Source organism: Thermopetrobacter sp. TC1, from assembly GCF_000746275.1.
Taxonomy (GTDB): Bacteria; Pseudomonadota; Alphaproteobacteria; order Rhizobiales; family Aestuariivirgaceae; genus Thermopetrobacter.
In genome coordinates this window covers 731,318-788,731 of record NZ_KN050828.1, presented here as the reverse complement: position 1 = coordinate 788,731, position 57,414 = coordinate 731,318, and the positions used below count along the sequence as shown (strand labels likewise).

At 62.2% G+C, this 57,414-nt stretch carries 50 protein-coding genes and 2 tRNA genes (2 of these 52 only partly in view); 21 read left to right on the top strand and 31 right to left on the bottom strand.

Going from position 1 to position 57,414, the window contains the following annotated elements:
- The 3 genes from EK16_RS07245 to EK16_RS07235 form a co-directional block, all read right to left on the bottom strand.
- Positions 1-340 carry the 5' portion of a hypothetical protein gene (locus EK16_RS07245; RefSeq protein WP_038035566.1) on the bottom strand. 59 nt of this gene lie to the left of the window's left edge, so 340 of the gene's 399 nt are visible here — the first part of the coding sequence; its start codon is at positions 338-340; its stop codon lies off the left edge, out of view.
- A gap of 172 nt (positions 341-512) precedes the next feature.
- Positions 513-588: transfer RNA gene (locus EK16_RS07240), tRNA-Phe, on the bottom strand.
- Positions 589-748: 160 nt separating this feature from the next.
- Positions 749-2,659 (bottom strand): propionyl-CoA synthetase, encoded by a 1,911-nt coding sequence (locus tag EK16_RS07235; RefSeq protein WP_038035565.1) that lies wholly within the window; start codon positions 2,657-2,659, stop codon positions 749-751.
- A gap of 310 nt (positions 2,660-2,969) precedes the next feature.
- Between EK16_RS07235 and EK16_RS07230 the strand changes: the two genes are divergently transcribed.
- Together EK16_RS07230 and EK16_RS11525 are read left to right on the top strand one after the other, a co-directional pair.
- Entirely contained in the window at positions 2,970-4,319 is a 1,350-nt protein-coding gene (locus EK16_RS07230) for a lipopolysaccharide biosynthesis protein (protein WP_197059642.1), read from the top strand.
- On the top strand, positions 4,316-5,491 hold the full coding sequence (locus EK16_RS11525) for a GNAT family N-acetyltransferase (RefSeq protein ID WP_051929048.1): 1,176 nt from the start codon (positions 4,316-4,318) through the stop codon (positions 5,489-5,491). Before EK16_RS07230 ends, EK16_RS11525 begins: the two co-directional genes overlap by 4 nt.
- Positions 5,492-5,543: 52 nt before the next feature.
- Here the strand turns inward: EK16_RS11525 and dnaQ are convergent, their stop codons facing one another.
- The 4 genes from dnaQ to EK16_RS07205 form a co-directional block, all read right to left on the bottom strand.
- A complete protein-coding gene (gene dnaQ, locus EK16_RS07220; protein WP_038035564.1) occupies positions 5,544-6,272 on the bottom strand; it encodes a DNA polymerase III subunit epsilon in 729 nt (242 codons plus the stop codon).
- Between the two features lie 29 nt (positions 6,273-6,301).
- Positions 6,302-7,423 carry a 2'-deoxycytidine 5'-triphosphate deaminase gene (locus EK16_RS07215; RefSeq protein ID WP_038035562.1) on the bottom strand — a complete coding sequence of 374 codons (1,122 nt, stop codon included), beginning with the start codon at positions 7,421-7,423 and terminating at the stop codon, positions 6,302-6,304.
- A gap of 141 nt (positions 7,424-7,564) precedes the next feature.
- A complete protein-coding gene (gene argF / locus EK16_RS07210) occupies positions 7,565-8,500 on the bottom strand; it encodes an ornithine carbamoyltransferase (RefSeq protein WP_038035560.1) in 936 nt (311 codons plus the stop codon).
- Between the two features lie 29 nt (positions 8,501-8,529).
- Positions 8,530-9,708 carry an aspartate aminotransferase family protein gene (locus EK16_RS07205; protein WP_038035557.1) on the bottom strand — a complete coding sequence of 393 codons (1,179 nt, stop codon included), beginning with the start codon at positions 9,706-9,708 and terminating at the stop codon, positions 8,530-8,532.
- A 574-nt stretch (positions 9,709-10,282) separates the two neighbouring features.
- On the opposite strand from EK16_RS07205, the gene EK16_RS07200 reads away from it, so the two are divergent.
- The 4 genes from EK16_RS07200 to dapD all read left to right on the top strand — a co-directional run bounded on the left by EK16_RS07200 (position 10,283) and on the right by dapD (position 13,619).
- Positions 10,283-10,819, top strand: a complete 537-nt coding sequence (locus tag EK16_RS07200) for a GcrA family cell cycle regulator (RefSeq protein WP_038035554.1) — start codon at positions 10,283-10,285, stop codon at positions 10,817-10,819.
- A 255-nt stretch (positions 10,820-11,074) separates the two neighbouring features.
- A complete protein-coding gene (gene argB, locus EK16_RS07195; protein ID WP_038035552.1) occupies positions 11,075-11,989 on the top strand; it encodes an acetylglutamate kinase in 915 nt (304 codons plus the stop codon).
- The gene (locus EK16_RS07190; RefSeq protein ID WP_081910343.1) at positions 11,986-12,774 is read left to right on the top strand and encodes a pyrimidine 5'-nucleotidase; all 789 of its coding nucleotides are present in this window, start codon (positions 11,986-11,988) and stop codon (positions 12,772-12,774) included. Before argB ends, EK16_RS07190 begins: the two co-directional genes overlap by 4 nt.
- Positions 12,771-13,619, top strand: coding sequence for a 2,3,4,5-tetrahydropyridine-2,6-dicarboxylate N-succinyltransferase (dapD, locus tag EK16_RS07185; RefSeq protein WP_038035550.1), 849 nt, complete (start codon positions 12,771-12,773; stop codon positions 13,617-13,619). Before EK16_RS07190 ends, dapD begins: the two co-directional genes overlap by 4 nt.
- Before the next feature lie 200 nt (positions 13,620-13,819).
- Here dapD and rpsT read toward each other — a convergent pair whose 3' ends face one another.
- Both rpsT and EK16_RS07175 read right to left on the bottom strand, forming a co-directional pair.
- Positions 13,820-14,107 (bottom strand): 30S ribosomal protein S20, encoded by a 288-nt coding sequence (gene rpsT / locus EK16_RS07180; protein ID WP_038035548.1) that lies wholly within the window; start codon positions 14,105-14,107, stop codon positions 13,820-13,822.
- A gap of 212 nt (positions 14,108-14,319) precedes the next feature.
- Positions 14,320-15,126, bottom strand: coding sequence for an enoyl-CoA hydratase-related protein (locus EK16_RS07175; protein WP_038035546.1), 807 nt, complete (start codon positions 15,124-15,126; stop codon positions 14,320-14,322).
- Between the two features lie 235 nt (positions 15,127-15,361).
- Between EK16_RS07175 and hrcA the strand changes: the two genes are divergently transcribed.
- Together hrcA and grpE are read left to right on the top strand one after the other, a co-directional pair.
- Complete coding sequence (gene hrcA, locus EK16_RS07170; protein ID WP_038035545.1) at positions 15,362-16,429, top strand: heat-inducible transcriptional repressor HrcA; 1,068 nt, start codon at positions 15,362-15,364, stop codon at positions 16,427-16,429.
- A 162-nt stretch (positions 16,430-16,591) separates the two neighbouring features.
- Complete coding sequence (gene grpE / locus EK16_RS07165) at positions 16,592-17,257, top strand: nucleotide exchange factor GrpE (protein WP_081910342.1); 666 nt, start codon at positions 16,592-16,594, stop codon at positions 17,255-17,257.
- A 70-nt stretch (positions 17,258-17,327) separates the two neighbouring features.
- On the opposite strand, the gene EK16_RS07160 is transcribed toward grpE, so the two are convergent.
- The 6 genes from EK16_RS07160 to EK16_RS07135 form a co-directional block, all read right to left on the bottom strand.
- A complete protein-coding gene (locus EK16_RS07160) occupies positions 17,328-17,588 on the bottom strand; it encodes a Flp family type IVb pilin (RefSeq protein ID WP_038035543.1) in 261 nt (86 codons plus the stop codon).
- A 148-nt stretch (positions 17,589-17,736) separates the two neighbouring features.
- Positions 17,737-18,996: a bifunctional phosphopantothenoylcysteine decarboxylase/phosphopantothenate--cysteine ligase CoaBC gene (gene coaBC / locus EK16_RS07155; RefSeq protein ID WP_038035542.1), complete on the bottom strand. Its 1,260-nt coding sequence runs from the start codon at positions 18,994-18,996 to the stop codon at positions 17,737-17,739.
- A 38-nt stretch (positions 18,997-19,034) separates the two neighbouring features.
- A complete protein-coding gene (locus EK16_RS07150) occupies positions 19,035-19,688 on the bottom strand; it encodes a thiamine diphosphokinase (RefSeq protein ID WP_038035541.1) in 654 nt (217 codons plus the stop codon).
- Positions 19,689-19,820: 132 nt separating this feature from the next.
- Positions 19,821-21,296, bottom strand: coding sequence for a peptidoglycan L,D-endopeptidase MepK (locus EK16_RS11520; RefSeq protein ID WP_051929047.1), 1,476 nt, complete (start codon positions 21,294-21,296; stop codon positions 19,821-19,823).
- Positions 21,297-21,798: 502 nt separating this feature from the next.
- A complete protein-coding gene (locus EK16_RS07140) occupies positions 21,799-22,563 on the bottom strand; it encodes a cytochrome c biogenesis CcdA family protein (RefSeq protein WP_051929046.1) in 765 nt (254 codons plus the stop codon).
- A gap of 136 nt (positions 22,564-22,699) precedes the next feature.
- Positions 22,700-23,323, bottom strand: a complete 624-nt coding sequence (locus EK16_RS07135) for a TlpA family protein disulfide reductase (protein WP_197059641.1) — start codon at positions 23,321-23,323, stop codon at positions 22,700-22,702.
- A 42-nt stretch (positions 23,324-23,365) separates the two neighbouring features.
- On the opposite strand from EK16_RS07135, the gene argH reads away from it, so the two are divergent.
- The 7 genes from argH (at position 23,366) to EK16_RS07095 (ending at position 30,294) form a co-directional block, all read left to right on the top strand.
- On the top strand, positions 23,366-24,781 hold the full coding sequence (argH, locus tag EK16_RS07130; RefSeq protein ID WP_038035540.1) for an argininosuccinate lyase: 1,416 nt from the start codon (positions 23,366-23,368) through the stop codon (positions 24,779-24,781).
- Between the two features lie 138 nt (positions 24,782-24,919).
- Positions 24,920-25,687 (top strand): DUF1013 domain-containing protein, encoded by a 768-nt coding sequence (locus tag EK16_RS07125; RefSeq protein ID WP_038035539.1) that lies wholly within the window; start codon positions 24,920-24,922, stop codon positions 25,685-25,687.
- A 277-nt stretch (positions 25,688-25,964) separates the two neighbouring features.
- Complete coding sequence (locus tag EK16_RS07120) at positions 25,965-26,369, top strand: YkvA family protein (RefSeq protein WP_038035538.1); 405 nt, start codon at positions 25,965-25,967, stop codon at positions 26,367-26,369.
- Positions 26,370-26,676: 307 nt separating this feature from the next.
- Complete coding sequence (locus EK16_RS07110) at positions 26,677-27,189, top strand: invasion associated locus B family protein (RefSeq protein WP_038036229.1); 513 nt, start codon at positions 26,677-26,679, stop codon at positions 27,187-27,189.
- 89 nt (positions 27,190-27,278) lie between these two features.
- The gene (rlmN, locus tag EK16_RS07105) at positions 27,279-28,469 is read left to right on the top strand and encodes a dual-specificity RNA methyltransferase RlmN (RefSeq protein WP_051929043.1); all 1,191 of its coding nucleotides are present in this window, start codon (positions 27,279-27,281) and stop codon (positions 28,467-28,469) included.
- 163 nt (positions 28,470-28,632) lie between these two features.
- Complete coding sequence (ppa, locus tag EK16_RS07100) at positions 28,633-29,166, top strand: inorganic diphosphatase (protein ID WP_038035536.1); 534 nt, start codon at positions 28,633-28,635, stop codon at positions 29,164-29,166.
- Between the two features lie 99 nt (positions 29,167-29,265).
- Positions 29,266-30,294: an NAD(P)H-quinone oxidoreductase gene (locus EK16_RS07095; RefSeq protein WP_038035533.1), complete on the top strand. Its 1,029-nt coding sequence runs from the start codon at positions 29,266-29,268 to the stop codon at positions 30,292-30,294.
- Between the two features lie 16 nt (positions 30,295-30,310).
- On the opposite strand, the gene EK16_RS12255 is transcribed toward EK16_RS07095, so the two are convergent.
- The 6 genes from EK16_RS12255 to EK16_RS07070 all read right to left on the bottom strand — a co-directional run bounded on the left by EK16_RS12255 (position 30,311) and on the right by EK16_RS07070 (position 38,110).
- A complete protein-coding gene (locus EK16_RS12255; RefSeq protein ID WP_156098513.1) occupies positions 30,311-31,057 on the bottom strand; it encodes a hypothetical protein in 747 nt (248 codons plus the stop codon).
- Positions 31,058-31,112: 55 nt separating this feature from the next.
- Entirely contained in the window at positions 31,113-32,000 is an 888-nt protein-coding gene (locus EK16_RS07090; RefSeq protein WP_197059640.1) for an inverse autotransporter beta domain-containing protein, read from the bottom strand.
- Between the two features lie 393 nt (positions 32,001-32,393).
- A tRNA-Thr gene (locus EK16_RS07085) sits at positions 32,394-32,469 on the bottom strand.
- A 223-nt stretch (positions 32,470-32,692) separates the two neighbouring features.
- Positions 32,693-33,826, bottom strand: a complete 1,134-nt coding sequence (gene hpnH / locus EK16_RS07080) for an adenosyl-hopene transferase HpnH (protein WP_051929042.1) — start codon at positions 33,824-33,826, stop codon at positions 32,693-32,695.
- A gap of 131 nt (positions 33,827-33,957) precedes the next feature.
- Positions 33,958-36,654, bottom strand: coding sequence for an MMPL family transporter (locus EK16_RS07075; RefSeq protein WP_197059639.1), 2,697 nt, complete (start codon positions 36,652-36,654; stop codon positions 33,958-33,960).
- A gap of 61 nt (positions 36,655-36,715) precedes the next feature.
- Positions 36,716-38,110 (bottom strand): aspartate aminotransferase family protein, encoded by a 1,395-nt coding sequence (locus EK16_RS07070; RefSeq protein WP_038035523.1) that lies wholly within the window; start codon positions 38,108-38,110, stop codon positions 36,716-36,718.
- Between the two features lie 359 nt (positions 38,111-38,469).
- Here EK16_RS07070 and EK16_RS07065 point away from each other — a divergent pair, with 359 nt between their 5' ends.
- The 3 genes from EK16_RS07065 to EK16_RS07055 are packed head-to-tail and all read left to right on the top strand — an operon-like array spanning position 38,470 to position 43,354.
- Positions 38,470-39,102, top strand: coding sequence for a PadR family transcriptional regulator (locus EK16_RS07065; protein WP_051929041.1), 633 nt, complete (start codon positions 38,470-38,472; stop codon positions 39,100-39,102).
- Between the two features lie 2 nt (positions 39,103-39,104).
- Positions 39,105-40,247, top strand: coding sequence for an efflux RND transporter periplasmic adaptor subunit (locus tag EK16_RS07060; RefSeq protein WP_081910338.1), 1,143 nt, complete (start codon positions 39,105-39,107; stop codon positions 40,245-40,247).
- A complete protein-coding gene (locus tag EK16_RS07055; RefSeq protein WP_038035517.1) occupies positions 40,244-43,354 on the top strand; it encodes an efflux RND transporter permease subunit in 3,111 nt (1,036 codons plus the stop codon). Before EK16_RS07060 ends, EK16_RS07055 begins: the two co-directional genes overlap by 4 nt.
- Positions 43,355-43,360: 6 nt before the next feature.
- On the opposite strand, the gene ccmB is transcribed toward EK16_RS07055, so the two are convergent.
- From ccmB to EK16_RS07005, 9 genes are all read right to left on the bottom strand, one after another.
- A complete protein-coding gene (gene ccmB / locus EK16_RS07050; RefSeq protein ID WP_038035515.1) occupies positions 43,361-44,032 on the bottom strand; it encodes a heme exporter protein CcmB in 672 nt (223 codons plus the stop codon).
- Positions 44,032-44,664, bottom strand: coding sequence for a heme ABC exporter ATP-binding protein CcmA (gene ccmA / locus EK16_RS07045; protein ID WP_051929132.1), 633 nt, complete (start codon positions 44,662-44,664; stop codon positions 44,032-44,034). Before ccmA ends, ccmB begins: the two co-directional genes overlap by 1 nt.
- A gap of 152 nt (positions 44,665-44,816) precedes the next feature.
- Positions 44,817-45,962 (bottom strand): iron-containing alcohol dehydrogenase family protein, encoded by a 1,146-nt coding sequence (locus EK16_RS07040; RefSeq protein WP_197059638.1) that lies wholly within the window; start codon positions 45,960-45,962, stop codon positions 44,817-44,819.
- 215 nt (positions 45,963-46,177) lie between these two features.
- On the bottom strand, positions 46,178-46,588 hold the full coding sequence (locus EK16_RS07035; protein WP_038035513.1) for a F0F1 ATP synthase subunit epsilon: 411 nt from the start codon (positions 46,586-46,588) through the stop codon (positions 46,178-46,180).
- Positions 46,589-46,669: 81 nt separating this feature from the next.
- Positions 46,670-48,148: a F0F1 ATP synthase subunit beta gene (gene atpD, locus EK16_RS07030; RefSeq protein ID WP_038035512.1), complete on the bottom strand. Its 1,479-nt coding sequence runs from the start codon at positions 48,146-48,148 to the stop codon at positions 46,670-46,672.
- Between the two features lie 52 nt (positions 48,149-48,200).
- Positions 48,201-49,118 (bottom strand): F0F1 ATP synthase subunit gamma, encoded by a 918-nt coding sequence (locus EK16_RS07025; RefSeq protein WP_038035510.1) that lies wholly within the window; start codon positions 49,116-49,118, stop codon positions 48,201-48,203.
- A gap of 67 nt (positions 49,119-49,185) precedes the next feature.
- Entirely contained in the window at positions 49,186-50,721 is a 1,536-nt protein-coding gene (gene atpA / locus EK16_RS07020; RefSeq protein WP_038035507.1) for a F0F1 ATP synthase subunit alpha, read from the bottom strand.
- Positions 50,722-50,724: 3 nt separating this feature from the next.
- A complete protein-coding gene (locus tag EK16_RS07015; protein WP_038035504.1) occupies positions 50,725-51,282 on the bottom strand; it encodes a F0F1 ATP synthase subunit delta in 558 nt (185 codons plus the stop codon).
- Between the two features lie 335 nt (positions 51,283-51,617).
- A complete protein-coding gene (locus EK16_RS07005) occupies positions 51,618-53,393 on the bottom strand; it encodes an SLC13 family permease (protein WP_038035499.1) in 1,776 nt (591 codons plus the stop codon).
- 832 nt (positions 53,394-54,225) lie between these two features.
- Between EK16_RS07005 and EK16_RS07000 the strand changes: the two genes are divergently transcribed.
- From EK16_RS07000 to EK16_RS06990, 3 genes are all read left to right on the top strand, one after another.
- Entirely contained in the window at positions 54,226-55,134 is a 909-nt protein-coding gene (locus EK16_RS07000) for a c-type cytochrome (RefSeq protein WP_051929040.1), read from the top strand.
- A gap of 129 nt (positions 55,135-55,263) precedes the next feature.
- Positions 55,264-56,319, top strand: a complete 1,056-nt coding sequence (gene ruvB, locus EK16_RS06995) for a Holliday junction branch migration DNA helicase RuvB (RefSeq protein ID WP_038035497.1) — start codon at positions 55,264-55,266, stop codon at positions 56,317-56,319.
- A 72-nt stretch (positions 56,320-56,391) separates the two neighbouring features.
- Positions 56,392-56,907 carry a YbgC/FadM family acyl-CoA thioesterase gene (locus EK16_RS06990; protein WP_231573631.1) on the top strand — a complete coding sequence of 172 codons (516 nt, stop codon included), beginning with the start codon at positions 56,392-56,394 and terminating at the stop codon, positions 56,905-56,907.
- Between the two features lie 170 nt (positions 56,908-57,077).
- Here the strand turns inward: EK16_RS06990 and EK16_RS06985 are convergent, their stop codons facing one another.
- Positions 57,078-57,414: the 3' portion of a nucleotide sugar dehydrogenase gene (locus EK16_RS06985; protein ID WP_038035495.1), read on the bottom strand. It continues 977 nt past the right edge of the window; only the last 337 of its 1,314 coding nucleotides appear in the window; its start codon lies beyond the right edge, outside the window — the gene reads right to left on this strand; the stop codon is at positions 57,078-57,080.

Sequence of the window (57,414 nt, the reverse complement as noted above, 5' to 3'; positions counted from 1 at the left end):
CATCCATGAAGCAGATGATGACCAGCATGAGAAACCAGGCATTGCCCGCCTGCGGCACCAGCAGGAATTCCACAAGTGCCAGCACGAACACGCCCGTGGAGAGAATGTGATCGAGAATGGAAAGATTGCTCGTGCCTGTGCTCTTGAGCGTTTCGAAAAAGAGGATGAGAAGCGCTGCGATGAGCAAAATATCGCCCATGGTGATCTCCAGCAGCGCGCCGGAGGGCATCACGAATTTCAGAAGGATGCTCTCAAGGGAAACCCCCGGCATCCAGAACACCACATTGAAAGCGGCCAGCACGAAAGTGAGCAGCGGAAAAGCCGATATCGCCCGCAGCATGGATCCCCTCCCGCACAAGATGTCATGGGCGCTCCCCCCTCAAGGCCGCATGCTGACAGAATCGTCCGTTCCTTACAAGCCGCCTGCCAGCGGCCACATGCCCGGACGTGCTTGCGGATGAACCTTAAGAGAACCGCTGGAAGGAATGTGGGAAAAACGGATGGAACGGAAATGGTGCCTGGGGGCGGAATCGAACCACCGACACGCGGATTTTCAGTCCGCTGCTCTACCAACTGAGCTACCCAGGCCCATATGGTGCGAGAACATCGCTCTCATCCCCTGGTACTGAAGGGGACCTCAAGGCACCCGCCGGAAAGGTGCGCGGTGTGCAAGCGGCGTTATAGAGAAAGCTGCCGCCCCTTGCAAGCACCTTGCGCACGCTTGCCCGACATCGCTTTCATCGGGGCTTCATTCCCTGTCCAGCACGCCCCTTTCCGAAAGCACCTGCGTGATCTCGTCAAGAATGGCCGGATCGTCGATCGTCGCCGGCATCTTCCATTCCTCGCCATCGGCGATCTTGCGAATGGTGCCACGCAGGATCTTGCCGGAGCGCGTCTTGGGCAGCCGCGCCACCGTCATCACCAGCTTCAGCGAGGCCACCGCGCCGATCTTCTCCCGGATCAGCTGCACGCATTCGCGCTCCACCTCCTCCGGCGCCCGCGAAACACCGGCCTTCAGCACGATGAAGCCGATCGGTATCTGCCCTTTCAGCGTATCGCGGATGCCGACAACCGCGCATTCCGCCACATCCGGATGCGAGGCCAGTACCTCCTCCATGCCACCGGTGGAAAGCCGGTGCCCGGCCACGTTGATGATGTCATCGGTGCGGGCCATGATGTAGAGATAGCCATCCTCATCCACATAGCCCGCATCGGCGGTCTCGTAATAGCCCGGGAAGCGCGAGAGATAGCTTTCACGGAATCGTTCGTCGTTCTGCCACAATGTGGGCAGGCACCCCGGCGGTAGAGGCAGTTTTACGCAGATCGCCCCCAGTTCGCCCGCGCCCAGCTTCTCGCCATTCTCATCGAGAATATCGACGTCATACCCCGGCATCGGCACACCGGGCGAACCGTATTTCTGCGGCAGGAGGCCAAGCCCCAGCGGATTGGCGGCAATGGCCCAGCCCGTCTCCGTCTGCCACCAGTGATCGATCACCGGCACGCCGAGATGCTTTTCCGCCCATTGCACGGTGTCCGGATCAGCCCGTTCACCGGCCAGGAACAGCGCCCGGAATCCGGAAAGATCATACTGGCGAATGAGCGCGCCATCCGGATCTTCCCTCTTGATCGCGCGGAAGGCCGTCGGCGCCGTGAACAGCACCCGCACACCATGCTCGGAAATCACCCGCCAGAAGACACCGGCATCAGGAGTGCCCACCGGCTTGCCCTCGAAGACGATGGTGGTGCAGCCATGCAGCAGCGGGCCATAGACGATATAGCTGTGGCCGACGACCCAGCCCACGTCGGAAGCGGCCCAGTAGACCTCCCCGGGTTCGACGCCGTAGATGTTGGACATCGTCCACTTCAGCGCGACCATGTGCCCGCCGTTGTCGCGCACCACACCCTTGGGCTGGCCCGTGGTGCCGGAGGTGTAGAGGATATAGAGCGGATCGGTGGCCGCCACCGGCACGCATGCGGCGCGATGATCGCGCGCGCGCGCCTTGTTCATCAGCTCCTGCCAGTCATAGTCCCGCAGCGGGATCATGCCCGCCTTGCGCTGTTCGCGCTGCAGGATGATGCAGGTATCCGGCTTGTGCGAGGCGATCTCGATGGCCTCATCCAGCAACGGCTTGTAGGGCACGATGCGGCTGGGCTCGATACCGCAGGAGGCAGAGACGATGAGCTTGGGATGGGCATCATCGATGCGCGTGGCCAGCTCCTTGGCGGCAAAACCGCCAAACACCACCGAATGCACCGCCCCGATGCGGGCGCAGGCCAGCATGGCGATCACCGCCTCGGGCACCATCGGCATGTAGATGATCACCCTGTCCCCCTTCTCCACGGAGAAATCGCGCAGGATCGCCGCAAACAGCTCCACCTCGTCCAGCAGCTCGGCGTAGGTGATGATCCGCTTGCTTCCGGTGATGGGAGAATCCCAGATGATCGCCGGTTGATCGCCCCGCCCGGCCTTCACGTGCCGATCCACACAATTGTAGCACGTGTTGCATTCCGCCCCCACGAACCAGCGTCCGTAAACGCCCTTCTCCGGATCGAACACCTTTTCCCAGGGCTTGTACCAGTCGATCTCCTCCGCCGCCTTGGCCCAGAACCCTTCCGGATCCTTTTTCCAGCTTTCATAGACCTCATGATAGCGGCTCATCGTCTTTCTCCCTCCCTCTGTCTCGCCAAATCAGGCCTGCGGCCGGCTGGATGAAACGCTTTCGGCAACACCTGCCTCATTGAGGCGAGTGTTGCGCAGATCCCCGCAAAGCGACAAGTGGCAAATGGTGTAACGGCTTGCTTTAACCGCCTGAAAACCAAGCGGAGAAATTGTTCTGAACTTTCAGCATTTGCTCACGTTTTGCCGGCAACAGTGTCCCATGGTCAGGGGGAATGCCGGCAGTTTCTTTTTGGGAATGCGTATTGTGATGAAACGCTTGCGGGGTCGCATATTGAGGCTGCTTGTCAAGGTGCCGGAACCGCTGCGCAGCCTGCTCACCGGCAGCGGTGAGAACGGCCGCGACGGCGCCGGTGCCCTTTTCTCATTCGGCATCCGCGTCGGCTCCGCCGTTATTGCCTTTGTCGCCCAGGTGCTGCTCGCCCGCTGGCTCGGCGCCTTCGATTTCGGCATTTACACATTCGTCTGGGTCTGGGTGAACGTTTTGGGCTCGATCACCACCCTCGGCCTCTCCATCGCCGCGGTGCGCTTTCTCGCCGAATATGCCACCCGCGGCGATGATGCCCACACCCGCGGCTTTCTCAATTTCGGCCGCTTTCTCACCTTCACGGCCGGCGCCATCGTCGCCGCGCTGGGCATTGCCGTGCTTTATGCCTTCGGGCCGCGCATGATCGATGACCATTACATCCGCCCCCTGATCATCGGCCTGCTCTCCCTGCCGGCGATTGCCGTCACTGATTTTCAGGACGGCGTCGGGCGCGCCCGTTCCTGGATCGCCATCGCCTTCATTCCGCCCTACATCATGCGCCCGCTGCTCATCCTGGGCGGCATCGGCCTCATTCTCCTTTTCGGTGGGCCGCGCACCGCCACGGTGGCCGCCATTGCGCTCACCGCCGCCAGCTGGCTGACCATGACCGTGCAATACATCATCCAGCAGCGGCGTTTCGGCCGCGAGCTGAAGGACCGCACCGTGCGCTATCGCCCGCGCCAGTGGCTGTCGGTGGCCTTGCCCATGCTGCTCATGGACAGCTTCGCGCTGCTCATGCTCAATCTCGACGTGATGCTGCTGGAGCGCTTCGTGCCGCCGGACAAGATCGCCGTTTATTTCGCCGCCGCCCGCACCATCACGCTGATCGCCTTCATCCACTTTGCGGTCACCGCCGTGGCCATGCCGCGGTTTGCCGCCTCCTATGCCGAGCGTGACAGCGAGCGCGCCATGCGCCAGCTCGCCCGCTTTCGCAGCTGGATGCTCTGGCCTTCCCTGGCCGCCGCCACCTTCATTCTCGTTCTCGGCAAGTGGATTCTGGCGCTGTTCGGGCCGGAATTCCCGGTGGCCTGGCCGCTGATGTTCATTCTCGCCCTCGGCTACATCGCCCGCGCCGCGGCAGGGCCGGCGGAATCCATGCTCGTGGTCTCAGGGCACCAGAACTACACCGCCCTCATTACCGGTGTCGCCGCTTTTGTGAACGCCACCCTCAATCTCGCCCTCATCCCGCATTTCGGGCTCACCGGCGCAGCCCTGGCCACTTCCATTGCCTACACCCTGCAGGCCGCCTTCTATGCCATTGCCGCCAACCGCGTGCTTGCGGAAGGCTTCGGCCATGCACCGCCACCGCCTGACGGAGCCAAGGAGAGGGCATGAACGTCATCGCCAGAATACGCGGTGTGCCGCAGCTTCCGGAAACGCTGCTGGGCTGGTGGGATGCGCTGGAGCACAAGGCGGCAGAACCGGCCTTCACGGCCACACGCCCCTGGCTGCATGCAGCACTCACCCATCTGCCGGCTCATCGTCGCCCCCGCCTTCTCTCCGTTGCCGCGCAGGACGGGCTGGGCCTTGCCGCCATCACCGGCGTTCGCGAAGGCTGGCGCTATGGCGGGCTGGGGCGCATCGCATCCACCTGCTGGGTCTCCTTTTTCTGTCACGGCGTTCCGCTCATTGATGGCAGGCGGCCAGAATGGGCCGTTGCGGCTCTCCTGGAAAATCTTTCCGAAACCGGTGCCGCTCTTGCCGAATTTCCCTCCCTGCCTCTGCATGGCCCCTTCCTGAACACCCTGCGCACTGTAACGGCAAGGGAAGGGCTTTCTCTCGTCCTGATGAAAACGTGGGAGCGTGCCTTCCTCGATGCCACACAGACGCCGGACGAATGGGAAACCGCCATCCCCCGCAAGCGCCGCAAGGAATGGCGCCGCCTGCGCCGCCGCCTGCAGGAGCGGGGCGAGACCGTCTTCGAGGTCATCACGGCGCAAGACGATGCCGCCGCCTGGCTGGATGAGTTCCTGCTTCTTGAACGTTCCGGCTGGAAGGGCCGGGCCGGCACCGCCATTGCCTGCGATCCCGCACTCACCGCCATGGTCCGCGATGCCCTGTCGCAATATCATGCCGAAGGGCGCCTGCGCTTCTGGCGCCTGCGCCATGCGGGCCGCACCATCGCCAGCCTGTTCGGCCGGGTGCACAAGCGCACGCTTTTACTGGACAAGATCGCCTATGATGAGGATTTCGCCGCCTTTTCCCCGGGCGTTCTGCTCACCCTGCACGCCACCCGCAGCCTGATCGATGATCCCGATGTCGATGCCGCCGATTCCTGCGCCATCCCGGATCATCCCATGATCAATCACATCTGGAAGCAACGGCTGGCCATGGCCGACGTTCTTGTGCAGCTGCCCGGCACCGGCCACACCCGCACACAGATGCTCATCGCGCTGGAAAAATGGCGCCGCGCCGCCCGCGAGCGCGCCAAGGCTCTCTGGCATGCCAGCCGTGCGCCCTGGCCACGCAGATGCAGATCATGGCGCCGCAACTATCACCACAGGTGAGGATGGCCATGCCACCGGCGGCTCTCAATACCGCTCAGCCCTCCTTGCGCAATCATCCTTCCTTGCGCAAATCGCCTTCAAGATAGCGCCGCCAAAGCGCGTTTTCGCCAAGGCTTTCCACGAATTCGGCATGGCGCCTGCGATCATCCGCACTCAGGCGCGAAGGCAAAGGCCGCGGGCGCGCACCATAGCGGGCGGCAGCACCGGGGGTTACGTGCGTTTCCACCACGCCGCCTGGCATTTCCCTTTCGCCGAAAGACAGGCCAATCTGCCGCCCGCCGATCAGTTCCACATACACTGCCGCCAGAAGCTGCGCATCGAGAAGCGCCCCGTGCAGGTCGCGCGCGGAATTGTCCACGCCAAAGCGCCGACAGAGCGCATCCAGCGTGTTCTGCGCGCCCGGAAACTTGCGCCGGGCAATTTCCAGCGTGTCGATGCACCGCTCCGGCGGAATGGGCTCGCGCCCGACGATGGACAGCTCCCAGTTGAGAAAGCCCCTGTCGAATTCCGCGTTGTGAATGACCAGGGGCGCATCCCCGATGAACTCCAGAAACGAGTCCACCACATCGGCGAAACGCGGCTTGTCGGCCAGGAATTCCGCCGTCAGCCCGTGCACCTTTACCGCATCTTCCGGAACATCCCGCTCCGGATTGAGATAGACATGAAAGGTGCGGCCGGTGGGAATGTGATTGTTCAGCTCCACCGCGCCGATCTCGATGACACGGTGGCCCTCCTGAGGTTTCAGGCCCGTGGTTTCGGTATCCAGACAGATCTCGCGCATATTTGTCTGTTTCTGCCGCCTGCGGAATTTCAGGACAAGGGCCGGAAATGCTTGGACAATTTCAGGCCCTGTTTCTGATAGTGCGAGCCGATCTCCTGTCCATAGACGAACTCCGGCGCCTCGCTGAGCGGCTCATAGACCAGCCGCCCCACGATCTGCCCGTCTTCGAGAATGAAAGGAACCTCCCGCGAGCGCACCTCCAGCACCGCCCGCGATCCTTCGCCGCCACCTGCCGCGTGACCAAAGCCGGGATCGAAAAAACCGGCGTAATGCACGCGGAATTCGCCGACCATGGGATCGAACGGCACCATTTCCGCCGCATGATCCGGCGGCACCCGCACCGCCTCCTTCGAGGCAAGAATGTAGAACTCTCCCGGCTCCAGTACCAGCGGCCCGCGCCGGATGATGGGCTCGAAATAATCGAGCGGATCAAGCGCGCCTTTGCGATCAACATCGATCAGCCCGGCATGGCGCCGCGCCCGAAAACCCACCGGCTGCGTTATATCACCTCCGGCCAGATCCACCGTCAGCGCCACGCCATCGCCGATGATACGAAATGGCCCTTCCGTCACCAGCGGTTCGCGCTCATGCAGCGCACGCAGGAACGTCTCGCCGCGCTGAGGCATGCCGCTGCGGAACCGGATCTGCGACAGCCGCGAGCCTGCCCGCACCAGAATGGGAAACGTGCGCGGGCTGACCTCAAGATAAAGTCGCCCCGCATACCCCGCCGGCAGCTGATCGAACGTGGCGGCGCGCTCGCCGATAACCCGGGTGAAAACGTCGATTCGCCCGGTCGAACTCTTCGGGTTGGCCACGGCCGAGACCGTATCAGGCAGCGCAAGAGCTTCCTGAAGCTCCACGATGTAGACACAGCCGGTTTCCAGCACCGCCCCTTCGGTCAGGGAGAAGGCATGCAGGGCCAGATCCTCAAGCCGCTCCGCCACCGTGCGCTTCGGCCCCGGCAGAAAGGAGGCGCGCACCCGCCAGGCCCGTTCGCCAAGGCGCAGATCGAGACTGGCCGGTTGAATCTGGTCATGATCCAGGGGCGTGGCCGCCGTGATCTGCCCTTCTTCCACCATGCGGCGGATGACATGCGCCGGAAGGATGCCCTCCTTCCCCGGATTCGCCGCCTGCCCTGCTGCCTGCGCCATGTCTGGATCCGCTTCCGTGGCCTGTCTTACGTAAACCAGAGAAACAGGCGCCCGGCCGCTGTCCTGTCAACGGAAATCGCAACGCCCCCGTGCGCTTGTCAACAGCTTCTTCTCCACAGCCTGTGGATGATCCGACCCGCCTCACAGGCGCCCCAGGCAGAAGAGCAACACGGCCTTCTGGGCGTGAATGCGGTTTTCCGCCTCATCGAAGACGACGGACTGCGGCCCGTCGATCACCGCATCGGTCACCTCCTCGCCGCGATGCGCCGGCAGACAGTGCATGAAGATGGCATCATCCTTCGCCGCCGCCATCAGCGCCTCGTTCACCTGATAGGGGGTAAGATCGGCGATGCGCTTTTCCTTCTCCGCCTCGCTGTGATGCATGGAGATCCAGGTATCGGTCATCACCACATCCGCATCGCGCACCGCCTCCTCGGCGCTGTCAAACAGCAGGATCTCCCCGCCATGGGCCTTCGCCCAGTCCAGAATTTCCGCATCCGGACGATACCCCTCCGGCGCGCCGATCTTCATGCGCGCGCCGAGCAGGGTTGCAGCCTCGATCCAGGAGCGGGTGACGTTGGCACAATCGCCAACCCAGGCAATGGTCAGCCCCTCGATCCGCCCCTTGTGCTCGAGGATGGTCTGGGCATCGGCCATGATCTGGCAGGGGTGGGACAGATCGGTCAGGCCGTTGATCACCGGCACGCCGGTGTAACGCGCCAGCTCTTCCGCCCGCTCATGCCCGAAAGTGCGCAGCATGATCACGTCCACCATGCGGTCAAGCACCCGGCCGGTATCGGCAATGGTCTCACCACGGCCAAGCTGCATGTCACCGGCGTTGAGCACCATGGTCTCCCCGCCGAGCTGGCGCATGGCCACATCGAAGGACACCCGCGTGCGCGTGGAGGGTTTTTCGAAAATCATCGCCAGCAAATGACCGGACAGCGGCGCATCGGCATCCGGCTTCGCCTTCGGCCAGCCCAGGCGCGCCTTCTTGCGCCGCATGGCCTCGTCCAGCATCCCCTCCAGCTCTTCCCGCGAAAAATCGCGGATGTCGATGAAGTCACCACCACTCATGACCCATACTCCTGAAAAAGCCCCGGGGCTCACTGAGCCGCAAGCCGCATCGCTGCCCGCTCAAGCCGCACCAGGCCCTCGTCCATCTCCTCAGCCGTGATGACCAGCGGCGGCATCACCCGCACGACATTGTCCGCCGCGCCGATCACCAGCACACCTTCATCAAGCGCAGCCTTCGTCACCTCCGTGTTCGGCACCGCGCAGGCAAGCCCCAGCATCATGCCGATGCCGCGCACGCCCTTGAACACCGCGCCGTGCGCCGCCGCCAGCCGCCCCAGGCCCGCCTGCAGCCGCTCCGCCTTGCGCCGCACCTCAGGCAGGAATGTGTCATTTTCCAGTATGTCCATCACCGCGTTGCCCACCGCCATCGCCAGCGGATTGCCGCCGAAGGTGGAGCCATGCCGTCCTGCCGTCATGCCCTTGGCCGCTTCTGCCGTTGCCAAGCAGGCACCAATGGGAAAACCGCCGCCCAGGGCCTTGGCCAGCGCCATGATGTCCGGCTTCACCCCCGCCCACTCATGGGCGAACATCCGCCCCGTGCGCCCCATGCCGCACTGCACCTCATCGTAAATGAGCAGTGTGCCGGTCTCATCACAGATGCTGCGCACATGTTCGAGAAAGGCCGCCTCAACCACGCGCACACCGCCCTCGCCCTGCACCGGTTCGATGAGGATGGCGGCGGTTTTCTCGTTTACGGCGCGTGCCACCGCCTCGTAATCATGCAAGGCCAGCTGCATGAACCCGGGGCAGGCCTCACCGAACGCCTCCGTATGCGCCTTGCGCCGCCCCGCGGCAATGGTGGCCAGGGTCCGGCCATGGAAACAGCCCTGGAAGGTGATGATCGTCTGCCGCTCCGGCTGTCCATTCTCGAAGTGATAACTGCGCGCGGTCTTGATCGCGGCCTCCAGGGCCTCGGCCCCGGAATTGGCAAAGAACACCGTCTCGGCAAAACCCGATGCGGCAATCAGGCGCCGGGCCAGACGCTCTCCTTCCGGAATGCGATAGAGATTGGAAACATGCCAGAGCTTGCGCGCCTGCGTGCACAGGGCCTCGACCAGATGCGGATGCGCATGACCGAAGCTGGTCACCGCCACGCCCGCACCGAAATCGATGAACTCACGCCCGTCCTCGGACCACAGGCGTGCGCCCTCGCCCCGCACGAAGGCGACATCATGACGGGCATATGTGGGCATGACGGGGGAAGTCATCTCCAGCACGCTCCTGTCGATCCGTTGCGTTTCACAGAACTAAAGCCGCGATCCGGCCGCGTTATCCCGGCACTGGCAGTCGCATGGCGATGCGCAAATCCATGAAAGGCGCCATGCAGGCCGCCGCCACAATCAAAAATGCCGCCGGGACGGGCACGGCGGCGAACGAAAGCTCCTTATAAGCCTCCCCCTTCCTTGGGTCAATCTCTGCTGCTTGCGCATCTGCCGCAACAGGGCGCGATGCGAACATACGAGATACAAAAGAAAAACAATTTTTTCGGAGCGCGCGCATTCCCGGGGCAAAAGCCCCGCTAGTCAGTCATTCTTCACAGGTGAGTCAGAACGCCGCATGGACGGTGATTCGTTCCGTCGTTTAACGTTTTGTTTACCAAGACTGCCGGGGCAGGAAAACTGGGGATAAAAACCCGACGTTTCTTGTTCTGCCAGGGCGGTGTGAGTAGTTTTTGGGGCGAGAGCGCCTGAACTGAGAAAATAGTAATCCAGTAAACATCGATAAATCTGCAATTGTGTCCGCAAACGACTTGTTTGCGGCAAAGGGGTGAGGATTCTCGTCATGGGCAGGAAAAACAATACCTGGACAGAAGACCGTGTCGTTCTTCTGAAAAAACTCTGGATGGAAGGCTTGAGCGCCTCCGAGATCGCCAAGGAGCTTGGCAACAACATTTCGCGCAACGCCGTCATTGGCAAGGTGCACCGCCTCGGGCTGCCGGCCCGCGCGCCCGCCCGTCGCGGCAACAGCACCGCACGCACCGCCGGACAGATGCCCAAGGCCGGCACGCAGCGCCAGAAGGCCGCGGCCCGCGCCGCCACTGCGCCCGCCGCACGCAGCAATGTGGTGCCCAAGGAGGAAATCGAGGAAATGCTGCAGGCGGCGACCAACACCCTCACCGCGAATGCGCAGGAAACCACCGTCACCGAGATCACCCGCGGCCGCATCAGCGACATCATGGAGCTCAACCGCCATACCTGCCGCTGGCCCTTTGGCGATCCTGGCGAGGAGGATTTCACCTATTGTGGCGCCCGGGTGAGCGAAGGCCTGCCCTATTGCGAGCACCATGCAAGCATTGCCTATCAGGACCGCCGCCGCTGATGTGAGGGCAATTCGCCGCGCCTTTTCCATCAGGGCGCGATGATCAGACCAGCATGGGGCCGGGAAAGCCTTCCGGCCCCTTTTTCCATGCCTTTTGGGCCTTTGCCGTTAATCCGAAATCTGCCTTTTTCTTATCAAAGCCTCACCTGCGGCAAGGCGCTTTTTGCCATTCCCGGGAAGCTCCGCTAAAAGGGCCTCGCAAGACGGATGTGCCGCACAAGCCCCATCATCATGGGCCCAAGCGACGGATCGCACATGAGCGAGAACACCGAGCCCTTGTCCCGCGCGCAGATTGCCGCCGTTCTGGCCGATGCCCTGCCGTTCATGCAGCGCTATGCCGGCCAGACCGTGGTCATCAAATATGGCGGCCATGCCATGGGCAATGCCGAGCTGGCCCGCCAGTTCTGCGCCGACATCGTGCAGCTGAAGCTCTCCGGCATTCATCCCGTTATCGTTCATGGCGGCGGCCCGCAGATCGGGCGCATGCTTGAGCGCCTCGGCATCGCCACCCGTTTCGAGGACGGCCTGCGCGTCACCTGCGCCCAGACGGTGGAGGTGGCGGAGATGGTGCTTTCCGGCTCCATCAACAAGTCCGTCGTTGCCTGTATTCAGGAAATGGGCGGCAAGGCCGTGGGCATTTCCGGCAAGGATGGCAAGCTTTGCCTGGCCCGCAAGCTGCAGCGCAAGAAGACCGATCCTGTCTCCGGCATCGAACGGGTCATCGACCTCGGCTTCGTGGGCGAGCCCGTGCATATCGACACCGACATTCTCGATACCCTCATCGCCTCGCATGCCATTCCCGTTATCGCGCCCATTGGCATCTCCCCGGAAGGCGAAACCCTCAACATCAACGCCGATACCTTCGCCGCCGCCATCGCAAAGGAGTTAAAGGCCAAGCGCCTTCTGCTGCTTACGGATGTCGAGGGGGTCCTCGATCCGGAAGGCAACCTCATTCCCGAACTGTCCATCCAGGATGTGGACCGCCTCATTGACGAAGGCGTGATCACCGGCGGCATGATCCCCAAGACCCGCTCGGCGGTTGAGGTTGTGCTGGGTGGTGTGGAGGGTGTGGTCATTCTCGATGGCCGTGTGCCTCATGCCGTTCTGCTCGAGTTGTTCACGCCCCATGGCGTCGGCACCCGCATCAGCGAAAAGGGAGGGGATGCATGAGCGGCGGCGTGCAGCGCAGGAGCAGAGCCACACGGCCCGCGGCCGATCTTTCCGCGCACTTTTCGCACGTGCGTGAATGGGTGTTCGATCTCGACAACACGCTCTATCCCGCCCACTATCGCCTGTTCGACCAGATCGACGCACGCATGGGCGAATATATCGCCCGTCTCTTCGACATTGATCGCGAAACCGCCCGCCGTATTCAGAAGGATTATTTCTATCGCTATGGCACCACCCTGCGCGGCCTGATGAAGGAGCACGGGGCCGATCCGCACGCCTTTCTCGAATACGTGCACGACATCGATTATTCTCACATCCGCCCTGACCCGGCGCTTGATGCCGCCCTCGCCGCCCTGCCCGGCCGCAAGTGGGTGTTCACCAACGGCACCCGCGCCCATGCCGAGGCCGTGATGCAGCAACTGGGCATCACCCATCATGTCGATGAAGTGTTCGACATCGTTGATGCCGACTTCCTGCCCAAGCCTTTCCCCGAGACCTATGCGACCTTCCTCGAACGCACCCGCATCCATCCCCGCAGGGCCGCCATGTTCGAGGACATCGCCCGCAATCTCAAGGAGCCGCACGAGATGGGCATGCGCACCGTGCTCGTTGATCACCCCGACAACGTGGACGGCTGCTGCATCAACGACCGCCATGGCGACCGCGATGCCCCTTATGTGCATTTCATTACCGATGATCTCGGATCATTCCTGCGCCGCATATCCGGTGCCAGTCTGATCACGGAACCACAAACGAGCGACAGCCCCGTTGAGGAGAGAACATGAGCTACGAAGACCTGCAGAACACCATCGAGACGGCTTTCGAAAACCGCGACGAGATCACGCCGAACACCACCGGCGAGATCCGCGAGGCCGTGGAGGAGGCCCTTGACCTGCTCGATTCCGGCAAGGTGCGCGTTGCCGAGAAAATTGACGGGGAGTGGGTGGTCAATCAGTGGCTGAAAAAGGCGGTGCTTCTCTCCTTCCGCCTCAATGACATGACTCTCATCCCCGGCGGCCCGGGCGGAGCGGCCTGGTGGGACAAGGTGCCCTCCAAGTTCGAGGGCTGGACGGAGGAAGACTTCCGTCGCGCCGGCTTCCGCGCCGTGCCCACTTGTGTCGTGCGCCGCTCGGCTTATATCGCTCCCGGCGTGGTGCTCATGCCGTCCTTCGTCAATCTTGGCGCCTATGTCGATTCCGGCACCATGGTCGATACCTGGGCCACCGTCGGCTCCTGCGCCCAGATCGGCAAGAACGTGCACATCTCCGGCGGCGCCGGCATCGGCGGTGTGCTCGAGCCCCTGCAGGCCGGCCCTGTCATCATCGAGGACAACTGCTTCATCGGCGCCCGGGCCGAGGTGGCCGAAGGCGTCATCGTCGGCGAGGGCTCGGTGCTGTCCATGGGCGTTTACATCGGTCAGTCCACCCGTATTGTCGATCGCGAAACCGGCGAGATTTACTATGGCCGTGTGCCGCCCTATTCCGTGGTCGTGCCCGGCACCATGCCCGGCTCCAAAACCGAGCTGCCCAATGGCAAGCCGGCGCCGCATCTCTATTGCGCCGTCATCGTCAAGCGGGTGGATGAAAAGACGCGCGCCAAGACCTCCATCAACGAGCTTCTCCGCGACTGAGGCTAAGCACGCAGCCAGATCCCGAAAGCGCCGGATCTTTCAGCCACGCACACAAAACGGGCCCCCAAGAGGGCCCGTTTTTCATGATCCGTATCGGATTTCGCAGCGCCTGTACAAAACAGGCGCTTCACCAGTGCTCAGGACACTTACGAAAAAGCGCCACCTCGTGCGCGCAATGACAGCGGAGGAAAACCGCGTGTTCAAGCCTCGGCCTGCTGCGCCTGCATCTCCAGCGCCTTGATCTTGCGATGCAGGCGGGAGATTTTCCGCGCGGCGGTGTTCTTGTGCATGATGCCCTTCTGCGCCCCGCGCATGATTTCCGGCTGCGCGGCGCGGAAGGCCTCTTTCGCCGCGGCCAGATCGCCGGCCTCGATGGCCCGCTCCACCTTGCGCACGAAAGTGCGCACCCGCGATTTGCGCGCCTTGTTGATCAGGGTGCGGCGCCGCGCCTGCCGCATGGCCTTCTTGGCGGTTTTCGTATTCGGCATGGTCTCTTTCGCCTTCCTTTGTGCGAACGCTCCTGCATCTCTTCAAGGAGGGCCCGCGCCCCGCAATCGCCTCCGCCTCGTTCAGGATCGAGCCTTAGGCGTGAAATCGCGGCGACAAGCCCGAAACGGCCCGTCCCGACATGGATCGGAACGGGCCTTGCCTGTGCGCCGGCTTATACCGGCCAGGCCGTCATCCGTCAACTCGCAAGCCCTCACTTTTCGCCTTCGCCGCTGCCAACCCGCCAGCGGGGCTTTCTTTTCTCCAGAAAGGCCGCCATGCCCTCCTTCTGATCATGCGTGGCAAACAGCGCATGAAACAGCCGCCGCTCATAGCGCACCCCTTCCGCCAGCGGCGTTTCAAAGGCGCGCAACACCGCCTCCTTGGCAGCAAGAACCGCCGTGCGCGAGTGACCCGCGATGGTCTTGGCCACGGAAAGTGCCTCATCCATCACCGCCTCGTCATCCACCACCCGCGAGACCAGTCCCGCCGCCAGCGCCTCCTCGGCGGTCATGAAACGACCGGTGAGGATGAGGTCCATGGCCTGCGCCTTGCCAATGGCGCGCACCAGCCGCTGCGTGCCTCCCGCCCCGGGAATGATCCCCAGCTTGATCTCCGGCTGCCCGAATTTGGCATTGCGCGCTGCGATGATGACATCGCACATCATGGCCAGTTCACAGCCACCACCCAGCGCATAACCCGCGACCGCCGCCACGATCGGCTTGCGGCATTGCGCCACGCGATCCCAGTCACCCAGAAAATCTTCCACCCACACGTTCGGCCAGGACAGCCCGCGCATTTCGGCAATATCCGCCCCGGCGGCGAAGGCCCGCGCCGATCCGGCAAGCACGATGCAGCCCGTATCATCATCGGCCTCGGCTTCTGCCAGCGCCTGCACCAGAGCGCTCATGACCTCGCGGCTGAGCGCATTGAGCGTCTGCGGACGGTTCAGACGCAAGATGCTCACGCCATCGCGCTTTTCAACAAGAACCGGTGCCGTCTCCTCCGCTGATGCGGCCATGGCTGCTTCTCCCCGTTCTTTCCCTGTCCCTTCAGGGCACAGGCTGACAGATGCCGCCCCATCGGGCAAGACGTCCACCCTTCGTCATTGGGCGCAAACGGCAGCAGGGCTTGCGAGCGTCATGTCGCTTCCTACATACTGTGTGCCGGTCTCCCATGCCCGTCCCATAAGTCAACAGACGGGTGAAACGCCATTAAGCGGCCATGAAGAGGCGCGACAAACCAGCGCAAGGCTCATGAAGCACATGGACAGGGACATCGGCAGCTTTTCCGAACTGGACAAACGCGCACGCGAAATCTTCCGGCAGCTGGTGGAGACCTATATCGCCACCGGCGCACCGGTGGGTTCGCGCACAATCTCGCGCGCGCCGACGATCAACCTCTCCCCAGCCTCCGTGCGCAATGTCATGGCAGACCTTGAGGAAGCCGGCCTCATCTACGCGCCACACACATCCGCCGGGCGCCTGCCCACGCAGAAGGGCCTGCGCTTTTTTGTCGATGCCGTCATGGAAGAGGCCATCCTGCCGGAGGAGGACCGCCAGCGCATTGATGCCATGCTCGCCGGCATCGATCCCTCAGCCGGCGTGGAAAAGGCCCTTGAGGAAACCTCCGGCATTCTTTCCGGCCTTTCGCAATGCGCCGGTCTCGTTGTCATTCCCCGGCGGGATCCGCCCGTGCGCCACATCGAGTTCGTGCGCCTCTCGCCGGAGCGCGCGCTGGTCATTCTCGTCGGCGAGGATGGCACGGTGGAAAATCGCGCCATCACCATTCCGCCGGAGATGCCCACATCCACCCTCCAGCAGGCGGCCAACTTCCTCAACGAGCGTTTCGGCGGCATGACCATCTCCCAGATCGCCGAGCGTCTGGATGAGGAGGTCAAGGAAATCCGGCGCGAGCTCGATGATCTCGCTGCCCAGCTTGTGGCGCGCGGGCTTGCCGTCTGGTCCGGCGAAGGCGATGACAGACAGCTCATCGTCCGCGGCCAGGCCAACCTCATTGCCGATGAGGAACTGGCCTCCGATCTTGACCGCTTGCGCCAGCTTTTCGCCGATCTCGAGGAAAAGCGCGGCTTCACCGAGCTGCTCTCGCTCGCGGAGGAAGGTGAGGGTGTGCGCATCTTCATCGGGCGCGAAAACCGGCTCTTTTCGCTTTCCGGCTCTTCGGTGATCGTGGCGCCCTTCCGCGATGCCGGGCATGATGTGGTGGGCGTGCTCGGCGTCATCGGCCCCACCCGCATGCATTATGCCCGCATCATCCCGGTAGTGGACTATACCGCACGCGCCATAACCCGCCTGCTCTCATAAAAACCGCATGCAATCGGGCCCGCAGTCCATCCTTCATGCGGGCATTTTTTCGTCATGCCTTGATTTTCTGGCCACAGATACAGATATCAGGGCACGAGCGAAGCGTGGTGTCTTCAGGCAGACGCATTCCGAATTCATCAGGGTCAAGGGACTGAAACCGACATGCAGGACAACGACCGCAAACCCGAATCCACAAGCGCACAGACCGGCCATGAGCAGGCATCCGGCTGGACGCAGGGGCCACAGGAAGCGCAGCAGCGCGATGCACAGCCTGAATCTCAGGCCGAACAGGCACAGTATGCACAAGAGCTGACCAGCGGCGATCAGCCGCAGGATGAGCTGGCGCGCCTGCAGGCGGAGAACGCCGAACTGAAGGACAAGGTGCTGCGCCTGATGGCCGACATGGATAATCTGCGCAAGCGGCTGGAGCGCGAGAAGGAAGAAGCCGTGAAATATGCCGCCGCCACGTTTGCGCGCGACATGCTCACCGTTGCCGATAACCTCACCCGTGCGCTGGAGGCGGTGCCGGAAGAAAAGCGCAAGGAAGGCGGCGAGTTTCTACAGAAGCTCGTCGAGGGTGTGGAGATGACGCTCAAGGACCTGCTCAACACATTCGAGCGTCATCACATCCGCAAGATCAATTCACACGGCGAGAAATTTGACCCGAACTACCATCAGGCCATGTTCGAGGTCACCGATACCGATGCCGATACCGGCACCATCGTTCAGGTGGTTCAGGAAGGCTACACCCATCACGACAGGGTCCTGCGCCCTGCTCTCGTCGGCGTGGCCCGCCGGGAAGAGAAAAAGGCGGAACAATCGGATTGAGAAAACACTTCTGTCAAACGTCGATCATGACCGCGGAGAATTGCCCCGCGGTCATGAGAGACCCATTTGATCAGGGCATCATATTGTTGATTGTATTTGCGAAATCCTTGAACATGTCGCTGTAGAAACTTTTCAAATTGGGCAAAAAAGGAAAAAGGGCCATTGCCACACCAGCCACGATCAGACCGTACTCGATCGCGGCCGCACCACTTTCATCCTCAAGATATTGTCTCACAAACTTGCGGACAGTCTGCATAGTGATCATCGAACCTGCCTTCGCCTTTGTCACCGGGGGCCAGAACTTGACGTCATGCGAAGACCGTTCGGTCATGCGATATGGAGCGGTTGAACGTCCCTTGCATCGACCGCACGGATCACGCCCGAAAATGACAAAAATCCTTTAAAATCCGGTTGCCCGCAGCGGAAACTTGTAAGAAAGAGATGAAAGAAGGCGTTCATCATCATTGATGACGCCGCATTCACTTATCGGAATCCTGCAGGATCCCGGCAATCTTTTCCATCAGACGCCGCGCCACCGCATTTTTCATCATCCGCGGCCACCGTTCTTCTTCCTTGCCAGAGACCAGGATCACTTCGTTGAAATTGCCTCCCATGACTCCCTTTTGCGGTGAAACATCGTTGGCCACGATAAGATCGGCCCGTTTCCGCCGCAGTTTTTCCCGTGCCGCGGCCACCGGATCGCCCGTTTCCGCCGCAAATCCGACGACCAGTTTCGGCCTGTCTTTTTCAAGATGCCCGACATGGGAAAGAATGTCCGGATTCTTTTCAAGCTCCAAAGTGAACGAATTCTTCTCCGCGTCCTTCTTCAGCTTGGCATCGGCCGTATGCTTCGCCTTCCAGTCCGCCACCGCCGCAGCAAAAATGGCCACATCCGCCGGCAGGGCATCCTTCACCGCCCGCAGCATCTCTTCCGCCGTTTCCACCGCCACACAATGCACACCGGCCGGACATGGCAGATTGACCGGCCCGTGCACGAGCGTGACCCGCGCGCCTAGATCCCGCGCCGCTTCCGCCAGGGCGAACCCCTGCCGCCCCGAAGAGCGGTTGGCGATATAGCGCACCGGATCGATGGGCTCATGCGTCGGCCCTGCCGTGATCAACACGTGCCGGCCTGTAAGCGGCCTTTCTTCCGATGAGGAAAAGCGGAATTCCGCCTCGTTAAGCCGCTCAAGGACGGCATGCAGCAGATCCGCTGGCTCCGTCATCCGCCCGGGCCCTTCCTCACCACAGGCCATCTCTCCCTTTTCGGGCCCGATGAAAGTCACGCCATCCGCCATCAATTGCCGCACATTGCGCTGTGTGGCCGGATGCTGCCACATGCGCACATTCATCGCCGGCGCCATCAGCACCGGTGCCGTCGTCGCCAGCAGCAGGGTGGTGGCGAGATCATTGGCCAGCCCGGCCGCCGCACGCGCGATCAGATCCGCCGTTGCCGGCGCCACCAGCACCAGATCGGCCGCCCGCGCAAGCGCGATATGCCCCATCTCCACCTCGTCGGTGAGAGAGAAGAGATCCTCATGCACCTTCGCCCCGGCCAGGGCCGCCACAGACAGCGGCGTGACGAATTCCGCCCCTGCACGGGTGAGAACAGGCAGAACGTTCACATCCTCCTTGCGCAGAAGGCGAATGAGCTCCAACACCTTGTAGGCGGCAATGCCGCCGCCAATGATCAGCAGCACACGCCGCTGCTGCCGCCCGGGTTCCAAGGCCGCCGTCATGTCCGCCGCCCTTTTCTTTGTTGCTCCGGAAAAAGCAGTCAATCAGTTTCCAAAAGGCTGCGCAAGTCGGCGATGAGAACGCCCCTGCCTTCGCCGATGGTCAGCTCGATCGGTCCTTCCGCCACGTTGGAAAGCGGCCGCGTTGTGGCAAAGGGAAGATCTTCGCCCCGCAAAGACCAGCGCGCGCCGGTCATGTGCACGCCACGCAGGGGCGAAAAGCCGATAAGCGAGAATGTGGCACCTGCCGGCAGGGAGATGACGTGACGTCCCGGTGCGATCCCGACCGCTTCTTCCCGGCCGCTGCTCGCCATGGCCCTATGCCCGGCTTCCGCCAGATCGGCCAGCATGAGCAGATGGGACAGCGCATGATCCGTGCGCCCCTCCATGGCGCCGAGCAGCAGAAAATCACGCCCGCCGCGCCTGAGGGCTTCCGCAACAGCAATGGCCCCGTCGGTCATGTCCTTCTCAACGGGATGGGTCTGTTGCGGAACATGAGCAAGCCGCCGTTTCAGGTCCTCAGCGGCAGAATCGAAATCACCCACCCACAGCTCCGGCTCCAGGCCCAGCGCCTGCGCATGCTGAGCGCCGGCATCGGCGGCAATCACCCGCCGCCCCTGAACATGGCGCTTCACCCGCGGTGTCACATGCAGCGGCCCGCCCAGAAGAATGACGAAACGTTCCGGATTGGACATCCGTTCATCTCCCGCGGAAAGGTCGCCTGTTCCGCCTTTATCCGGAATTCACGACAGGGGCCGGACAGCCGCAAAGGCCGTCGTCACACAGGCTTGCGAAGGCCAATATAGGAGGCGGCACCCCACCCCGTATCAGCGGAAGGAAAGTGGCTGCTGCGCTTTCAGCAGATCATCACGATCGGCTGCGAGCATGCCCAGCGTCAGGCGGCGCTTGCCATAGATCTTGCGCAGCCGCTCCACCATGAGGTCTCCCTTGCCGACGCGGTTGACCCTCTGCTCGGAGAATGCCTTGTTCATGTCGGGAGCGGTTGCGGCCAGATCCCCTTTCTGCGCGCGGTTGGCCTGCTGGGCCGGACGCGCCATGGGAATGGGCGCGCCGTAATAGCGCTTGATGCGTTCCATGTCGCCGCTCATGAGCGCGGCATTGATCACCTGCGGATCGGACAGCGTGCGCAGGCCGATCACCGGCACATTGCGGGCCCGGCCTTCCAGGATATCCAAAGCCAGATCGCCTTTGCCCGCCCGGTTCACGCGCGGATAGAAGGTGCCGTCAGGCCGCCGCCGCGCCTCCAGATCCTCTTCCGGCGTCGGCTCCATGGCCATGGGCCGGTTGCCACCCTCCAGAACCTCGGGCGCCACCCGGGCGATCATCATGCCCAGCTGATCCCGGGCCGGATTGCGCGGCGCAAAATTGGTCTCGCTGGCCGGTGCGGAGGCGGGCAAAATCTCCATCGTCGTCGCCGCCTGCACGAGCACTTCATAGGGGCGCGGCCGCGGCATCGGCACCGCCATCGCCATCTGCACCCCACCCTTTACGAGATTGCGCGCCTTCGGCAGCGGCACCAGAGAGATCGGCCCCTTGGCCGCGGAGGCCTTTATCACGGGCTTTTCAGCCCGTGCCAGTTTCAGGATGCGCTTCTGCCCGTTTTTGCGGGACGCCACCTGAATGGCCTTGCCCTTCCGGCGCGCCGCCGCAATCATGAAGCCGCCCGGCCGCCGGTAGCGATAACCGATGTAGGAACGCCAGCGCTTCTTGATCATCGCCAGCTTGCGCGCGGGCAGCCGCGGCCAGTGACGCACCCGGCCGGTATCGGCGTGAATGAAGCTGTTGCGTCCCTCGCCATAATAGCCGACGCCACCGATACCATAGGCCAGGGCGAGATTGCGCACCTTCCAGTTGGGCACGTCAGGGAAACGGAAATCAATGGCCTGCCCCGTGATATGGCGCGAGCGCTTCGCCACCTTGCGCCCGATGCGCCGCAGCATGGCATTGGTGGCCGCGCTTCTGTGACCGCAGATGATCCAGACTGGCTTCTTGGAGCCAAGATCCTCGTGCAGCTTCCAGATGAGATCGATGGTCCGCGGATCCATGCGGACGGCCTTGTTCTTGCGCCAGTCACGCAGGAACCAGTTGAGCTTCTTCAGGGCGGACGGAATGAAGCGGCCATCCTTCCAGTAGGTGACCGTGATCCGCTCTTTCGTGTGGATATGATACATGGATATGGTGCGCTCCTCCGCCCGCGCACCAGCGGCCACGCTCGCCCACACGGCCATGACGACCGAAGTGGTGGTGGCTACACGAAAGGCCTGTTTCACGAAAACGCCCACACGACCCCCTTCGGACCCTCGACACATTTCACGCATCATTACGCACACTGACGGGGCGATCCCCATCCCCTGCTGAACGACTTGGACCAGATCGCTGCACAAGACGCTCCATGAAAGGCCGCCGATCTGGCAGCTCCCCTCCGCAGGGAACGGCGCGCGGAGATGCTCCCGCCTCTGCCGCGCACATCCGGCCTCTCCAGCCTTTGCGGTCCGGATCGCCCACCGGATGCCTTATGCTTCGGTGAAGAGAAGGAACAGCCTTATCCTGTCCGCTTCTCCCCTCGCCGGATGACATCCACGATCCGCACCCATGGACGGCCGAGGATCTCCTGCCAGCCAAATGCGGCTATCATGGGGCAGCGTCAGCAGGCATTCTCCCCGCTCATGCTTAATGTAAGCTTAAAGCGCTCGCGAAAGCAATATCTTGCTAACCAGAGTCGTGCCTTTCGCCACTCATGGTTAACGCGTGATGACACAGGAGCTATCCGCGCTTTGTCATTGGTCAGCCCACGTTCTGCAGGGCGGGGAACATCTCCAGCATCCAGTTGGAAATGAGCTGCATGTTGTTGGTGAGGAACAGAAGGCCGGTGATGATCAGAAACGCCCCCATCACCTTTTCCACAATGCCCATATACTTGCGCATGCGTTTCATGAAATCGAGAAAACCGTCAATGGCAAAGGCAGCAATAAGGAAGGGTACCCCCAGCCCGGCCGAATAGACCGCGAGCAGCAAGGCGCCCTTGGTCACGCTCTCTTCGGAAGCGGCAATGGGCAGAATGGCCGCCAGCACCGGCCCGATGCAGGGCGTCCACCCCAGGGCGAACGCCAGCCCCATGACATAGGCCCCAATGGCCGTTGCCGGCTTGGCATTCACGTTCAGACGCTTTTCCATCAGCAGGAAGGAAATGCGAAAGACACCCAGGAAATGAAGTCCCATGATGATGATGATGACACCCGCCACCTGTGAGAGGATATGGATGTAGCTGCGCAGCAGCTGCCCGAGCGCCGTTGCCGAGGCCCCCATCGCCACAAAAACGCTGGAGAAGCCGAGCACGAACAGCACGGCCGCGATGATCACACGCCTCTGCGCCGCCCTGGCCCGTTCCGCCGCATCGGCATCACCGCTTGCGGTCAGATCCTCCAGCTTCACGCCCGCGATGTAGGAAAGATAGGGAGGTACCAGCGGCAGCACGCAGGGAGAAAGAAACGACAAAACGCCGCCTGTGAAAGCGGTCCACAACCCCACCTGACCAACCTCGAAAGCCATGAAAGCGCCTCCCTATCAGGAATGGAACGGCTCTTCTTTCCCCGTTACCGGAGCGGATGCGCCGCCTCGCCGGTGCCGTTCAGGCCTATCGCAGCCGCCATGCTCCTGTCCATGACCAATCGGGATCACACAGCAATCACTTTTCGGCGATCAGGACCTTGATCACGGCCTTGGCCTCTTCGCTGTTCCATTCCGCCGGACCGATGAGGCGCGCCGCCTCGCGCCCCTGCCTGTCCACGAGAATGGTCACCGGCAGCCCCCGCTCGCCCAGCTTGAGAAGAGACGAGGCCCCTTCATCCATGAGCAGCAACAAATTGGAGGCCTTCAGATCCTCCAGCGCCTCCTTCGCCCATGTGTAGCCCTTGCGGTCCTCCGAGGCGGCAATAACGAGGAAATCTTCACGCGGAAATGCCTCCTGCAGGGCCGCGATCATGGGCATTTCCTTGCGGCAGGGAAAACACCAGCTCGCCCAGAAGTTCACAAGCAGCACCCGCCCCTTCCATTCCTTCAGGGTATGCGGCTTGCCCTCGCCATCATAGAATACGAGGTCGCTCACATCCTTGCGCGTGCTCTTGATCATGAGCCGCTTCATGGCGCCCGTGGCCGCCGCCCGCAGGGCGTTTGCATCTTCCGCCAGTGCGGGGATGTTGCCCCCGCCCCCCAAAAGGCCGTATATGCCGATCACGACGGCCAGCAACGCCGCCTTGAGGGGCAAAAGACGCAAGTGTGCAGATTTGGTCCTGCCCTGAAAGGTCGTCATCGTATCATTCCCTGTTTTCTGGATAAGTGCGGAGAGCATGCCATGGCCAACAAGATGTGGGGCGGCCGCTTTCAGACGGGCCCCTCCGAGCTGATGGAAGAGATTAACGCCTCCATCGATTTCGACAAGCGCCTCTTTCGTCAGGACATTGCCGCCTCCAAGGCCCATGCCGACATGCTGGCCGCGCGCGGCATCATATCCGAAGAGGACAACGCCGCCATCCAGAAGGGTCTGGACCAGATTCTTGACGAAATCCAGTCAGGAAAGTTCACATTCCGGCGAAGCCTCGAAGACATTCACATGAACATCGAGGATCGCCTGCGCGAACTCATTGGCCCGCCCGCCGGCCGGCTGCACACCGCCCGCTCCCGCAACGATCAGGTCGCCACCGATTTCCGCCTCTATGTGCGCGACACCATCGATCACATCGTCCTGCAGATCGAGAACCTGATGCGGGCATTCGCCGAGCAGGCCCGGCAGCACCATGATCTCGTCATGCCCGGGTTCACGCACCTGCAGGTGGCCCAGCCCGTTACCTTCGGCCATCACATGCTGGCCTATGTCGAGATGTTCTCTCGCGACCGGGGCCGTTTCCTTGATGCGCGCAAACGCCTCAACGAAAGCCCCCTGGGCGCGGCGGCCCTCGCCGGCACCAGCTTTCCCATCGACCGCGCCATGACGGCGAAGGCCCTGGGCTTCGACCGGCCCATGCGCAATTCCATCGATGCCGTTTCCGCCCGCGATTTCGTGCTGGAAACCCTCGCCGCCGCCGCCATCTGCGCCACGCATCTCTCCCGCTTCGCCGAGGAGCTGGTCATCTGGTCTTCCGCGCAGTTCGGATTCATCCGCCTCTCTGACAGCTTCGCCACCGGCTCCTCCATCATGCCGCAGAAGCGCAACCCGGACGCCGCCGAGCTCGTCCGCGCCAAGGCCGGACGTGTTATTGGCGCCCTTGTTACCCTGCTCGTGGTGATGAAAGGCCTGCCGCTTGCCTATTCCAAGGACATGCAGGAGGACAAGGAACCGGCCTTCGAGGCGCTGGACACCCTCTCTCTTGTCCTTGAGGTCACCCGCGGCATGGTAGAGGACATGCAGCCTGTGCCCGAACGCCTGCGCGAGGCGGCCGCTCATGGCTTTTCCACCGCCACCGACCTTGCCGACTGGCTCGTGCGCAAGCTGAACATGCCCTTCCGCGAGGCCCATCATGTCACCGGCCGGCTGGTGGCGCTGGCCGAGGAAAAGGGAGGCGATCTCTCCGATCTCACGCTTGAGGAGATGCGCGCGGTGGAGCCCCGCATCAGCGAGGATGTCTATTCCGTCCTTGGCGTGGACAACTCCGTTGCCTCCCGCACCAGCTACGGCGGCACCGCGCCGGACAACGTTCTGAAGATGGCGACTGAATGGCTGGAGACGATCGCATCCTGGCAAAAGGAAGAGACAGGCGAACAGAAGGGCTGAAACAGGGCCCATTGCAAAGCCGGTAACAGAGGGCTATATCTCGGACAATCCCGTCAATTCATTGCAGTATGGGACGGAATCGCCGCCTTAGGGCTTCTGGCCCGGATGAGGATCGGGATTCCGCCAAGGAGAGAACGTATGTCTGAAAAACCGCTCATGCCCAAGGCGACCGCCGTGTGGCTTGTGGAGAACACGGCGCTGACCTTCAAACAGATTGGCGATTTCTGCGGCCTGCATGAACTGGAGGTGAAGGGCATCGCCGATGGCGAGGTGGCGCAGGGAATCAAGGGCCTGGATCCCATTGCCACTGGTCAGCTCACTCGCGAGGAGATCGAGCGGGGCGAAAAGGATCCCAACTACCGCCTCAAGCTGGCGCGCCCCAAGGTGGACGTGCCCATCTCCCGCGTGCGCAAGGGGCCGAAGTATACGCCGCTTTCGCGCCGGCAGGACAAGCCGGACGCCATCATGTGGCTGCTGCGCAATCATCCGGAGCTGTCTGATTCCCAGATCATGAAGCTGGTGGGCACCACCAAGCCCACCATCGAGGCCATTCGCAACCGCACGCACTGGAACATCGCCAACATCAAGCCGCGGGATCCGGTCACGCTCGGCATCTGCACCCAGATCGAGCTGGACGAAGCCGTGCGCAAGGCAGCAGAGCGGCTGGCCCGTCAGCGCAAGAAACAGGGCCTGCCCGAAAAGCCGGAAGATTCCGAGACCCTCAAGTCTCCGGAAGAGAGCCTGGGGCTTACGCGCACCACGCCCGCTTCCGGCGAGGCCACGGAGACGGCCGAGGCCGTCTTCGGCAAGAGCGAGGAAAAGCCCGCAGCGGCTTCAGAGGAGGACGTGCCGGATGCCGAAGCCGTCTTCGCCGGTCTCAAGGGCCGCAAGAGCGAGGAGGACTGATACCAGGCTGCGCAAGGTCTGACCGATGAAATCGCCCCATGCCTCCGCCCAGCCCCTTGTTTTTATGATTGGCGGGGTGGTGGGCGGTTCATGATGCAGGTTGGTATGACGCGGCGGCTAAGCCGCCTTGGCCAGCGTCCGCCTCGGCAGCATCGCCCCCGCAATCGGCGGCGAAACTTGTCAGGCTTCCCCGGCTTCGCCATATTCTGCTGTCAGTCATCCATGACGGACAAAGCCTCCGTCAGGGTGACGGCGCCGGCATTCAACGGGGGAGGCCATGAGCAGGCACGAGCGCGAAATCGACATCGACCGTCACAATCAGGCCTGGCGCGCCTTCGTCGGCCATGACGACGCCAAGGTCGTGCGCGAGGGCTTCTGGCCCAAGATGCTGCGTTTCGCCGCGCAGCTGCCTTTTGCCGAACAGGCGCTCGCCGCCTGGTATTGCGCCTTCGATCCCGCCACGCCGGCGCGGGTGAAAACCATGCTGCTGGCAGCGCTGGCCTATTTCGTCCTGCCGGTGGACCTGATTCCGGACCTGCTGCCTGGCATCGGTTTCACCGATGACCTCACCGTGATCGTCACAACCATCAGCCTCTTGCGCAACCACATCACGGCGGAACACAGAAACCGGGCGAAAGCGGCGCTGGCCAGGCTGCGCCGCGGCGAAATTCCAGGGGATTGACACTGCACCCTGTCCGCAGTCCGCAAACGGGCGCGGGCACGCGGTGCATCAAGAGCCAATCATGTTCAATTCGGGGGCTAAACGGATGAACATCAGAATGCGAAAGGCAGACCACACTTCACGACCCAGGACTGCTGTTTCCCTTATCCCCCCGGCGAGAGCCAGGGTCTCCTGCCACAAACTCATGCGTTTGTGGCCCAAGTTACCGGCTTTTGCCGGTATGACGAAGCGTGTGTCGCATCGCGTGAAGGCAAATATTGAACAGGACTCATCGCGTTGCGGTATCGCCATGGCGGGCGCCGCATGCATGCTGGCACTTCTCGCGTTAACACCGGCGCAGGCCCAGGAGCCCCAGCCGGCCGGCACCTTCGGCGCCTGGACCGCCTATCATTACAAGACCAAGAAGGGCCCCGTCTGTTACATCGTCGGCCGCCCGCAGAAGTCCGAGGCCTTTCGCAATGGCAAGAAGCTCGCCAAGGTCAACCGCGATCCCGCCTTCTTCCTCGTCACCAATCGCCCGGGAGACAAGGTGCGGCACGAGGTGAACACCATCATCGGATATGCTTTCAAGCCCAACACCCCGGCCAAGCTGACCATTGACGGCAGCACGTTCACGCTCTTCACCGTGCGCGACGGCGCCTGGAGCGAGGGCCCGGCCACGGACCGCCGCATCGTCGCCGCCATGAAGCGCGGCAAGACCATGACCGTAACCGGCATCTCCCGCCGCGGCACCAAGACCGTGGATACCTATTCACTCAAAGGGGTCACCGCCGCGCTGAAAAAGATTGACGAACTCTGCGCCGGCGGAAAAAAGAAGTAAGAAGTGAGTAGCGCTTGTCATAATGGGCATAACGCGCCCGGCCCGCGATGATACCCTGAACACAAGCCCGCAGAATTCGGAAAACAACCATGAACGTGCGCACAATCACACCGGCGAATGCCCTTCCGGCGGGAACCGAAAGGCCCTCCCTCATCGGCCTGTCCCGGCCGGCGCTGGCTGCGGCCTTGCGCGAAATCGGCGTGCCGGAACGCCAGCTGAAGATGCGCACGCAGCAGATCTGGCAGTGGATCTACAACCGCGGCGTCACCGATTTCGCCGCCATGACCAACATCGCCAAGGGCCTGCGGGCCGACCTGCACAATGCGTTCACCATCGCCCGGCCCGAGGTTGTCTCCCGCCAGATCTCCGTGGACGGCACCCGCAAATGGCTGCTGCGCCTGCCTGCGGATCCGCAAACGGGCGCCCGTCACGAAGTGGAGATGGTCTACATCCCCGAGCCCGACCGCGGCACCCTGTGCATTTCCTCGCAGGTGGGCTGCACTCTGAACTGCACCTTCTGTCATACCGGCACCCAGCGCTGGGTGCGCAATCTCACCGCCGGCGAAATCATCGGCCAGATCCTGCTCGCCCGTGACGATCTCGGCGACTGGCCGGACGCCCTGAAAGACAATCCCGATCCGCCCGCATCCGGCCGTTACATCACCAACATCGTCTTCATGGGCATGGGCGAGCCCCTCTACAATTTCGACAATGTGAAAACGGCGGTGGACATCATCGCCGACAACGAGGGCATTTCCCTCTCCAAACGACGCATTACGCTTTCCACGGCCGGTGTTGTGCCGGAAATTCCGCGCGCCGGCGCCGAGATGGGCGTGATGCTCGCCATCTCCCTGCACGCCACCACCGATGAGGTGCGCAATCGCCTCGTGCCCTTGAACCGCAAATATCCCATCGCCGAGCTTCTGCAGGCCTGCCGCGCCTATCCCGGCCTGTCCAACGCAAGGCGCATCACCTTCGAATATGTGATGCTGAAAGGGATCAACGATTCGGTCGCCGACGCCAAGCGCCTCGTCAACCTGCTCAAGGGCATTCCCGCCAAGGTCAATCTCATTCCCTTCAATCCCTGGCCGGGTTCGCCCTATGAATGCTCTGACTGGGAGACGATTGAGCGCTTCGCCGAGATCATCAACCGCGCCGGCTATGCCTCACCCATCCGCACCCCGCGCGGACGTGACATCATGGCCGCCTGCGGGCAGCTCAAGTCCGCCTCCGAACGGCAACGCGCCGCCCAGCGCAAGCGCCTTGCCGAAAACGCCTGAAATCCTCGCGCCTTCCTTCGGAACGCGCCACCTTGCCACGCCACGAAAGCAGGCCTTGCGCCAGCCCGTTTCCTAACGCAAAGCACCCTCTGAAACGTCAGCACCAGCCCTTTCCACGCTGGCGCTGCTCGCAATTCCTGAACACCATCAAGGAGATTGGCCCATGCGTCTGGATGCCGTCAGCCCGGGCAGCAATCCGCCTCATGAAGTCAATGTGGTGATCGAGGTGCCCATCGGCGGTGAGCCCATCAAGTACGAGATGGACAAGGCCGCCGGCACCATGGTCGTGGACCGCTATCTTTACACGCCCATGCGCTATCCCGGCAATTATGGCTTCATTCCACACACGCTTTGCGACGACGGCGATCCCATCGATGTCGTGCTCATCTCCTCCCGTCCGTTGATTCCGGGCTGCATCATCGCCGTGCGCCCCGTTGGCGTTCTCAAGATGCGGGACGAAAAGGGCCTGGATGAAAAGATTATTGCCGTGCCGGCCCCGCATATCACCCGCCATTACGAGAAGATATTCGACATCGACGATTTGCCCGAGATCCAGCTGCGTCAGATCGAACACTTCTTCACCCATTACAAGGATCTCGAGGCTGGAAAATGGGTGCGCACGGAGGGCTGGGGTCATCACGAGGAAGCCGAGCGCCTGATCATGGAAGCGCTGGAACGCGCCCGCGCAACGCCCTGAAAAAGGTTAATCCAGCAGACTTGTTGCGCCTTCCCTGCCATCTCCTGACGAACCAAGGTCGGGCTTGCACCGCAACAGAACGATGCTACGGTCTGGCGCATGACTGACACCGTGACAGTCCCGACACAGATGACCGCCATCCGCATCACCCGGCCGGGCGGGCCGGAGGTGCTGGAGCCTTTCACGCGCCCCGTGCCTGAGCCCGGTGAGGGCGAGGTGCTCATCCGCGTCCATGCCGCCGGTGTCAATTATCCGGATGTGTTGCAAAGACAGGGGCGCTATCCGCCGCCCAGGGGCGCACCGGAAGAGCCGGGGCTGGAAGTGGCGGGCGAGATCGTTGCGCTGGGGCCGAATGCGGCGCGCTGGCAGATTGGCGATGCCGTCTGCGCGCTGGTTTCCGGCGGCGGCTATGCCGAATATTGCGTCGCACCGGCCGAAACCTGCCTTCCCGTTCCCAAGGGCCTGTCCATGGTCGAGGCCGCCGCCCTGCCGGAAACCTTCTTTACCGTCTGGACCAATGTCTTCGACCGCTGCCGCTTGCAGCCCGGCGAAGTGTTCCTCGTTCATGGCGGGGCCGGCGGCATCGGCACCACCGCCATCCAGATGGCCCGCGTCATGGGCGCACGCATCTTCACCACCGCCGGCAGTGACGAAAACTGCCGCTTCTGCGAGGAGCTGGGGGCGGAGCGCGCCATCAATTACCGCACCGAGGATTTCGAGGAAGTGCTCACCGGCATTCTCGGCAAGAACGGTGTCGATGTCGTGCTCGACATCATCGGCGGTGAGTATGTCCAGAAACACATCCGCCTGGCCAACCGCGAGGGCCGCATCTGCAACATCAACTATCAGAACGGCGCGCGTGTTGAGCTGGACCTGCTGCCCGTCATGCTCAAGCGCCTGACCCTCACCGGCTCCACCTTGCGCATCCGCCCGGTTCAGGACAAGGCGCGCATCGCAAGCGCCCTGGAAAAACACATCTGGCCCCACATCGCGGAAGGCGAAATCCGCCCCGTCATCGACAGCACCTATCCCCTGACAGAGGCAGCAGAAGCCCACCGCCGCATCGAAGGCCCCCACCGCGGCAAGGTGGTTTTATCACCCGATCACTGGATGACAGTGAAAAAATGACTTGCACACGTATGGATCACGGCCCCACGGTAACGTTTGGTATAACAGCTGTATCTCCGATTTTGAATGTTATCGTAGGACTACCAAGAATTGTAAAGCACTGATTTGTATCAATATAGGCTTTTACACCAGCATCAACGTTGAAAAATAAGCCCATTTGCTCCGTAACATCCCCCATTCTGACGTCCTGCGGTACACTTATTATGTTAGCCAATGTAAACTCTAGTTTAAAATCACTTCCAGATATATCATATTTATATTGCGCAGCGTTTTTAGACATATTTGGAAGCTGAAAGCCCACAGTAACTGCGTTATTCCGCGCATCCCCCTCACTACCCACAGGCGCATGGGCCTGTGTACACAATTTATTATTGTTATCAACTGTAGTTGTATAGCAGTATTCACCATTTACATTAACCACACCTTTGACATTTATTGTACTAGACAATAAAAATGCCATCTTATCATAAGTTCCTGCCTTAATAATCTGATCGGGACCAACAATTCTTTCAAATCCGCCTTTCCCAAAAGATGCAATATCTATCTCTTTCCCCGCACCATCATACAAGAAGGGTCCATTAGCGTAATCACACACCTGCCCCTGCGGACATAAAATAATCTTTTTTATAAGCACAGTATAACTAATCGGAGTATTAGAAGCCGACGCATTATTTGGATTACAAACTACTTGCGCTCCCACAGACTGTCCAAGAAGCACCATTCCCGCCGCAACCATCAGGAACTGCTTGCCAATACGCACCATCGCCCCATACTCCCGCTTTCCCGAACGCATACCACTAAGACGATTGGACCAACGATCAGCTGCGCCCAATGACAACACCACCGCTGACACCGCCACTCCTGCTCCGACGCTGCAGCACGATGCGATGCTGGCGCTTCACGGGCATGAGCACCATGCGCCTCAGATCACGTTTCACGAATGGCGTTGAAGTGACCCCCGTATCGACCAGCGTGAACTGGCGATCCGCCGGCGCCCCCAGTGACAGGGAGAGCTTTATGAATGCCGTTGTATCCTGATTGTCGGCGTGAATACCGCCCGAAATCTGAAACTGCCTGGTCACGTCCACGACCAGCTCGCCACGAAAACCATTGAGATTCTTGGCCCCTCTCAATGCATCCCAATAATAGTAGCCAAGATTGACACGCGCCCATGGCATGTAGGGAAGAGGCCCTTCCACGGAAACATCAAAACCATCCAGCGCCTTTTCGAGCTTTCCATCATTCAGCTTCCAATCGGAAATGCCATTGTACCAGTTCGCACGGAGGTCCAGATAGCCGCCGATGATTTCCGCTCCGAGTCCAACGCGCTGATGATCGGGATTCCACATCCGGTCATACCAGGCATTGACGCCAAAAAGCAGTGATTCTTCATCAACGAGGAATCGATAGCCAACCCCGATATTTCCGGTCCAATCACCATCCTCGAGGGAGAGGCGCCCTTGTGTGAAAAAGGTGTGGGTCAGATCGGGACTGAGAAAAAGCGGCTGAACCGTCTCCAGTGAGAAACGCGGATCTTTTGTGTCGCTGTCGTAGTGAAACTCCAGATGCGTGCGCGCAAGCCACTGCTCCGGTGACAGCAACCAAGCCCGCACATCCTGCGTTGTCTCGCCGGCGGCAGACATCATCGCCGACAAGGAAACCCCTGCCGCTATTACGGCACCCCGCACCCACACACTCTTGCGCATCCCCTCTGCCTCCCCGAATCTACTATTGCGAGAAGAGTTGCCTTGCATCATTATTGATAATATTGGTTTAACGTAAAGTAACATATTATCTTTTGCAGAGCAATACAAAATTATGCTACCTTTAATAGCAAGGTATACTATTATTTATTCAAAGTATATTTACCTGAGATAGATTCACCCCAAAGCCAAAACCACTGATTTTTAGGGCGTGGACTCATAAAAGACGGCGATGCCAGCGTCATTTTCGCAAAATATCGCTGATCTTTTCGCACGCAGGAAATAGCCAAAGCTATTTTCAAGGGCGAAAAGTCAGCGAGATGAAGCGAAAATGCCGACCTCAAGGGGCTGGCGGGTCGGATTTTATGAGGACACGCCCTAGACCGATTGGCAACATGGTGCCGGCTGAGGGCCTCGAACCCCCGACCCCCTGATTACAAATCAGGTGCTCTGCCATCTGAGCTAAGCCGGCGAAAATGCGGGCGGGATGTGGAATGAACGGCCGGGCACAGAGGTTCTTGCTGACGGGCCCCGGCTTGCGTTCTCTGCCCAAGAGCTAACGCTCCGTGAGACGAGAATCAAGTCTGCTTTCACCCCACGCTGCAGAATGGAACACCCCAACCTCTCCATTCTGCCCTCGATGCTGCGGCCAAGCGAAATCATCAGCCAGGATCCGCATACAACCAGTGCAAGCCTCACGCCCGTTTCCGTTCGGCCGTCTGCGGCGGGTTTTCTGCCGTCTTTTCGCCCGATCCACTCTCTTCCCTGACTGCGCGGGCACCTGAAAGGTCGAAATCCTCCGCCATCGGGCCTTCCGTGCGGATGCCCTTGATCAATAGCTTCAGCGCCTGCAAGGGGTGGGACACCATGTCGTTCACCGCCGTCGGTTCAAAGCCGGAATGCACCATGCAGTCCGAACATTTCTCATAGCGGCCGACGCCATAAGCCGCCCAGTCGGTTTCCTCCATGAGTGCGCGAAACGTGGGCGCATGGCCTTCGTCGATCAGATAGCAGGGCTGCTGCCAGCCGAAAACGTTATAGGTGGGATTACCCCAGGGCGTGCACTGATAGCGGCGATTGCCGGCGAGAAAATCCAGGTAGAACAGGGACTGATTGAAACGCCAGCGCTTTTTCTCCTGCTTCTGGATGCGGAACAGTTCCCGGAACAGGGCCTTGGTCTGGGTGCGGGAGAGAAAATGCTCCTGCGCGGAAGCCTTCTCGTAGGCGTAACCGGCGGAAACCGTGATGCTCTCCACGCCCAGCGCCATGACGAAATCGAAAAAATCCGCAGCCTTTCGCGGCTCGGCATCGTTGAACAGCGTGCAGTTGACGGTGACGCGATGCCCGCGATTCAGGGCGGCGCGAATGGCCGAAACCGTGCGCTCAAACACGCCATCCTGCCCCACCGCCCGGTCATGATCCCGGCCCAGGCCATCCAGATGCACCGAAAAGGTCAGATAGGGCGAAGGGTCGTAATCATCGAGCTTCTTTTCCAGCAAAAGCCCGTTGGTGCAGAGATAGACAAACTTCTTGCGGGCAATGAGCGCCTTTACGATCTGTGGCATCTCCTTGTGGATGAGCGGCTCGCCGCCCGGGATGGAAACGATCGGCGCCCCGCATTCCTCGGCCGCTGCCACGCAGTCTTCCACGCTGAGTCGCTTGTTGAGAATGTCATCGGGATGAGCGATCTTGCCGCAGCCGGGACAGGCGAGATTGCAGCGAAACAGCGGCTCGAGCATGAGCACAAGCGGATAGCGCGCACGCCCCGCCAGCTTTTGCTTCAGGATATAGGCGCCGACACGAATCTGTTGGATGAGCGGAACGGCCATGCCGGCCTCCTTGATTTATTTGCGATGCATACCCTGCCACGATTTCTCATGCAGGGCCCGCCAGCCTCTCCGGCCGGTCACAGACGTTTCTCCGCTTATGCCCCTCCGTCAACGGGCGGGTCAAGCGGTGCTCATGCCTTCTTCCATCGCACGGCCCAGTCGATGAGCTGCGGCATGACCACCAGCGTACACAAAAGCATCAGCGCAATCGCCACCGTCAGCAGCTCGCCCATGGAGCTCAAGCCCCTGTGCGGCGTCAACCACAGGGTGCCGAAGGAGCCCATGGTGGTGAGCGCTGAAATGATGATGGCCCGGGGCGTTGAGGTATCAAGCACCGCGCTGCCCGAGGCCGCCTCGCGCGCTCTGTGCAGATAGTGGATGGAGGAATCCACCCCCAGCCCCAGCAGAAGCGGCAGGACGATGACATTGGCAAAATTGAAGGGCGCATCGAAAATCACCGTATAGGCCAGAAGCAGAATCGCCGCCAGCAGGATGGGCGCAAGCGCAAGCACAACGGCCAGCGCCGATCGGGTCATGATGCCTACCACCACGATAACACCGCCCAGGGCCAGCAGCATGGCCGCGATCATCGCCCGCGATACGACCGAGGCCGCGCCCGTTATTTCCACCGGCGCGCCCGCGGCTTGCGGCGCCACCCGCCGCACCGCCAGGGCGAATGCACGCATCTCGGCATCGGTGCTCAGCCGCCGTGCCGGCGCTGCCTCCACGCGCCAGCGACCATCCTCGGCGATGTACCAGCGCTTCAAGGCGGGATCCATGTTTTCCACCGTCAGCGGCCCGGTGCGCACCAGGCGCTGCAGGCCGTTGATCAGTTCCGGCAGGCGCACGAACCACGCCGCCTCCAGCGCGGCCACCGCCTTTTTGTCCTTTCCCTTGCGCTGAAGGAATGCCTCAAGACGCTGACGCAGCGCCCCCGCTGCTTTCCTGAGATCAGGCGCATAGGCTTCCAGTCTCTCCATGCGGGCAAGCAGGCCGATCATCTGCCGCAGGGCCGCGATTCGTCTTTTATGGCCAATGTCCTCCTGCCTGGGCCGGACTGAATCCGGCAACTGCCGCGCCAGTGCCCGCAAGAGGGCAAGCTTGTCCGTCTGCCGCTCCGGCAGGAAGGAGAGAGCCGTAATCACCTCACCCACTTCCGGCAGGTCCTTCAGCAGACGGGCAAGTTTTTCTGCCTCCTCGCGCCCGCTGGCAAGGGCGGAAACCGCCTGCACGAGTCGCGGCTCCTCCTGAAGAAGAACGGCATAGGCCCGTACGGACGGCGCGGCCGGATCCTTCAGATTGACCGGATCGCCATCAAAGCGCACCTTGGGGAGAAACACGATTGATCCCGCCGCCAGCAACAGAACGAGCAGCGTGACCGCCTGCCGGATGCGCCACGCCGCTTTCGCCGGCAGAAGATGCCGCCAACGGCTGATTCGCCCCTCCTTTCGGGGGGCGACAAGACGGGATGAGCGCGGCAACAGGCCGAGAACGGCAGCCACAAGCGTCAGCGTGCCCACATAGGCGATGACGATGCCGCCGGCGGCGATGATGCCGAGCTGGGTCATGCCGACGAAATCCGTGGGCCAGAAGGCGAGAAAGGCAAGAACCGTGGTCAGCGCCGACATGGCCAGCGCCGGGCCGGTGGCGGCGGCCGCACGCGCGAGTGGCCGGGGTTCGTCATTGGGCGGCATGCGCGCCTCCTCTGCCCAGCGCAAGAGAAAGTGCACGGCATAGTCCACCCCCAACCCGATGAACAGAACGGCGAAGGCCACCGAGATCATGTTCAGCGAGCCGACGCTGAGGGTGGCGAACCCGGCATTGAGCGCAAAGCCGATGATGATGAGAGTGATCACCGCAATCAGCAGCCGCCGCGAGGGCAGACCGAGCAGCACCACGCCTGAAACGATCAGGAACGATAGCACCCCGGCGATGATCGCGCCCCGTGTGATGGTGGAGAATTCCTCGGCGTTCATCGCCGCCTCGCCCGTCAGCCACACGCGCACCCCCCGGCCATCGCGCGCCTCCGGATCGGCGATGATGCGCCTGGCTTCTGCCATGGCCTCCGCCGCCGGATCAAGCCGGGAGAAGTCCAGCCTGGGCTTGACGAGAATGAAAATGCGCCGCGGCTCTTCCCTGCCCTCGATGCCACCGAGCGCTGTCCAGTCCATGGGGCGGGCCCGCCCTTCCTGCACGGTGCGTACCGCTTCACTCATGGCCGTGAACAGCCGCCGCAGGCCATCGCTTCCGGCCAAGGCGGAAGGCTTCTGGCGCAACATCCCGCCCAACAGCCGGGTCATGCCCTCCATGTCCGGCCTCTCCGCCAGCAGGCGCAGCATGGGCGCGGCCTGGGCAAGCTGGGCGGTGAGCCGCTCCAGGGCCGGCAGGGAGAGATACAACGGCCCGTAATCGGAGAACATGGGGCTCAAGGCCGGGGCCAGCACATGGGAGAACAGATCGGGCCGGGCCTTGAAGGATTCTGTCAGCGCTTCGGCCGTGGTGCGCACCGCCTTGGGATCTTGCCCCTCCACCAGCAGGATCATGGCATTGTCCAGCTGCGGAAAGGCCGCGATCAGGCGCTGATAGTCCCGCCGGAAGGAAAGATCGGGAGAGATCATGCGGGAGGGGTCGGTATCCACCTTCAGCCACAGCGCCGCCGCCAGAAGGCTCAGCCCTGCCAGCAGGCCATAGACGAAAAGCACCCACCGCCTGTGCAGCCAGGAAAGAACGGCCACGCCGGCATGGATCACCGCCGCCCTGTCATGCGCGGCCGCTGCAGGCGCCTCAGCGCCTTCGCCCCCGCCCGTGTCCGGATCCCGCTCAGCCAAGCCCATGGTTCCTTCATGCCGTCCGATATCCGGCCGGTGAAATTCCTCTGTTTCATCCGGTTCAGGATGCGCGTGCTTTCATGCTTCCGGCATTGCGGGCAATGCGCAAGAGGCTTTCCCATGCCGGGCCCGGAAACCGGTGCAGAGAGTCCATGACCGCCTCAAAGGCCTTGACGAAATCGTTCACATCCTCCTCGCTGATCACCAGCGGCGGAATGAGCTTGATGGTGTTCATGCCATGCCCGGCCACCTGCGTGAGCATGCCATGATCCTCCAGAAGCGGAATGGTGATGGCCTGACAGAAGAGATCCCGGCTTAGGGCATGGACCGTTTTCCACGCCGCTTTCAGCTTTAGGGATTTGGGCGGGCCGAAATCGATGGCGATCATGAGCCCGCGCCCGCGCACCGCATGCAGGAATTCATAACGATCAACCATTGCTGCAAGCCGATCCTTCAAAAGGGCGCCCAGCCGTGCCGCCCGCTCCGTCAGCCCCTCCTCATCCAGCACGGCCAGGGTTGCCAGAACGGCGGTGGCCGCGAAATTGGACTTGCCGAAGGTGGAAGAATGCACCACCGAACGCTCCAGCGAGGAGAACACGGCATCATACACGGGCTTTTTCATGAGCACCGCTGAGACCGGCACGTATCCGCCGGAGAGCGCCTTGGACATCAGGATCATGTCCGGTTCCACGCCCTCTTCGTGATGCAGGGCGAGGAAACGGCCGGTGCGCCCCACGCCGGTCTGCACCTCGTCCACCACGAACAGGGCGCCATGCTGATGACAGAGGCGGGAGGCCTCGGCGAGATAACCCGGGGGCGGAATGTGCACCCCCTTGCCCTGGATCGGCTCAACGAAAAAGGCGGCCACATCTCCCTTGGAAAGGGCGGCTTTAAGCGCATCAAGATCGCCGAAGGGCACCTGGTCTGTGGGGGTGAAGGGACCAAAGCCTTCGCGGAAGATCTTTGAACCATTCAGTGCCAGCGCTCCGGTGGTCAGCCCGTGAAAGGCCGAGGTGGCATGAAGAATGCGCGCCTTTCCGGTGGTCTTGCGGGCGAACTTGATGGCGGTCTCATTGGCTTCCGCCCCCGTGGAACCGAAATAGACATGCGCCATGTCAAAGCCTGCGCGCTTTTTCAGCTCCCGCGCCGCCAGGCCGACGAGCACCGGCAGGTCCATCTGCACGAGCGAGGGCAGTTGAAGCGCCATGAAATCCTTCAGCGCCTGACCGACGACGGGGTGATGCCGGCCGATGTTGAACACGCCATAACCCGCCAGCATGTCGAGATAGCGTCGGCCCTGTTCATCCCACAGATAGGCCCCGCGGGCACGCACGAAGCGGCGATCAAACCCGATCAGCCCCATGGCGCGGGCAAAGCGGGGGTTTACATGCTCGGCATAAAGCGCCGAGGCCTCCTTGAGGTGGGTTTCGACAAGGCCTTTCAGATCGAAGGACATGGATGGCCGTTTCCTCTTGTCTCCAACATGGCGTCCGCCACGATCGGCACATGCGCAAGATTTCAGGGCCCTACTGAAAACATGTTCGTGGCACGATTGTGCCCGTCCGGCAAGCGGTGCAGTTCCTGCCGTTCCGTCTGAAGCCCTTGATGAGAGGATTGTGCGCGCCTTTCAGGGATGTGCGCCTCTGAACCCCTGCAAAAAGGCACCCTTTGCATGCGGTGCAAAACGGCCATGCGATGAGGCGCATGCTCCGCTTCTTGTATATCGTTCCAATATATGCATACTCGATACATATCGATCCGAGACACGCCTTAAGCCTTTCAAAACACGGCAGTTCAAGCCCGGGAGTTTCCGTCATGGCCATGAACGTGCGCACGCTCTGCCTCGGCATCCTCTCCCTGCGCGATGCCACGGGCTACGAAATCAAGAAGATGGTGGAGGAAGGCGTCTTTTCCCATTTCATCGACGCCTCTTTCGGCTCCATCTACCCGGCCCTTGCGCAAATGCTGAAGGAAGGGCTGGTCAGCGTGCGCACCGAGACCCAGCCGGGCCGCCCGGAGCGCAAGGTCTATTCCATCACCGAACGCGGACGCGCTGCCCTGCACGAGGCGGTGAACACCGATCCGGCGCCGGACAAGTTCAAGAGCGAGTTTCTCTTTCAGATGCTGTTCATGGATCGCATCGATCCGGCGCATCTCGCCGTCATCTACGATGCCTACATCGAAGAGCAGGAAGAGGAGCTGCGCCGGCTGGAGGCATGCGCCTGTGATCTGCCCGATCATGCCGGCGCCCGCTTCGTCAACGATTTCGGCCGGGTCATGCTCACAACCGCCATTGAATTTCTCAAGTCCCGCCGCCCCGAGATGCTGCGCGCCTTTGCCGACCTGAGCGCAAGCCAGACACAAGCGCCACCTTCCGGAGAACCCCGGCGCACCGATGCCGAACACACTTCGCAGCCTGCGCCCGTCATATCCCTGAAAGAGGCCTGATCATGCATATGCATTTCGGCATCATGGGCAGGTTTTCTCTTTGGGCGATGCGCAGCCTGGCTGCTCTCGCTTTCGCCGCATCCGCCTCCCTAACCCTTGCGGCCGATGAAAAAGCGATCGCGCCTGCTTCCTCGAAAGATGCATCGGAGCATGCGCCGGTGGTGACGGTCATGACCGTGCGCCCGCAGATGCTGGAGGACTGGCGCGTGGCCACCGGCACGCTGGAAGCCGTCGCCACGCCCACCGTGGCGGCGGAAGTGGCCGGGCGCATCAAACGTGTTCTCGTTGATGAGGGCGATACGATAACGGCCGGACAGCCCCTCGCCCTCATTGACGATGCCGATTATCGTATTGCTGTTGCCCGTGCCGAGGCCCAGCTAGCACAGGCGGAAGCCCTCTTGCGCGGCGCCCGCCTCAAACTGCAGCGTCTGGAGCGCCTTGTGCGCACGGACAGTGCCCCGCGCTCAAGTCTGGATGATGCCCGCGCCGCCTATGATGCCTTGAAGGCGCAACGGGATGTTGCCCGTGCCGCTCTTGATCAGGCGCGGCGGCAACTGGCGCGCACCATCATACGCAGCCCCGTCAATGGCCGCGTTGGCAGGCGCTTCGTCTCGCAAGGGGACTATATTGCGCCCGGCAGGCCCGCCTTTGCCCTCATCGCCACGGACAGACTGCGCGCACGGCTTCCTTTTGCGGAAATTCTCAGCACCCGGCTCAAGGCCGGCTTGCCTGTGCGTCTTGAAAACCCGGCCGATCCCAATCATCCGGTCCGCGCCGAAATCACCCGCATCTCCCCGGCGGTGGACGCTGCATCACGCGCCGTTTTTGCGCTTGTCACCTTCGACAACATCCATGCCTGGCGCCCCGGCGCCAGCATCATCGGCCGGGTGCGCATCCGAAAGGTGCCGGCGGCCATTCTCGTGCCGCGCCCCGCCCTTGTCCTGCGCGCCGATGGGGCTGTCGTCTTCGTGCTCAATAGGGATCGGGTGCGCGCGGTGCCTGTGAAAACCGGCATTTCCACGGAAGCAGGCGTTGAAATTCTCTCCGGGCTGAAGGGCGGGGAACGCATCGTTGTTGATGGCGCCGGTTTCCTCACCGATGGCATGAAGGTTCGCCTGGCCAGGCAGGGAGCACCCCGCTCATGAAGGCCCTCATCCGCCTTTTCATCCGGCATCACGTTTTCGCCGCCATGCTGAGCGCCGTTGTCGTTCTCTTCGGCGTCATCAGCTTTTCGCGCATCGGCGTGGATCGCTATCCCAACATCGACTTTCCCATGATCTCCGTGGTCACCACCCTGCCCGGCGCCAGCCCGGAGGTGGTGGATGCCAGCGTCACCAACGTCATCGAATCCGCCGTCAATGCCGTGCCCGGCATTCGCCATATCACCTCCCGCTCCCTGCCCAACGCCTCGGTGGTGCTCATCATGTTCGAGCTCACCAAGGATATCGACGTTGCCTTCAACGAGGTGCAGGCCCGCGTCAGTCAGGTTGTCAGCCAGCTGCCGAAGGATGCCGACGCGCCTTCGGTGCGCAAGGTGGAATTCGGCGCCTTTCCCGTGCTCTGGCTGGCGCTGCAGGGCGAGAACCACACGCTCAAGGATCTCAGCCTCTATGCCCGCCGCGTGCTGAAAAAGCGGCTTGAGAATATCGATGGCGTCGGGGAGGTGAAAATCGCCGGCCGACGCGAGCGCACCATCCGCGTGGAGCTGGACGTCTTCCGCATGGCCGCCTACGGGCTGACGGTGCAGGACGTGATGAAGGCCTTCGCCGCCCGCCATTTCCAGATGCCGGGTGGTCAGCTGGTCAATGGCCCGCGCGAAATGCTGATCAAGCTGGATCTGGAATACCATGATCCGGCCGCCTTGCGCGATCTCGTCATCACCTGGCGTAAGGGTGCGCCCGTTCGGCTGCGCGATATCGCGCACGTGCGCGACGCTCTTGACGATCCGCGCAAGCTCGCCCGCTACAATGACCGGCCCACGATTGCCTTGGGTATCGTGAAGGTGACGGGCAGCAATGCCGTTGCCGTCATTGATCGCGTCAAGCAGCGCCTGAAGGACGAGATCGTGCCCAGCCTGCCGCCCGGCATGAGCCTGTCAGTGGCCACCGATGAATCGGATCTCATCCTCGAGCTGGTGCGGGCGCTGGAGGAACACCTCGTTCTCGGCACCGTGCTCACCGCCTTCATTGTCTGGCTCTTTCTCAAGAGCCTGCGGGCAACACTCATCGTCTCGGTGGCCATTCCCGTCTCGCTGCTCGGGGCGGTGGCCGTGATGTATTTCTTCGGCTACACCTTCAATTCCCTCACGCTGCTCGCCCTGCTCTTGCTCATCGGCGTGGTTGTTGATGACGCCATCGTCGTGCTTGAAAACATTTACCGCCACATGGAGGCGAAGCCTGAGGGCGATCCCGCCCGTGCCGCGGCGGAGGGCGGCAGCGAAGTTCTGGTTGCGGTCATGGCCGCCACCTTCACGCTGGTGTCCATCTTTGCCCCCGTGGTGTTCATGGGCGGTATTATCGGCCGCTTCTTCCGGTCCTTTGGCGTGGTTGTCACTTTCGGCGTGCTCATTTCGCTGTTCGTGGCATTGACGCTCACGCCCGTGCTCTGCGCGCGCTGGCTTCGGCCGCAGCAGAACCCGGGCCTTATTACACGTGCCTTAGAGCGGGCTTTCAGGGGCATGGAAAGGGGCTATCTCCTTTTGCTGAAAGGAGCCCTGCGTGTGCGCTGGCTTGTGCTGGTTTTGGCCCTCGCCTCGCTTCTGCCTGTCGGCTATTTCATCGGCCAGTTGGGCAAGAGCTTTCTGCCCCCGGAGGACGAAGGCCGCTTTGTCATCACCTTCAAGACACCGCTTGGCTCCTCCCTTGAATACACGGATACCCGCCTGCGCCTCATTGAAGCCGTTCTGAAGAAGCAGCCTGAAATCGATGGCCATCTCTCCACCATCGGTACCGGCGTGACCGGACGCGTCAATCGCGGCACGATCTATGTGCGTCTCAAGCCCCGTGAAGAACGCCGGCGGCACATGTATGCGATCATCGAAGACCTAAGGCGCAAGCTGGCTGATATCCCCGGCGTTGAGGCCTTTCCCGCGCCGGTGCCCGTTGTTGGCGGGCAACGCGGTGAGCCTTTGCAGTTCGTGGTCTCCGGGCCCAGCCTCGAAGTCGTCGCCCGCACAAGCGGGCAGCTGCTCAAGCGCCTGCAAGCCTATCCCGAGCTGGGGCGGGTGGATCTCGACCTGCAGCTCAACATGCCGCAGCTCGTGCCGGAGATCGACAGGATCCGCGCCGCGCAGGCCGGTCTGACGCCGCTTGATGTTGCCCTTGCGCTCAATGTGCTGGCCGGTGGTGTTGATATTGCCAAGTACAATGATCTGCCCGGAGACGGGGAGCGCTATGACATCCGCTTAAAGGCTCTTGAAGGGCAATTGCGCGAACGGCGGGACCTCGGCGCGCTTTATCTGCGCAACGCCGCGGGAAAGCTCGTGCAGCTCTCAAGCGTGGTTAAGCTGAAGGAACGGGTGGGCCCCGCCGAGATCACCCGGCTTGATCTCAAATATTCCGGCCCCTTCTATGCCACGCCGACGGTGCCGCTCGGCACGGCGGTGAAGATCGTGGAACAGGAGGCGGCGAAGATCCTGCCGCCGGGCTATGCCGTGCGCATGATTGGCCGCGCTGAGGAATTCGGCCGCACGCTGGGCTACATCACCTTCGTCTTCGCCACCGCCATCATCCTCGTCTACATGGTGCTGGCCAGCCAGTTCAATTCCATGATCCAGCCCTTTGTGCTCATGCTCGCCCAGCCCCTGGCGATGACCGGCGGCGTGGCGGCCCTGTGGCTGGCCGGCCTTGGCCTCAACATCTTTTCGATGATCGGGCTGGTGCTTCTCATGGGGCTGGTGGCCAAGAACTCAATCCTGCTGATTGAGTTCACTAATCAGATGCGCGCCCGCGGCATGGGCATCACCGAGGCGCTTTTGCATGCCTGCCCCATCCGCATGCGGCCTGTGCTCATGACCTCCGCCGCCATCATCGTTGCCATGCTGCCGGCCGCCCTGGGCTATGGCGCAGGCGCCGATACCAACCAGCCGCTGGCAGTGGCGGTCATTGGCGGCATGATCAGCTCCACGCTGCTCACCCTTGTGGTGGTGCCGGCCGCCTATTCCCTGGTGGAAGGCGCTCTCGCCCGCCTGCACAGGCGTGGCAAGCGCAAGCGCCATGGTACAGCTGGATCATCGGCTGACACCACGGCATAATGGCCATCAGCGCATGTGCGCCCGCAAGGCCGCAGCTGAAGCCACCGGCGAAACCACAACAGAAAGCAGAACCACCGCGGCGAGAATGAGATAGGACGAGGTGGAGATGTCCGGCCCGGCCTGCCCGCCGGTGGACGCGGTGACGCCAAAAATCATCAGCGGAATGTAAAGCGGCAGGATGAGCAGGGAGATGAGCAGCCCGCCCTTGCGCAGGCCCACGGTGACGGCCGCGCCGAGAGCGGCCAGCATCGACAGGGCGAGAGAGCCCGTGATCATGGACAGCAGCAAGCCGGGCACGAGATCGGCTCTCAGATTGAGCAGAAAGCCCAGAAGCGGCGCCGCAATGGCCAGGGGCAGCCCCGCCGTCAGCCAGTGCGCCAGCGCCTTGGCCAGGGCCACCACTTCCAGCGGCGCCGGGCCGATGGCCATGACTTCCAGCGAGCCGTCTTCATAATCGGCGGTGTAGATGCGATCGGCTGAGAGCAGCACCGACATGAGCAGTGCAATCCACAGTGCGCCCGGGGCGATGCGCTGCAGCAGGGCCTGATCCGGCCCGATGCCGATGGGCAGCAGCACCACCACCGTGAGGAAAAAGCCGAAGGCCGTGCCGATGCCGCCACCGGCCCGGAAGGCCAGCTTCACGTCCCGCCCGATGACCGAAAGAAATGGCGATAGCATCAGTCGAATCCCTCCAGCTGCACCGCCCAGTGCTCCTCGCGGAATTCGAAGGTGCGCGCCTGCGCCATGCCGAGATCGATGTGGGTGGTGGCGATGATGATGCCGCCCGCATTGAGGTGCGCATCCATCACCGTCCGCAGTCGTTCCACTGAGGCGACATCCAGCCCCACCGTTGGTTCATCAAGCAGCCACAAGGGCCTTTCGGCCAGCAACAGCCGCGCCAGGGCCAGCCGCCGCTTTTGCCCGGCGGAAAGCAGGGCGGCGTCATAATCGGCGAGATGAACGAGATCCATGGCCTCCATGGCCGCGGCAATGGCCCTTTCATCGCCGCCGAGGAATCGCTGCCAGAAATACAGGTTTTCGCGCACGCTCAGCTGCGGCTTGGAGGCATTCTGATGCGCGATGTAATGGGCCTGCTGGCCAATGGTGAGATCATCGCTGCCGCCCTCGAGAATGAGCCGGCCGGAAGCCGGGGGCGTCAGCCCGGCGATGGTGCGCAACAGGGACGTTTTCCCCGCGCCGTTCGGCCCGCGCAGGATGAGCATCTCTCCCGACTCCACTGCGAAGGAGAGATTGCTGAAAACCATGCGCCCGCCCCGGCGGCAGGAAAGTTCTTCGGCAATGAGACGCAGATCCTTCATGGCCGCCAGTCATGGCCCAGCATGAAGCGGGGCGCAAGGCCCTTGATCACCAATTTCCCCCTTTTGTGAACGGCCAGGGCCATCAAGGAAGAAGCGGCATCTTCGATCAGGCTTTCGCCAAATCCCGTAAAGGGCACATGGGCTCAGGCCGCCGTGCGCAGGATCTGGCTCAAGATCTCCTCATCCATGGGCCAGGGCGAAGAGCGCATCAAGGGATCCGCTGCCGCATGCGTTGCGATTTCAGGAAGTTCCGCTTCATTCACGCCCACATCGGCCAGTCGCGCAGGCAGGCCGAAGCGTTCGCGCAGCCGGGCGATTTCTTCCGCCGTTGCCTGCAGGCTCATGGCATCGTCTGCCGTGACACCTGCGGGCAGGGGTGCTTCGGCAAGGCGCGCCAGATAAGAGGGCAGCAGAATGGCCAGCATGGTGCCGTAATGGCCGCGATGGCGTAAGCTAAGCTGTGCCGCCAGAGCATGCAGGCCGCCAAACTGCCGCTCCGAGAGGCCGCCGGCCAAGCCTGCCAGTTTCATCGCTTCCAGAATTTGTGACTGCGTGATTTCTTCCGTTTCCGCCAGGGCCTTCAGCAATGCCCTTAGGCCTTCAAGCAGGGAACAGGCCTCTTGCCGCTGGTTCTCATCCGTGCCGGCCAGCGCCGCCTCCAGAAGATGCGCCTGCGCAAGCAGCATGTTGGCCTTGAACAGCTCAAGCGGCAGGCCGCGCGCCAGTTCCGGATCCAGCAGGACCGCATCCGCCACCAGCCCTTCATTGCGGATTACAAGCCGCCGCTGGTTCTCGGCATCCACGAGAAAGGCAAAGGCGGATGTCTCCGCGCCTGCCAAAGTCGTCGGCAGGGCGATGACCGGCACCTGCGCCCCGTCTTCTGCAAGGCTTTCCTGTCCGCGGGCAATCTCTTGTGACGAGGATGAATCAACACCGAGCGCAAAATCTTCGGCCCGCTTTTCTTCATGCGGGGCTAAAAGGGCTGCCATGCGCGCCAGATCCATCACCGCACCGCCACCCAGCGCCACGATGCCGTCGGCCTTGCGCTCCCGCACCGCATCGGCCAGCGCTTCCGCCGCCTTCGGAGAAGGCAGCCCCGCCGGCACCGCCTGCACATGCACGCCCAGGCCTTCCACCGCCAGCGCGCCAACGAGGCCGGCCACTTCCGGCGCAGCGGCAAGATGCGCATCGGTGAAAAACAGAACCTCCTCGACATCCAGATCCGCGCAGACACCGGGAAGGATCTTGCGCGCACCGGCCCGCATCCGGTCTTCATGCTGATCGCTCATGGGATTTTCACCGCCTTCTTTTGGTCCAGGCTCTATAAGTGCAGACAGTCTAGACCCGGAATGCACCCGCGCCCAGCGGCAAGGCTTGAGAATTTTCATTCACGAGAAAAACGCGCCCTTTATGGGGGCAAAGGGCTTCAGCTCTGCCTTCTTTGAAAAAACGGGACGGAGCACATTCCGCTTCCGTCCCGCCTGTGTCTTTTTTTGCAATCGGTTCAGTGCCCAAGCTGCAGCGCCTGTTTGAGCTGAATGAGAAAATCCAGCCGTTCGGAAAGCTTGCGGCGCTCTTCCTCGTCGCGGGCATCCTCCAGGTCTTCCTGCGCCCAGCGGATTTCCCGATCGATCTCGGCGGCGCTAAGCTGTTCCAGCGGAATGGCGCGCTCCGCCAGCACGATGAGCTGATTGTTCGCCACTTCCGCATAGCCGCCGCGCACGAAGAAACGCGTCTCCGCCCCCGAAATTTCCGTGATCGCCAGCACGCCGGGCTTGAGCGTGGTCAGAACCGGGGCGTGATCGGGCATGACCTGAAACTCGCCCTCGGTTCCCGGAACCACCACCTGCTTCACCAGGCGCGAGGCGAGCTCCTTTTCCGGGCTGACCAGTTCCAGCTGAATGGCTTCCGCCATGACCTTTTCGCCTCCGTTTGTTCAAGCCGGCGCGCGGCCGCTTTCTCCGCTGCGGCCCCAGCCCCCGTTGCCAGGCGTTCCTTATGCCGCCTCCGCCGCGATGCGCTTGGCCTTCTCGATGGCTTCCTCGATGGTGCCGACCATATAGAAGGCCGCTTCCGGCAGGTGGTCGTATTCACCGGCGCACAGGCCCTTGAAGCCCTTGATCGTATCCTCCAGCTCCACGAACTTGCCGGGCTGACCGGTGAAGACCTCGGCCACGAAGAAGGGCTGGGAGAGGAAACGCTCGATCTTGCGCGCGCGCGCCACGATCAGCTTGTCTTCCTCGGAAAGCTCGTCCATGCCGAGAATGGCGATGATGTCCTGAAGCGCCTTGTAGCGTTGCAGGATCGCCTGTACCTCGCGCGCCACCTGATAATGCTCCTCGCCAACCACGCGCGGATCAAGAATGCGCGAGGTGGAATCGAGGGGATCCACCGCCGGATAGATGCCCTTTTCCGCAATGGAGCGGGAAAGCACCGTGGTGGCGTCCAGGTGTGCGAAGGTGGTGGCCGGCGCCGGGTCGGTCAGGTCGTCCGCCGGCACATAGACCGCCTGCACCGAGGTGATGGACCCCTTCTTCGTCGTGGTAATGCGCTCCTGTAGGGCGCCCATGTCGGTGGCCAGCGTCGGCTGATAGCCCACGGCCGAGGGAATGCGGCCCAGAAGCGCCGAGACCTCCGCACCGGCCTGGGTGAAACGGAAAATGTTGTCGATGAAGAACAGCACGTCCTGCCCCTGGTCGCGGAAGTATTCCGCAACGGTCAGGCCGGTGAGCGCCACACGCATGCGCGCGCCGGGCGGCTCGTTCATCTGGCCATAGACCAGCGCCGCCTTGGAGCCTTCGCCGCCGCCGGGCTTGTTCACGCCCGATTCGATCATCTCGTGATAGAGGTCGTTGCCCTCGCGCGTGCGCTCGCCGACACCGGCGAAGACGGAATAACCGCCGTGCGCCTTGGCCACGTTGTTGATCAGCTCCATGATCAGCACCGTCTTGCCCACGCCGGCGCCACCGAAAAGACCGATCTTGCCGCCGCGCGGATAGGGCGTGAGCAGGTCGATCACCTTAATACCGGTGACCAGCACCTCCGCCTCGGTGGACTGCTCGACAAAGGCCGGCGCCGGCTGATGGATGGCGCGCTTCTCCTTGGTCTTCAGCGCAGGCCCTTCATCCACCACCTCGCCGATCACGTTGAGGATACGGCCCAGCGTCTCCTCGCCGACGGGCACGGAAATGGGCGCGCCGGTGTCCACCACCTCCTGACCGCGCACCAGGCCCTCGGTGGCGTCCATGGCGATGCAGCGCACGGTGTGTTCGCCCAGATGCTGCGCCACCTCCAGCACCAGCCGCTTGCCCTGGTTGACGGTCTCCAGCGCGTTGAGGATGTCCGGCAGGTGATCGTCGAACTGCACGTCCACCACCGGCCCCTTCACTTCGACGATGCGGCCCGCCTTGCCACCGGCGGCCTTGGCCGCTTCCATTTCCTTGCTCGCCTGGTTGGTCTCTTTCGCCTTCGCCATGATCGGATCCTCGATGTGGCCTTTCGTTCCTCTCTGACGCGCCTAGAAAGCTTTACAGGGCTTCGGCGCCGGAGATGATTTCGATGAGTTCCTTGGTGATCTGCGCCTGACGCTGCCGGTTGTAGCTCAGTGTGAGCGTGCGGATCATCTCGCCGGCGTTGCGCGTGGCGTTGTCCATCGCCGTCATGCGCGCGCCCTGCTCGGAAGCCGCATTTTCCAGAAGCGCGCGAAACACCTGAACGGAAACATTGCGCGGCAGGAGATCGTTGAGGATCTCCTTCTCATCCGGTTCGTAGGTGTAGGCCGCCGGCGGCCCCTCCGCCGCATTGCTCTGAACAGGGGCCTGCTCACCCTCCTCTGTCTCCAGATCCTCCAGCTTGGCCGGAATGAGCTGCAGCATGCGGGGCTTTTGCGAGATGACCGACCTGAATTCGGAATAGAACAGGGTGCAGACGTCGAAGGCGCCCTCGTCGAACATGCGAATCAGCCTGTCGGCAATCTCGTGTGCATGTTCGAAGCGGATGCGCTTCACCTGCTTCAAGTCCACCGGATCGTCGATCATGAGATCCCCGTAAGTGCGCTTGAGCAGGTCAAAGCCCTTGCGGCCGACGCAGAGGACCTTCACCGTCTTGCCCGCCGCCTTCAGCCGGTCAATCTCGCTGGCGGCCAGCTTGGCGATATTGGCGTTGAAGGCGCCGCATAAGCCGCGCTCCGCCGTGCAGACCACGAGCAGATGCACATCATCCCGGCCCGTTCCCTTCAGGAACGGCGAAACGCCTTCCTGATCCTTCAGGTTGGCGGCCAGCTTGGCGATCACCGCGTTCATGCGCACCGAATAGGGCCGGGCCGCCTCGGCGGCCTCCTGCGCCCGCCGCAGCTTGGCGGCGGCCACCATCTGCATGGCCTTGGTGATCTTCTGCGTCGCCTTGACCGAATTGATCCGGTTCCGCAGGTCCTTCAGGCTGGGCATCGATCAGCCCCTTTCACCTTGAACTTCATGCTTGCGTGATGTCCGAAGCGCTTAAAAGCCCAGCGCCTCACCCGGCGAAAGCCTTGGCGAAGGCTTCCACCGCCTCACGCAGCTTGGCCATGGTTTCGTCCGTGAGTTCCTTTTCCGTACGGATCGTCTCCAGGATCTCCGGATGCTTCTCGCGCATGAACGTCAGCAGACCCTTCTCGAACTCGCCCACCTTCTCCACGGGCAGCGGATCGAGGAAGCCCTGCGTGCCGGCGAAGAGCACCACCACCTGCTCCTCCACCTTCAGCGGCGAGAACTGCGGCTGCTTGAGAAGCTCGGTGAGGCGTTCGCCGCGATTGAGCAGCTTCTGCGTTGCCGCATCAAGATCGGAGCCGAACTGGGCGAAGGCCGCCATCTCGCGATATTGCGCCAGCTCGTTCTTGATGGTGCCCGCCACCTGCTTCATGGCCTTGATCTGGGCGGCCGAACCCACGCGCGATACCGACAGGCCCACGTTCACCGCCGGACGAATGCCCTGATAGAACAGATCCGTTTCCAGGAAGATCTGACCGTCGGTGATGGAAATGACGTTGGTCGGAATATAGGCCGACACGTCGTTGGCCTGGGTCTCGATCACCGGCAGCGCGGTCAGCGAACCGGCGCCATAGGCGTCGCTCATTTTCGCCGCGCGCTCCAGCAGGCGCGAGTGCAGATAGAACACGTCACCGGGATAGGCCTCACGCCCGGGCGGACGGCGCAGCAGCAGCGACATCTGGCGATAGGCCACCGCCTGCTTGGACAGATCGTCATAGGCGATCAGGGCGTGCATGCCGTTGTCGCGGAAATACTCGCCCATGGCGCAGCCGGTGAACGGCGCCAGGAACTGCAGGGGCGCCGGCTCCGAGGCCGTGGCCGCCACCACGATGGAATACTCCATCGCGCCATATTCCTCGAGGATCTTGACGAACTGCGCCACCGAGGAGCGCTTCTGCCCCACCGCCACATAGATGCAGTAGAGCTTCTCGCTCTCGTCCTTGGCCTGTTCGTTGTAGGTTTTCTGATTAAGGATGGTGTCGAGGATGATGGCGGTCTTGCCGGTCTGACGGTCGCCAATGATGAGCTCGCGCTGACCGCGGCCGATGGGAATAAGCGCATCCACTGCCTTCAGACCCGTCAGCATCGGCTCATGCACGGACTTGCGCGGAATGATCCCGGGGGCCTTGACGTCCACCAGACGGTATTCGTCAGTCTCGATCGGCCCCTTGCCGTCGATGGGATTGCCCAGCGCATCCACCACGCGGCCCAGCAGCGCCTTGCCCACCGGCGCACGCACGATCTCGCCGGTGCGCTTGACCGTGTCGCCCTCGTTGATGCCGCGGTCATCACCAAACAGCACCACGCCGACGTTGTCGCGCTCCAGATTGAGCACCATGCCGACGAGACCGTTGGGGAACTCGACCATCTCGCCGGCCATGACATTGTCCAGACCGTAGACGCGGGCGATGCCGTCGCCCACCGACAGCACCGTTCCGATCTCGGAGACCTCGGCGTCCTTGTCGAAGCCTTCGATCTGCTTCTTCAGGATGGCGGAAATTTCCGCTGCCCGGATATCCATGCTTCAAGCCCCTTTCAGAACTGCCTTGAGGGAATTCAGCCTGGTGCGGATGGAGGTGTCGATCATCCGCGAGCCTACGCGGACCACCAGCCCGCCGATGAGCTCGGGATCCACCTCGTTCTCGATGGAAACGCCGCCGCCCAGTGCTTTCTTGAGCGCCGATTCCACCTTTTTCTTCTGTGCGGCGGTCAGTGCCTTCGCCGAAACGACGACGGCGGAGACCTCCCCCTTCTTCTTCGCCACAATGGCGCGCCATGCCGCGATCACCTCCGGCAGCAGCGCCAGGCGGCGATTGCGGATCAGCAACAGCACAAGCCGGCGTGTCAGCTCGCCGCTGCCGAGCTTGTCGAGAATGGCCGTCATGCCCCGCTCCTGCGCGGCCGCATCATGCAGCGGGCTCTTGATGAAGCGCTTCAGTTCCTCTGAGGCCGCAAGCGCTTCAGAGAGCGCATCGAGATCGGCGCCGACGGCATCCTCCTGCCCCTGTTCCTCCGCCAGGGCGTGGAGCGCCTGCGCATAGCGCATGGCCGCTTCGGATATGTTGGCTGCACTGGCCGTCACGACGAAAGACCTTCTGATGTAGAGATCGGGAAGATGTAGAACGCCCCTTTAAAGCCTGACCGGCCAGGACCGCTTGCGATCGCTGGCGCCCGGATCGTGGATCGTGGCCGGGCCTGCCGGAATGATCGGCGATCCCGACAGCGAACAGGCGGGGATCGCCCTCCCCGCCACGCTCGGCGCTTCCTCTATCATAGCCCCCAACACGGCGCAATAGAACTTGCGCCGCCTTTTGCGGATGAAAATGTCACACCTTCGGCCAATGGCGCAGGGCTTTTGCCGCATCGTGACAGTCCGTCCTGAACAATGCAAGCCCGGCAGCGGGTCTTTTTGGTTTCTCACAGGGGCCAGACCAGCAGAATCAGCGGTACGGACACGGCAAGCACAATGAGCTCCAGCGGCAGGCCCATGCGCCAGTAATCACCAAAGGTGTAAGAACCCGGGCCCATGACGATGGTATTGTTCTTGTGTCCCACCGGCGTGAGAAAGGCGCAGGATGCTGCCACCGCCACACCCATGAGCATGGTATCGGCATTCACGCCCATCGCCTTGGCCACGCCCACCGCCACCGGCGCGGCAATCAGCACGGTGGCGACATTATTGAGAACATCGGAGAGCGTCATCGTCACCATCATGATCAGGACAAGAACGATGATGGGCGGCCAGCCCGTTGTCATGGCAAGCAGCCCCCTGGCCAGCAGATCCGTTCCGCCCACCGCCTCAAGCGCCGCGCCCAGCGGAATGAGCGAGGCGAGCAGCACGATGACCGGCCATTCCACCGCATCATAGATGCGGCTCAAGGGCAGGATGCGCAGCAGGGCAAAGGCGATGACCACGGCACCAAGCCCCACCGGCAGATAGACGAAGCCGCCTGCCGAGGCCGCAATTGCCAGCGCGAACAGCCCCACCGCCAGCCAGGCCTTCTGCCGTTGCGAAACCGAAATGTCCTTGCGCCGTTTCAGCGGCAGGGCGCCAAGCCAAAGCGCCGTTTCTTCCAGCACGTTGTCCGGCCCCATCAACAGCAGGAGATCGCCGGGCCTGATTCGCGCCTTGCGCACCCGCTCGCGAATGGCGCGCCCCTGCCGCGAGATGCCGGCGAGAACCACGCCATGCCGGGCAAGCAGGCGCAGCTCATCCGCCGAGCGATTGACGATGCGCGCCTCCCGCGGCACCACCACTTCCAGCATGCTCATGGCATCGGCCAGAAGACGGGCGTGCTTGCGCGATTTGGACCAGTCCAGCTTCAGGGCGGCGGCAAACTGTTCCAGATCCTCAGGACGCCCTTCCACGATCAGAACGTCCCCCTTCTTCAGCACGAGATCCTTCAGGCTCTTCTGGCGTTCGCCCCGCCGCACCACCGAGATCAGCCAGACATCCGCCTTTCGCGCCTCCTGTTTCAGATCGTTGAATCGGCGTCCGATCACGGTCGAATCCGCGCCCACGATCAGCTCGGCGATATAGGATTCAACCCCGGCAACATCCGCAGTATCGCGCCTGTTGCGCCGCCGCACCGGCATGAGCCGCCAGCCGATGAAGGCCACGAAGGCCAGACCGATGAGCGCCACCGGCAGGCCCACCGGCGTGAAATCGAACATGCCATAGGCCGCCCCCAAAGAATCGGCACGAAACTGGGCGATGACGATATTGGTGGGCGTGCCGATCATCGTCGTCATGCCGCCGAGGATGGTGGCAAAGGAGAGGGGCATCAGCGTCAGGCCCGGATGCCGCTTCGCCCGTGCGGCTGCGGCCAGATCCACCGGCATGAGCATGGCCAGTGCCGCCACGTTGTTCATGAAGGCGGACAGGGCCGCGCCAATGCCGCCCAGAAGCAGAATGTGCAGCCAGATGGGGCGATCGTCGCTGATGAGGTGGCGGGTGATCATGTCCACCACGCCGGCGCGCTCAAGCCCCTTGGAAACGACGAGCACAAGCGCGACGATGATCACCGCCGGATGGCCGAAGCCGGCAAAGGCGGCATGCGCATCCACCACGCCGAGCAGCACGGCCAATACCAGCCCGGAGAAGGCCACGAGGTCGTAGCGAAAGCGCCCCCACAGCAGCAGGGCGAGCACCCCGCCCATGATGGCGAAGAGAACGATCTGTTCATAGCTCATGCCCGCCAGCTAGCACATTCGCAAAATATGCGCGAGTCACACCATGCCATGCCGAAAAACACACGACACGACACTTATACCGTCATGCCGGGGAAAGCCGGTATCTAAGGCCACAAATTCATGAGTTTGTGGCACGAGACCTAAGGCTTTCGCCCAGTCGTGTCCAATTAACCAATTAAATTCTTTGCGCGTTGCGAATGATTTTCGCTATAAAGAGCGTGATTAATTACATGCTATGCAGATGCTTTTACCCAGGCATTCTTTCCTCTTGCCCAAAATTGGAAGGTTGTTATTTTTATATTGAGTATCAACTACTTACGTCATACCCGAGCTTGTCCCGGGTATCCAGGGGCGGTTTAAGCATATGGTGATGGCAGTCAAGAACGGTTCTACCGGGCTCTATCCTCAGAGAGGAATTTCCTTTCAAAAAGCATACGGTTCAGATCAAGCCTGCTGGCGGGAGCCACCGCTCACCAAAAACACCTCATTCCTGGCCCTGGATTGCCGGGACAAGGCCCGGCAATGACGTTTTCTTATGATTTATCAATGAGTTAAACAAACACTCCCTATTTCGTGGAAAGTCTTTTTTCTACAGTCGATGAGACGGTAACCTCATGCTTCTTGAACTTCCTTGGACACGCTTGGGCTTTCGCCGGGGTGACGAAAAAGATCTCAACGCTGAGCCGTATAGCATGCGGAAAACACGGAAGTCGCAGCCAAGATGACCGGGAATTTTTCCTGACGAAAATCAGCTCCGTTGCTGGCAGGGGAGCGCTGCCGTAATCTTTCTTGAGGGAAGCGACAGACTTTTCATCCGAATCGAGCGAGGACCATGGTCAGACCCGTCACCCGCCATCCCGTTCTGTGGAGCATTGTTGCCCTGTTCCTGCTGGCCGGCCTCATTGTGGCCTGGGCCTATGCACAGCTGTCCGAACCCCTTTCCGAGGCAGCCCTGCCGCAGGACTATCAGCCGGACATCGCCAACGGCAAGGTGATGTACAATGCCGGCGGCTGCATCTCCTGCCACCGCGGACGCGGGCCTCATGTCTCCCTGCCCGCCGGCGGACGGGTGCTCAAGGCCGGACGCATCGAAATAGCGCCCCCCAACATCACGCCCGATCCGGAAACCGGCATCGGCCGCTGGCGCCCCATCGATTTTCTCAATGCCATGCGCAAGGGCCTGGGGCCCGACGGCACCCATTACATCCCGGCCTTTCCCTACACGTCCTACGCCTGGATGACGACGAAGGACATTCTCGACCTGTTTGCCTATCTCAAGACGCTGCCCGCAGTGAAAAACAAGGTGCCGCGCCAGGAATTCACCCTGGAGCGTTTCGCCCTGGCCTTCTGGAAATGGCTGGCCCTGCCCAAACAGCCCTTCCGCCCCGTGCCCGGCCGCAGCGAAAGCTGGAACCGCGGCGCCTATCTGGTTGTCGGCCCGGGGCATTGCGGCGAGTGCCACACACCGCGCAACGGCATTTTCCTCATGGATCGCAGGCAGTGGCTGGCGGGCGGACCGCATCCCGTGGAGAAGAAGGCCACCGTTCCGTCCTTGCGCAATCTCATCGGCCGGGGCCGTTACAAGAGCGTGGATGATCTTTTCAACGCCCTGAAATACGGCGAGGCCCTGGGCTATGAGGACTTGAGCTCCGGCGGCATGGGCGAGGTTCAGGAAAACCTCTCGAAATTGCCCGATTCGGACATCCGCGCCATCGCCGAATATCTGGCAAGCCTGAAATGACCCCCATCCTTTCCGAAAGGGCAGGGGGCCAAACCATCATTTGCAACAGGCGCATGCTCGTGCCAAAGAAGATGCAATGGAACTTTCCCTGCGATTCACCATGCGAAACGGCGCGCGGATGAGACGGAAATGACGGAGAGAATCGTCAGCGCCAGCAAACGCCCAGAGGATGAGGCCGAGGCCAGCCTCCGCCCCCTGACTCTTGACGATTTCATCGGGCAGGAGCGGGTCAAGGCCAACCTCTCCGTTTTCATCCGCGCGGCCCGGGAGCGCGGCGAGGCGCTTGATCATGTCCTGCTCGCCGGCCCGCCCGGTCTGGGCAAGACCACGCTGGCCCAGATCATCGCCCGTGAGCTTGGGGTCAATTTCCGGGCCACATCCGGCCCCGTTATCGCAAAGGCCGGTGATCTCGCCGCCATCCTCACCAACCTCGAAGAGCGCGACGTGCTTTTCATCGACGAAATCCACCGCCTCAATCCCGCGGTGGAAGAAGTGCTCTATCCGGCGATGGAGGATTTCCAGCTCGACCTCGTTATCGGCGAAGGCCCCGCCGCCCGCTCCGTGCGCATCGAGCTGGCGCGCTTCACCCTGGTTGGCGCCACTACGCGCACCGGCCTGCTCACCACGCCTTTGCGCGACCGCTTCGGCATTCCGCTGCGGCTTGAATATTACAATGAGGCCGAGCTTTTAGGCATTGTCCGCCGCGGCGCGCGCGTGCTCAACATGTCGATCACGGAAGACGGCGCCAGAGAAATCGCCCGCCGCGCCCGCGGCACGCCGCGCATTGCCGGGCGCCTGCTGCGGCGGGTGCGCGATTTTGCCGCCGTGGCCGGTGTGGAAAGCGTGGATGCGGCCATTGCCGATCGCGCCTTGCGCGCCATGGAAGTGGACGAAGCCGGCCTCGATGCCATGGACCGCCGCTATCTCTCCTGCATTGCCGAGAATTTCGGCGGCGGCCCGGTGGGGGTGGAAACCATCGCCGCCGCCCTTTCCGAATCCCGCGATGCGCTGGAAGAGGTCATCGAGCCCTTTCTCATCCAGCGTGGTCTTCTGGCGCGCACGCCGCGCGGCCGCGTGCTGACGGCCAAGGCCTTCCGCCATCTCGGCATCGCCCCGCCGCCCGCGCGCGCCGGTCAGCCCGATCTATTCGGCGAAATCACCCCGGACGACCCTTCTTCGCGCTAGGGGGACGAAAACGCATCCGTTTCCACATCAACGTCCGCCAAACGCTTGATCAGCCATGTGCAGGATCCAGCCATGAGTGAAAATGACAGAAAAACGGCCGAGATGCGCTCTGCCCCGCCGGCGCCGCAGCGCTGGCCGCATCTGGCCGGCCGCATGGAGGGGCGCGAACATGTGCTGGCCGTGCGCGTCTATTACGAGGACACGGATTTTTCCGGCTTCGTTTATCACGCCAATTATCTGAAGTTCTGCGAGCGCGGCCGCTCCGATTTCCTGCGTTTCGCCAACATCCATCATCACGCCCTGCACTGGGGCGAGACCGGCGGCCGCTCCGGCTTCGTTGTGCGCCGCATGGAATGCGACTGGCTCAAACCCGCCATCATCGACGATGTGCTGGAAGTGCGCACCCGCCTGATCGAATACCGCGGCGCCCGCTTCGAGCTCGCGCAGCGAATCCTGCGCGCGGCCGATGACGCCCTGTTGTTCACCGCCCGTGTCACCGCCGTGCTGGTGGACGACAAGGGCCGCCCGCGCCGCCTGCCCGAACCGATGCGCAGCGCCCTTTCCGCCCTGCTGTGGCCGGAATATTGACACCGCGCGGCAGCAGCAAATCTTTCAGAATCCAAACGAAAATTCACCTGAAGGCGAATTTTCGCACCACCCACCGCCCCGCGCCCTCGCTTGGGCCACCCGATATTATGCACCAAACGGGGTGCTTGGGCGGGGGTGCGGGGCGGTTTTGCGAATGACCGGTTGGACACTCAGGCCTTCACCACATTGTCATGCCGGCCCGGGTATCGTCCGCGCGTGTCCACGATCAGGGCGGCGTTCTCAAGGATCATGTCATAATCGAAAGCGTCATGATCCGTCGCCAGCAGCAGGCAATCATAGCTGCGCACGCTGTCCGGCGTTAACGGCACGCTCTTGAGGTCGAAATGCGCGCGCCGCAGCGGCGGAAACACCGGCACGTGCGGATCGCTGTAATCGACCCTTGCGCCAAGCTCCATCAGCTTCTGCATGAGAACGACGGAAGGAGATTCGCGCATGTCATCCACATTCTTCTTATAAGCGATGCCGAGAACGAGAATGCGCGCGCCG

Excerpts from the sequence above, each read along its gene's own strand:
- EK16_RS07005 (WP_038035499.1), bottom strand. The coding sequence starts at position 53,393 with ATGAGCTATGAACAGATCGTTCTCTTCGCCATCATGGGCGGGGTGCTC.
- EK16_RS07000 (WP_051929040.1), top strand. The coding sequence starts at position 54,226 with ATGGTCAGACCCGTCACCCGCCATCCCGTTCTGTGGAGCATTGTTGCC.
- EK16_RS07060 (WP_081910338.1), top strand. The coding sequence starts at position 39,105 with ATGCATATGCATTTCGGCATCATGGGCAGGTTTTCTCTTTGGGCGATG.
- EK16_RS07095 (WP_038035533.1), top strand. The coding sequence starts at position 29,266 with ATGACTGACACCGTGACAGTCCCGACACAGATGACCGCCATCCGCATC.
- hrcA (WP_038035545.1), top strand. The coding sequence starts at position 15,362 with ATGAAGCACATGGACAGGGACATCGGCAGCTTTTCCGAACTGGACAAA.
- EK16_RS07235 (WP_038035565.1), bottom strand. The coding sequence starts at position 2,659 with ATGAGCCGCTATCATGAGGTCTATGAAAGCTGGAAAAAGGATCCGGAA.
- atpD (WP_038035512.1), bottom strand. The coding sequence starts at position 48,148 with ATGGCGAAGGCGAAAGAGACCAACCAGGCGAGCAAGGAAATGGAAGCG.
- rlmN (WP_051929043.1), top strand. The coding sequence starts at position 27,279 with ATGAACGTGCGCACAATCACACCGGCGAATGCCCTTCCGGCGGGAACC.
- ccmB (WP_038035515.1), bottom strand. The coding sequence starts at position 44,032 with ATGCTATCGCCATTTCTTTCGGTCATCGGGCGGGACGTGAAGCTGGCC.
- EK16_RS07110 (WP_038036229.1), top strand. The coding sequence starts at position 26,677 with ATGCTGGCACTTCTCGCGTTAACACCGGCGCAGGCCCAGGAGCCCCAG.
- EK16_RS07065 (WP_051929041.1), top strand. The coding sequence starts at position 38,470 with ATGGCCATGAACGTGCGCACGCTCTGCCTCGGCATCCTCTCCCTGCGC.
- EK16_RS07125 (WP_038035539.1), top strand. The coding sequence starts at position 24,920 with ATGTCTGAAAAACCGCTCATGCCCAAGGCGACCGCCGTGTGGCTTGTG.
- ppa (WP_038035536.1), top strand. The coding sequence starts at position 28,633 with ATGCGTCTGGATGCCGTCAGCCCGGGCAGCAATCCGCCTCATGAAGTC.
- EK16_RS07040 (WP_197059638.1), bottom strand. The coding sequence starts at position 45,962 with ATGAGCGATCAGCATGAAGACCGGATGCGGGCCGGTGCGCGCAAGATC.
- coaBC (WP_038035542.1), bottom strand. The coding sequence starts at position 18,996 with ATGACGGCGGCCTTGGAACCCGGGCGGCAGCAGCGGCGTGTGCTGCTG.
- hpnH (WP_051929042.1), bottom strand. The coding sequence starts at position 33,826 with ATGGCCGTTCCGCTCATCCAACAGATTCGTGTCGGCGCCTATATCCTG.
- EK16_RS07190 (WP_081910343.1), top strand. The coding sequence starts at position 11,986 with ATGAGCGGCGGCGTGCAGCGCAGGAGCAGAGCCACACGGCCCGCGGCC.
- EK16_RS07055 (WP_038035517.1), top strand. The coding sequence starts at position 40,244 with ATGAAGGCCCTCATCCGCCTTTTCATCCGGCATCACGTTTTCGCCGCC.
- argB (WP_038035552.1), top strand. The coding sequence starts at position 11,075 with ATGAGCGAGAACACCGAGCCCTTGTCCCGCGCGCAGATTGCCGCCGTT.
- EK16_RS12255 (WP_156098513.1), bottom strand. The coding sequence starts at position 31,057 with ATGGTGCGTATTGGCAAGCAGTTCCTGATGGTTGCGGCGGGAATGGTG.
- EK16_RS06990 (WP_231573631.1), top strand. The coding sequence starts at position 56,392 with ATGAGTGAAAATGACAGAAAAACGGCCGAGATGCGCTCTGCCCCGCCG.
- argH (WP_038035540.1), top strand. The coding sequence starts at position 23,366 with ATGGCCAACAAGATGTGGGGCGGCCGCTTTCAGACGGGCCCCTCCGAG.
- dnaQ (WP_038035564.1), bottom strand. The coding sequence starts at position 6,272 with ATGCGCGAGATCTGTCTGGATACCGAAACCACGGGCCTGAAACCTCAG.
- EK16_RS07070 (WP_038035523.1), bottom strand. The coding sequence starts at position 38,110 with ATGTCCTTCGATCTGAAAGGCCTTGTCGAAACCCACCTCAAGGAGGCC.
- dapD (WP_038035550.1), top strand. The coding sequence starts at position 12,771 with ATGAGCTACGAAGACCTGCAGAACACCATCGAGACGGCTTTCGAAAAC.
- grpE (WP_081910342.1), top strand. The coding sequence starts at position 16,592 with ATGCAGGACAACGACCGCAAACCCGAATCCACAAGCGCACAGACCGGC.
- EK16_RS07035 (WP_038035513.1), bottom strand. The coding sequence starts at position 46,588 with ATGGCGGAAGCCATTCAGCTGGAACTGGTCAGCCCGGAAAAGGAGCTC.
- EK16_RS07200 (WP_038035554.1), top strand. The coding sequence starts at position 10,283 with ATGGGCAGGAAAAACAATACCTGGACAGAAGACCGTGTCGTTCTTCTG.
- argF (WP_038035560.1), bottom strand. The coding sequence starts at position 8,500 with ATGAGTGGTGGTGACTTCATCGACATCCGCGATTTTTCGCGGGAAGAG.
- EK16_RS07120 (WP_038035538.1), top strand. The coding sequence starts at position 25,965 with ATGAGCAGGCACGAGCGCGAAATCGACATCGACCGTCACAATCAGGCC.
- EK16_RS07135 (WP_197059641.1), bottom strand. The coding sequence starts at position 23,323 with ATGACGACCTTTCAGGGCAGGACCAAATCTGCACACTTGCGTCTTTTG.
- EK16_RS07150 (WP_038035541.1), bottom strand. The coding sequence starts at position 19,688 with ATGTCCAATCCGGAACGTTTCGTCATTCTTCTGGGCGGGCCGCTGCAT.
- EK16_RS07090 (WP_197059640.1), bottom strand. The coding sequence starts at position 32,000 with ATGCGCAAGAGTGTGTGGGTGCGGGGTGCCGTAATAGCGGCAGGGGTT.
- EK16_RS07160 (WP_038035543.1), bottom strand. The coding sequence starts at position 17,588 with ATGACCGAACGGTCTTCGCATGACGTCAAGTTCTGGCCCCCGGTGACA.
- EK16_RS07025 (WP_038035510.1), bottom strand. The coding sequence starts at position 49,118 with ATGCCCAGCCTGAAGGACCTGCGGAACCGGATCAATTCGGTCAAGGCG.
- EK16_RS07140 (WP_051929046.1), bottom strand. The coding sequence starts at position 22,563 with ATGGCTTTCGAGGTTGGTCAGGTGGGGTTGTGGACCGCTTTCACAGGC.
- ruvB (WP_038035497.1), top strand. The coding sequence starts at position 55,264 with ATGACGGAGAGAATCGTCAGCGCCAGCAAACGCCCAGAGGATGAGGCC.
- atpA (WP_038035507.1), bottom strand. The coding sequence starts at position 50,721 with ATGGATATCCGGGCAGCGGAAATTTCCGCCATCCTGAAGAAGCAGATC.
- EK16_RS07175 (WP_038035546.1), bottom strand. The coding sequence starts at position 15,126 with ATGGCCGCATCAGCGGAGGAGACGGCACCGGTTCTTGTTGAAAAGCGC.
- rpsT (WP_038035548.1), bottom strand. The coding sequence starts at position 14,107 with ATGCCGAATACGAAAACCGCCAAGAAGGCCATGCGGCAGGCGCGGCGC.
- EK16_RS07205 (WP_038035557.1), bottom strand. The coding sequence starts at position 9,708 with ATGACTTCCCCCGTCATGCCCACATATGCCCGTCATGATGTCGCCTTC.
- EK16_RS11525 (WP_051929048.1), top strand. The coding sequence starts at position 4,316 with ATGAACGTCATCGCCAGAATACGCGGTGTGCCGCAGCTTCCGGAAACG.
- EK16_RS07215 (WP_038035562.1), bottom strand. The coding sequence starts at position 7,423 with ATGGCGCAGGCAGCAGGGCAGGCGGCGAATCCGGGGAAGGAGGGCATC.